At 37.6% G+C, this 57,671-nt stretch carries 47 protein-coding genes, 1 tRNA gene and 1 pseudogene (2 of these 49 cut by a window edge); 17 read left to right on the plus strand and 32 right to left on the minus strand.

What is annotated here, in order from left to right:
- From RMA95_RS01035 to glnA, 4 genes are all read right to left on the minus strand, one after another.
- Nucleotides 1-885 carry the 5' portion of a lipase family protein gene (locus RMA95_RS01035; protein WP_311069342.1) on the minus strand. The gene continues 423 nt to the left of window position 1, outside the view, so the window shows 885 of its 1,308 coding nt (coding positions 1-885); the start codon lies at nucleotides 883-885; its stop codon lies beyond the left edge, outside the window.
- A 115-nt stretch (nucleotides 886-1,000) separates the two neighbouring features.
- Nucleotides 1,001-1,879 (minus strand): 4-hydroxybenzoate octaprenyltransferase, encoded by an 879-nt coding sequence (gene ubiA / locus RMA95_RS01040; RefSeq protein WP_311069343.1) that lies wholly within the window; start codon nucleotides 1,877-1,879, stop codon nucleotides 1,001-1,003.
- Nucleotides 1,876-2,385 carry a chorismate lyase gene (locus RMA95_RS01045; protein WP_198072309.1) on the minus strand — a complete coding sequence of 170 codons (510 nt, stop codon included), beginning with the start codon at nucleotides 2,383-2,385 and terminating at the stop codon, nucleotides 1,876-1,878. Before RMA95_RS01045 ends, ubiA begins: the two co-directional genes overlap by 4 nt.
- A gap of 125 nt (nucleotides 2,386-2,510) precedes the next feature.
- A complete protein-coding gene (glnA, locus tag RMA95_RS01050; protein ID WP_171057781.1) occupies nucleotides 2,511-3,926 on the minus strand; it encodes a type I glutamate--ammonia ligase in 1,416 nt (471 codons plus the stop codon).
- 704 nt (nucleotides 3,927-4,630) lie between these two features.
- On the opposite strand from glnA, the pseudogene RMA95_RS01055 reads away from it, so the two are divergent.
- Nucleotides 4,631-6,192 (plus strand): annotated as a pseudogene (locus tag RMA95_RS01055) (peptide MFS transporter).
- Nucleotides 6,189-7,991 carry an aminopeptidase P family protein gene (locus RMA95_RS01060; protein WP_311069344.1) on the plus strand — a complete coding sequence of 601 codons (1,803 nt, stop codon included), beginning with the start codon at nucleotides 6,189-6,191 and terminating at the stop codon, nucleotides 7,989-7,991. Before RMA95_RS01055 ends, RMA95_RS01060 begins: the two are co-directional and overlap by 4 nt.
- A 127-nt stretch (nucleotides 7,992-8,118) precedes the next feature.
- Here RMA95_RS01060 and RMA95_RS01065 read toward each other — a convergent pair whose 3' ends face one another.
- From RMA95_RS01065 to RMA95_RS01075, 3 genes are read right to left on the minus strand one after another with little or no spacing between them, the layout of a single operon-like run.
- Complete coding sequence (locus RMA95_RS01065; protein ID WP_004700369.1) at nucleotides 8,119-8,598, minus strand: hypothetical protein; 480 nt, start codon at nucleotides 8,596-8,598, stop codon at nucleotides 8,119-8,121.
- Nucleotides 8,588-9,904 (minus strand): LysM peptidoglycan-binding domain-containing protein, encoded by a 1,317-nt coding sequence (locus RMA95_RS01070; protein ID WP_311069345.1) that lies wholly within the window; start codon nucleotides 9,902-9,904, stop codon nucleotides 8,588-8,590. The genes RMA95_RS01065 and RMA95_RS01070 overlap by 11 nt, the downstream gene beginning before the upstream one ends.
- A gap of 2 nt (nucleotides 9,905-9,906) precedes the next feature.
- Entirely contained in the window at nucleotides 9,907-10,347 is a 441-nt protein-coding gene (locus RMA95_RS01075) for a hypothetical protein (protein ID WP_311069346.1), read from the minus strand.
- A 113-nt stretch (nucleotides 10,348-10,460) separates the two neighbouring features.
- Between RMA95_RS01075 and RMA95_RS01080 the strand changes: the two genes are divergently transcribed.
- On the plus strand, nucleotides 10,461-11,111 hold the full coding sequence (locus tag RMA95_RS01080) for a hypothetical protein (RefSeq protein WP_311069347.1): 651 nt from the start codon (nucleotides 10,461-10,463) through the stop codon (nucleotides 11,109-11,111).
- Between the two features lie 206 nt (nucleotides 11,112-11,317).
- Entirely contained in the window at nucleotides 11,318-11,902 is a 585-nt protein-coding gene (locus tag RMA95_RS01085) for an aminodeoxychorismate/anthranilate synthase component II (protein WP_000925673.1), read from the plus strand.
- 95 nt (nucleotides 11,903-11,997) lie between these two features.
- Here the strand turns inward: RMA95_RS01085 and RMA95_RS01090 are convergent, their stop codons facing one another.
- Nucleotides 11,998-14,763 (minus strand): M1 family metallopeptidase, encoded by a 2,766-nt coding sequence (locus RMA95_RS01090; RefSeq protein ID WP_311069348.1) that lies wholly within the window; start codon nucleotides 14,761-14,763, stop codon nucleotides 11,998-12,000.
- Nucleotides 14,764-14,776: 13 nt separating this feature from the next.
- On the minus strand, nucleotides 14,777-17,509 hold the full coding sequence (locus RMA95_RS01095) for a TonB-dependent receptor (RefSeq protein ID WP_311069349.1): 2,733 nt from the start codon (nucleotides 17,507-17,509) through the stop codon (nucleotides 14,777-14,779).
- Nucleotides 17,510-17,866: 357 nt separating this feature from the next.
- Here RMA95_RS01095 and trpD point away from each other — a divergent pair, with 357 nt between their 5' ends.
- The 5 genes from trpD (at nucleotide 17,867) to blaADC (ending at nucleotide 22,379) form a co-directional block, all read left to right on the plus strand.
- Nucleotides 17,867-18,916, plus strand: a complete 1,050-nt coding sequence (trpD, locus tag RMA95_RS01100; protein WP_311069506.1) for an anthranilate phosphoribosyltransferase — start codon at nucleotides 17,867-17,869, stop codon at nucleotides 18,914-18,916.
- Nucleotides 18,917-18,925: 9 nt separating this feature from the next.
- The gene (gene trpC, locus RMA95_RS01105) at nucleotides 18,926-19,732 is read left to right on the plus strand and encodes an indole-3-glycerol phosphate synthase TrpC (protein WP_311069350.1); all 807 of its coding nucleotides are present in this window, start codon (nucleotides 18,926-18,928) and stop codon (nucleotides 19,730-19,732) included.
- 9 nt (nucleotides 19,733-19,741) lie between these two features.
- Complete coding sequence (locus tag RMA95_RS01110; RefSeq protein WP_311069351.1) at nucleotides 19,742-20,431, plus strand: Smr/MutS family protein; 690 nt, start codon at nucleotides 19,742-19,744, stop codon at nucleotides 20,429-20,431.
- Between the two features lie 89 nt (nucleotides 20,432-20,520).
- The gene (gene folE, locus RMA95_RS01115) at nucleotides 20,521-21,069 is read left to right on the plus strand and encodes a GTP cyclohydrolase I FolE (protein ID WP_002118643.1); all 549 of its coding nucleotides are present in this window, start codon (nucleotides 20,521-20,523) and stop codon (nucleotides 21,067-21,069) included.
- A gap of 158 nt (nucleotides 21,070-21,227) precedes the next feature.
- Complete coding sequence (gene blaADC, locus RMA95_RS01120; protein WP_311069352.1) at nucleotides 21,228-22,379, plus strand: ADC family extended-spectrum class C beta-lactamase; 1,152 nt, start codon at nucleotides 21,228-21,230, stop codon at nucleotides 22,377-22,379.
- A 72-nt stretch (nucleotides 22,380-22,451) separates the two neighbouring features.
- On the opposite strand, the gene RMA95_RS01125 is transcribed toward blaADC, so the two are convergent.
- The 4 genes from RMA95_RS01125 to hemE all read right to left on the minus strand — a co-directional run bounded on the left by RMA95_RS01125 (nucleotide 22,452) and on the right by hemE (nucleotide 26,894).
- Entirely contained in the window at nucleotides 22,452-24,344 is a 1,893-nt protein-coding gene (locus RMA95_RS01125) for a DUF4105 domain-containing protein (RefSeq protein WP_311069353.1), read from the minus strand.
- Nucleotides 24,345-24,405: 61 nt separating this feature from the next.
- Nucleotides 24,406-24,876 carry a DUF3015 family protein gene (locus RMA95_RS01130; RefSeq protein ID WP_000914197.1) on the minus strand — a complete coding sequence of 157 codons (471 nt, stop codon included), beginning with the start codon at nucleotides 24,874-24,876 and terminating at the stop codon, nucleotides 24,406-24,408.
- A 143-nt stretch (nucleotides 24,877-25,019) separates the two neighbouring features.
- Complete coding sequence (locus RMA95_RS01135; protein ID WP_311069354.1) at nucleotides 25,020-25,814, minus strand: DUF817 family protein; 795 nt, start codon at nucleotides 25,812-25,814, stop codon at nucleotides 25,020-25,022.
- Between the two features lie 6 nt (nucleotides 25,815-25,820).
- Nucleotides 25,821-26,894 (minus strand): uroporphyrinogen decarboxylase, encoded by a 1,074-nt coding sequence (gene hemE / locus RMA95_RS01140; protein WP_262750959.1) that lies wholly within the window; start codon nucleotides 26,892-26,894, stop codon nucleotides 25,821-25,823.
- A gap of 305 nt (nucleotides 26,895-27,199) precedes the next feature.
- On the opposite strand from hemE, the gene RMA95_RS01145 reads away from it, so the two are divergent.
- Nucleotides 27,200-28,444, plus strand: a complete 1,245-nt coding sequence (locus RMA95_RS01145) for a L,D-transpeptidase (RefSeq protein ID WP_263614277.1) — start codon at nucleotides 27,200-27,202, stop codon at nucleotides 28,442-28,444.
- Nucleotides 28,445-28,630: 186 nt separating this feature from the next.
- Nucleotides 28,631-29,317: a pirin family protein gene (locus tag RMA95_RS01150; RefSeq protein WP_263614278.1), complete on the plus strand. Its 687-nt coding sequence runs from the start codon at nucleotides 28,631-28,633 to the stop codon at nucleotides 29,315-29,317.
- Here RMA95_RS01150 and RMA95_RS01155 read toward each other — a convergent pair.
- Together RMA95_RS01155 and RMA95_RS01160 are read right to left on the minus strand one after the other, a co-directional pair.
- Nucleotides 29,314-29,478, minus strand: coding sequence for a hypothetical protein (locus tag RMA95_RS01155; RefSeq protein WP_212511073.1), 165 nt, complete (start codon nucleotides 29,476-29,478; stop codon nucleotides 29,314-29,316). The two genes, RMA95_RS01150 and RMA95_RS01155, sit on opposite strands and share 4 nt — an antisense overlap.
- A gap of 320 nt (nucleotides 29,479-29,798) precedes the next feature.
- Entirely contained in the window at nucleotides 29,799-30,434 is a 636-nt protein-coding gene (locus tag RMA95_RS01160) for a transcriptional regulator (RefSeq protein ID WP_107973347.1), read from the minus strand.
- Nucleotides 30,435-30,689: 255 nt separating this feature from the next.
- Here RMA95_RS01160 and RMA95_RS01165 point away from each other — a divergent pair, with 255 nt between their 5' ends.
- Entirely contained in the window at nucleotides 30,690-31,658 is a 969-nt protein-coding gene (locus RMA95_RS01165) for a threo-3-hydroxy-L-aspartate ammonia-lyase (RefSeq protein ID WP_311069355.1), read from the plus strand.
- 112 nt (nucleotides 31,659-31,770) lie between these two features.
- Nucleotides 31,771-32,682 (plus strand): ornithine cyclodeaminase family protein, encoded by a 912-nt coding sequence (locus tag RMA95_RS01170; RefSeq protein WP_311069356.1) that lies wholly within the window; start codon nucleotides 31,771-31,773, stop codon nucleotides 32,680-32,682.
- A 103-nt stretch (nucleotides 32,683-32,785) separates the two neighbouring features.
- Here RMA95_RS01170 and RMA95_RS01175 read toward each other — a convergent pair whose 3' ends face one another.
- From RMA95_RS01175 to RMA95_RS01190, 4 genes are all read right to left on the minus strand, one after another.
- Complete coding sequence (locus tag RMA95_RS01175; protein ID WP_311069357.1) at nucleotides 32,786-33,394, minus strand: M17 family peptidase N-terminal domain-containing protein; 609 nt, start codon at nucleotides 33,392-33,394, stop codon at nucleotides 32,786-32,788.
- An 18-nt stretch (nucleotides 33,395-33,412) separates the two neighbouring features.
- Nucleotides 33,413-34,873: an alginate export family protein gene (locus RMA95_RS01180; protein WP_311069358.1), complete on the minus strand. Its 1,461-nt coding sequence runs from the start codon at nucleotides 34,871-34,873 to the stop codon at nucleotides 33,413-33,415.
- Nucleotides 34,874-34,984: 111 nt separating this feature from the next.
- Nucleotides 34,985-35,899, minus strand: a complete 915-nt coding sequence (locus RMA95_RS01185; RefSeq protein ID WP_151792139.1) for a glyoxalase — start codon at nucleotides 35,897-35,899, stop codon at nucleotides 34,985-34,987.
- A gap of 32 nt (nucleotides 35,900-35,931) precedes the next feature.
- Nucleotides 35,932-36,363, minus strand: a complete 432-nt coding sequence (locus RMA95_RS01190; protein ID WP_191110524.1) for a DoxX family protein — start codon at nucleotides 36,361-36,363, stop codon at nucleotides 35,932-35,934.
- A gap of 319 nt (nucleotides 36,364-36,682) precedes the next feature.
- Here RMA95_RS01190 and RMA95_RS01195 point away from each other — a divergent pair, with 319 nt between their 5' ends.
- Nucleotides 36,683-37,540, plus strand: coding sequence for a LysR family transcriptional regulator (locus RMA95_RS01195; protein WP_311069359.1), 858 nt, complete (start codon nucleotides 36,683-36,685; stop codon nucleotides 37,538-37,540).
- A gap of 133 nt (nucleotides 37,541-37,673) precedes the next feature.
- On the opposite strand, the gene RMA95_RS01200 is transcribed toward RMA95_RS01195, so the two are convergent.
- The 9 genes from RMA95_RS01200 to efp all read right to left on the minus strand — a co-directional run bounded on the left by RMA95_RS01200 (nucleotide 37,674) and on the right by efp (nucleotide 50,252).
- Nucleotides 37,674-38,237: a TetR/AcrR family transcriptional regulator gene (locus RMA95_RS01200; RefSeq protein WP_311069360.1), complete on the minus strand. Its 564-nt coding sequence runs from the start codon at nucleotides 38,235-38,237 to the stop codon at nucleotides 37,674-37,676.
- 1,119 nt (nucleotides 38,238-39,356) lie between these two features.
- Complete coding sequence (locus tag RMA95_RS01205) at nucleotides 39,357-40,640, minus strand: McrC family protein (protein WP_311069361.1); 1,284 nt, start codon at nucleotides 40,638-40,640, stop codon at nucleotides 39,357-39,359.
- Between the two features lie 6 nt (nucleotides 40,641-40,646).
- Complete coding sequence (locus RMA95_RS01210) at nucleotides 40,647-43,574, minus strand: AAA family ATPase (protein ID WP_311069362.1); 2,928 nt, start codon at nucleotides 43,572-43,574, stop codon at nucleotides 40,647-40,649.
- A gap of 182 nt (nucleotides 43,575-43,756) precedes the next feature.
- A complete protein-coding gene (locus tag RMA95_RS01215) occupies nucleotides 43,757-44,110 on the minus strand; it encodes a hypothetical protein (protein ID WP_311069363.1) in 354 nt (117 codons plus the stop codon).
- Between the two features lie 592 nt (nucleotides 44,111-44,702).
- A complete protein-coding gene (locus RMA95_RS01220; RefSeq protein WP_311069364.1) occupies nucleotides 44,703-46,583 on the minus strand; it encodes a potassium transporter Kup in 1,881 nt (626 codons plus the stop codon).
- A gap of 289 nt (nucleotides 46,584-46,872) precedes the next feature.
- Nucleotides 46,873-46,949: transfer RNA gene (locus RMA95_RS01225), tRNA-Val, on the minus strand.
- Nucleotides 46,950-47,116: 167 nt separating this feature from the next.
- Complete coding sequence (locus RMA95_RS01230; protein WP_002052430.1) at nucleotides 47,117-47,419, minus strand: YbdD/YjiX family protein; 303 nt, start codon at nucleotides 47,417-47,419, stop codon at nucleotides 47,117-47,119.
- A gap of 2 nt (nucleotides 47,420-47,421) precedes the next feature.
- The gene (locus RMA95_RS01235) at nucleotides 47,422-49,518 is read right to left on the minus strand and encodes a carbon starvation CstA family protein (protein WP_311069365.1); all 2,097 of its coding nucleotides are present in this window, start codon (nucleotides 49,516-49,518) and stop codon (nucleotides 47,422-47,424) included.
- 164 nt (nucleotides 49,519-49,682) lie between these two features.
- Nucleotides 49,683-50,252: an elongation factor P gene (efp, locus tag RMA95_RS01240; RefSeq protein ID WP_263614294.1), complete on the minus strand. Its 570-nt coding sequence runs from the start codon at nucleotides 50,250-50,252 to the stop codon at nucleotides 49,683-49,685.
- 73 nt (nucleotides 50,253-50,325) lie between these two features.
- Here efp and epmB point away from each other — a divergent pair, with 73 nt between their 5' ends.
- From epmB to RMA95_RS01255, 3 genes are read left to right on the plus strand one after another with little or no spacing between them, the layout of a single operon-like run.
- Nucleotides 50,326-51,342: an EF-P beta-lysylation protein EpmB gene (gene epmB, locus RMA95_RS01245; protein ID WP_309456158.1), complete on the plus strand. Its 1,017-nt coding sequence runs from the start codon at nucleotides 50,326-50,328 to the stop codon at nucleotides 51,340-51,342.
- Between the two features lie 15 nt (nucleotides 51,343-51,357).
- Nucleotides 51,358-53,103, plus strand: a complete 1,746-nt coding sequence (locus tag RMA95_RS01250) for a GTPase (RefSeq protein WP_311069507.1) — start codon at nucleotides 51,358-51,360, stop codon at nucleotides 53,101-53,103.
- Nucleotides 53,100-55,208: an EAL domain-containing protein gene (locus RMA95_RS01255; protein WP_311069366.1), complete on the plus strand. Its 2,109-nt coding sequence runs from the start codon at nucleotides 53,100-53,102 to the stop codon at nucleotides 55,206-55,208. The genes RMA95_RS01250 and RMA95_RS01255 overlap by 4 nt, the downstream gene beginning before the upstream one ends.
- A gap of 62 nt (nucleotides 55,209-55,270) precedes the next feature.
- On the opposite strand, the gene rpmE is transcribed toward RMA95_RS01255, so the two are convergent.
- The 4 genes from rpmE to RMA95_RS01275 all read right to left on the minus strand — a co-directional run.
- Nucleotides 55,271-55,495, minus strand: coding sequence for a 50S ribosomal protein L31 (gene rpmE / locus RMA95_RS01260; protein ID WP_001200845.1), 225 nt, complete (start codon nucleotides 55,493-55,495; stop codon nucleotides 55,271-55,273).
- Between the two features lie 193 nt (nucleotides 55,496-55,688).
- On the minus strand, nucleotides 55,689-56,660 hold the full coding sequence (locus RMA95_RS01265; protein WP_006580654.1) for a bile acid:sodium symporter family protein: 972 nt from the start codon (nucleotides 56,658-56,660) through the stop codon (nucleotides 55,689-55,691).
- Nucleotides 56,661-56,793: 133 nt separating this feature from the next.
- Nucleotides 56,794-57,195: a lactoylglutathione lyase gene (gene gloA / locus RMA95_RS01270; RefSeq protein WP_002052709.1), complete on the minus strand. Its 402-nt coding sequence runs from the start codon at nucleotides 57,193-57,195 to the stop codon at nucleotides 56,794-56,796.
- Nucleotides 57,196-57,197: 2 nt separating this feature from the next.
- Nucleotides 57,198-57,671 carry the final stretch of an AmpG family muropeptide MFS transporter gene (locus RMA95_RS01275; protein WP_311069367.1) on the minus strand. Its footprint extends 1,716 nt past the window's final position, so 474 of the gene's 2,190 nt are visible here — the last part of the coding sequence; its start codon lies off the right edge, out of view; its stop codon occupies nucleotides 57,198-57,200.

The following is a 57,671-nucleotide window of genomic DNA, read 5'->3' on the forward strand; positions in this document are numbered from 1 at the left end:
ATCGGTTAAGCACATACCATTTTCGCCTGTGGTGCCCTCTGCGAACTCAGCTATACTTTGTGAACGTTGTTGGAAAATTTCACGATAATTAAATTTTGGCTCATAAGCGGTAATACCTACCGTAGTATATGCAGCATATGCAAGTAGCTCAGCATAAACTTCTACAGCCGTACCAATAGGTGCTGTACCAGCTTGCTCTTTTTTAAGAATATCTTGGATTGCTTGTGGTGCAACTGTAGAAATAATATAGCCAAGGCTAGAAGCTGGTGCCGTTGCAACTGCACCTTTATAGTTGGTGTCGTTATTTGCAAATTCCGCAGTACCTAGTGAAGCATGCCCTCCTTGAGACTGTCCAATCGACATCCATGCCCCGTTTAGCTGATTACCATAATGATCTTTTGCAGCCTTAACCGCTGCAATTGCAGATTTAGCTTCACTTCCCAAATTAAGGTATGGATGCATTCCTCGCGTACCTAAACCTTCATAGTCTGGGGCAATCACAACATAGCCAGCTGCCAAGAGAGTATCTGCTAAAATTTTAAAACGTGGATTAATTGTATTATTGCTTGGTGCACAACCATCCCCTACACCAACTGTTCCATGTTCCCATACCACGACCCGATAACCATCTTTAGGTTGAGCAATTTTAGGGAACATGACAAGTGCCGTTGCTTGAGCTGTGTTCCCTTGTACATTCTCCATGTTATAGGTCATCACTTTGATAGATGCAGCGCCACTTAAACTGTCCTGAGAATAGTTTTTTTCTGAAATATAAGTTTTATCAGGGTTTACACCAATATAGTCATCATCATTGTCATCACAGGCTGCAAGAAAAAAAGTTGAAGCTGTTAATGTTATAGCTAAAGCAATGTTTGACCGTTTCATACAATATCCTTTTTATGTTATGTGTTATTTATTCCGCATATTTCTTATGCACAAATATTAAGACATAAAAAAAGTGCTCTGCATAGAACACTTTTCAACCTCACGGTCATTTTTACTATATGAAATTTAAAAATATTCCTATAAAAATGATTAATCCAACCCAGCGATTGTGACGAAATGCCCAGAAACAAACCTGAGGGTTGCGGTCTTTGGTTTTAATTGTTTGATATATAAAATCGAATGCCACAATAATTAAAGTAATGATCGCCCATGGAAATAAGATATTTTCTAAATATAACGCCGTTCCTATCAAAACAAGACTGGTTGCTTGTAAAAGTGCAATAATTTGGATGTCATACCGACCAAAAAGAATAGCTGTAGATTTCACACCAATTTTTAAATCATATTCACGATCGGTAATTGCATATTGAGTGTCATAAGCCACTGTCCAAGCCAAATTGCCAAAATAGAGCAACCAACAAGTTAAATCTAAGGGCTTACCCATTGCTGTAAAAGACATTGGAATGCCCCAAGAAAATGCCATACCTAATACGACTTGAGGTAAATGGGTATATCTTTTCATGAAAGGATATATAAATGCTAAAACCAACCCTCCTAACGCACAATAAAATGTCGCGATAGGTAAAAAGAAAAGCGTACAAGCACTTGCAAATACTAAAGCTAAAAATACATATATAGCTTCTCTTGGGCGAATTACACCAGTTGCTAAAGGACGAGTTTTTGTACGTTCTACATGACCATCCACTTTACGATCAGCAAAGTCATTAATGGCACAGCCAGCAGCACGCATAAAAATTGTACCTAATACCATTGCTAAAAGAATATGTAGAGGCGGCATTCCCTCTGCTGCAACCCAAAGTGCCCACATGGTTGGCCAAAACACCAGCTCAGTTCCAATTGGCTTATCAAATCGGCATAGATAATAATAAGCCTCTAAACGCTGACGCCATGTTGTGCCTGTTGCAGTCGTCATAGTAATTCCTTGTCGTGCTGCTGATATAAAAAAGCTTCAAAAGCCGGTAAGAATGTTTCTTGAACAATAAATTTACATCCATGCCAAGTATAGCAACTTTGTCGCGTCCAGCCTTCTGGTAAGCGAATAACACGGCGGTCACACAGAGGTGTTGTTCTTTGAAATAAAAAACGGCCTATCGGTTTAGAACCAATATGCTGAAATATACGGGCTTTTTTTTGTAAACTTTGAATTGGAAAAATACTTTTTGCTTTTACCCATGGCTCAACTTCACAGCCATATAAATAAGTTTCCCTCACCCATGAAGTGTGGGTATGAGGCATACTCATCCATTGACTGTCTGCAAAAGTTAAACGTTGAAAGTGTTCTTTAAAAGGCTTTACGCTGAACTGTCCACCGCCAAGTTCAGTCAATTGTTGGGTCAGAGAACCAGACGCATACAACCATGTTTTCAATGCAGGATTTAAAACTTGTTCCTGTTTAAGTACTGGTTGTCGTTTACGCATAATCTGCTCACATGAAAACTCGCACCTAGTTTACCCCAATTTTTTGATAAAAAACGTAGAGAATTCAATCAACATTCCAAGCAATAAAAAAGCCTGCATAAGCAGGCTTTTTTATGAAATACGTATTACAAGCTGTAGTACATATCGAATTCAACTGGGTGAGTAGTCGTGTTAAGACGACGTACATCTTCAGTTTTAAGTTCGATGTATGCATCAAGCATTTCTTTAGTGAACACGCCACCTTTTAACAAGAATTCGTGATCTGCTTGAAGTGCTTCAAGAGCCATATCTAAGCTATGAGCAACTGTTGGGATTTTTGCTTCTTCTTCTGGAGGAAGGTCATACAAGTTCTTGTCAGCAGCTTCGCCCGGATGGATCTTGTTTTGGATACCGTCGATACCAGCCATTAACAATGCAGCGAAACCTAAGTATGGGTTCATCATTGGGTCTGGGAAACGAGCTTCGATACGCTTACCTTTAGGGCTAGAAACGTATGGAATACGGATAGACGCAGAACGGTTACGCGCTGAGTAAGCAAGCATAATTGGTGCTTCGAAGTGAGGAACCAAACGCTTGTATGAGTTTGTAGATGGGTTTGTGATTGCATTCAATGCACGAGCGTGCTTGATGATACCACCGATGAAGTACAACGCCATTTCTGAAAGGCCAGCATATTCATCACCAGCAAACAAGTTCTTGCCATCTTTAGAGATAGACATGTGAACGTGCATACCAGAACCGTTATCACCTACCATTGGTTTAGGCATAAACGTAGCTGTTTTTGCATATTGATGTGCAACGTTCCAAACAGCATATTTGAACTGTTGAACTTCGTCAGCTTTACGAACAAGAGTGTTGAAGCTCACACCAATTTCTAACTGGCAAGAAGCAACTTCGTGGTGATGTACTTCTACACGACCTGGGCCCATGATGTCTTCGATTTTTGCACACATTTCTGCACGCATATCTTGTGAAGAATCAACTGGAGGAACTGGGAAGTAACCACCTTTAACGCGTGGACGGTGACCAGAGTTACCAGACTCATAGCTGTTACCAGTAGACCAAGCAGCTTCTTCAGCGATTAATGTATGACGAGCGCCAGACATATCGATGTCCCACTTCACTTCGTCAAATACAAAAAATTCTGGTTCTGGACCGAAGAATGCAGTATCACCGATACCTGTAGATTTTAAGTATTCTTCTGCACGGCGAGCAATCGAACGTGGGTCACGCTCATAACCTTGACCAGTTGAAGGTTCAATAACGTCACAAGTCACAACTACAGTTGGTTCAGCAAAGAACGGGTCGATGAAACCAGTTTCCGCATCTGGACGTAAGATCATGTCAGATGCTTCAATACCTTTCCAACCAGCGATTGAAGAACCATCAAACATTTTACCGTCTTCAAAAGTATCTTCATCAATAGAATCAGCTGGGTAAGTTACGTGCTGTTCTTTACCCTTAGTATCAGTAAAGCGAAAATCGACCCATTTTGCGCCACTTTCTTGTATGAGTTGAAGGACCTTGTTCGCCATGCTCATTTTGCTCCAATGAAATTTTGTTGCACTTGTTAAGTGCGTGTTAGTTGCTGGTATTTATTAAGCAATTCTCATACCAACTTTATAAGACTTACCTAAAACATTGAATTACTTATAAGTATTCATGATTTAGGCCCCTTGTCTTGAACCCATTATACTGTTTGCTTGTGCAAATGCACCATATTCACACATTTTCAAATTATGGCATATTTAAACAGCTCATTATTGCCCTAATTTAGTGCAAAATTGTTGCACTGATATAATCCGCTGCATCAATTTCTAACAGTCGTTCCTGATCATAATACTTTCTTATATATAATGTTGAGATTCTTATGAGATTACACAAAAATATTTACACCTCTTAAAAAGCTACAGATTTCGCCCTTTTTTACGCTTCTTAAAAGACGCAGGTTTCTTGGCTAGCAAGTTAGAAAGTTCTTTATTGCTTATCCACAATCTACCAAATACTTTTCATTTTTATGAATTCTTATAGATCATTCCGCTTCTTAACAGTTCTTTGATTTGTCAAATGAACGCACCTTACTGTTATTTATCTAATAATAAACTCCACTATTTATGTTCTTTTTCATTCACTGTTTTTATACAAGGTAAATTTGCTTTTATTGTTAAAAATAACTAAAAAATAAAAAACATAAATTTTGGTTATAAATAAACAAACTAAAAGTTATGTTTATAAAAAACATAAAATCATTCAAGGATTTGAATAATGAAACATGAACTTGAACAATCCGATAAAGCATTTTTCGGTCATCCAAAACCACTAAAAACTTTATTTTTTACAGAACTTTGGGAAAGATTTTCTTATTATGGAATTCGGCCTTTACTCGTTCTTTATATGGTTGCTATGGTGAATGACGGTGGGCTAGCACTTGATCGACCAACTGCCGCAGCTATTGTGGGATTATTTGCAGGTTCCATGTATTTAATGACCGTCTTTGGTGGATGGATTGCAGATAACTGGTTAGGTCAGGCGCGTGCTGTCTGGTACGGTTCAATTATTATTGCTTTAGGTCACTTATCAATTGCCCTCACCACCATTTTCGATGAATTCTTTTTTTATTTCGGTCTAGTTCTAATTGTTCTTGGCTCAGGTTTATTTAAAACTTGTATTTCAGTCATTGTAGGAACTTTATACAAAGCTCAAGATAGTAGACGAGATGCTGGATTTTCCATTTTTTATATGGGAATTAATACGGGCTCGTTTATTGCCCCGCTCATTACAGGTCTATTAGCTCGCGATTATGGTTGGCACTTAGGCTTTGGTATTGGCGGCATTGGGATGCTCATTGCTTTATTAATTTTCCGCTTTTTGGCTGTCCCCCAGCTCCAAACTTTTAATGAATTGCGACAAGAAACCAATAGCTGTAGCAAACCTGTCGTAGAAAATAAAAATGCACCTAAAATTGTATTTAGCTTTTTATTCGCTGTTGCGGTGGTTATTGGATTAACTTTCTTTGGGATTATTCACATCAACCCAGTCGTTGTTGCAACCTACTTAACTGTAGGAATTAGCATTGGAATTATTGCTTATTTTGCATACTTACTACTTTTCCTGAATTTAGAGCAACATGAAAAATTTAAAATCATTATTTGCTTCGTTTTATTAGCAGCATCCGCTTTATTCTGGTCAGCTTTCGAACAAAAACCCACAACTTTTACTTTATTTGCGCAAGATTATACGGACCGTATTGTTTTCGGATTTGAGATCCCAACTGTATGGTTTGAATCAATCAATGCTCTTTTTATTATTATCTTTGCTCCAGTTGCAGCTTGGCTATGGGCTAAACTAGGTAAAGCAAATAAAGATCCAAGCTATATCAGCAAATTTATTATTGCGTTGTTATTCGCAGCAGGTGGCTTTTTGCTTATGACTTTAGCCAGTCATTTTGCTATTCATGGCGGAGTAGTTTCACCATTTTGGTTAGTCGGTACTTTATTTCTTCTTACCATAGGTGAACTTTGCTTAAGCCCGATTGGCTTATCAACCATGACCAAACTTGCACCTGATGTCATACGCAGTCAAATTATGGGTTTATGGTTCACTGGTTCAGCTTTAGGCAACCTCATGGCAGGTTTGATTGGCGGACACGTATCGGCAGATGGTATTAATCATTTACCTAGCCTATTTATGCGCTGTGTGTTGGCCTTGGTTATTGGCGCAATCGTGTTATTTTTATTAAAGAAACCAATGAATAAATTAATGAGCAAAAGCACCAACAAAGTTCAACCTGATTTGGAAACCATATGAACGACTTAACTGTTCCAGAAAAACTAGCGAAACTTCGTGAACTCATGATCAATCAACACGTTGATGCTTTGGTTGTCATGAGTGCAGATCCCCATATGTCAGAGTATTTACCTGACTACTGGAAAGCAAGGCAGTGGTTAAGCGGTTTTAGTGGCTCTGTTGGCACTCTAGTCGTGACTCAAAACTTTGCAGGGCTCTGGGCCGATGGGCGCTATTGGGTACAAGCCGAACAACAACTCGCTGGAACTGGCTTTCAATTACAAAAACTGACCAGTGATGAATCTTCAACACATCTCGCGTGGATTGAGAAAAATTTATCAACTGGTTCGGTCATTTCAGTAAATGGACAAACGCTTTCAATCCAGCAATTTAAAGCTTTGGAAAATACGGCAAAACAACGTGGCTTTAAACTTGAAACACAGCAAGATTTAATTGGTTCAATCTGGTCTAATCGTCCAGAACTTCCTTTAGAGCAGATTCATTTAATGCCTAAAGGGTTAAATGCCTTATCTCGTAAAGAGAAAATACAAGCAATTCGCGAAACATTAAAAACTAAGGCGATTGAAGGACATTTCATTTCATCTTTAGATGATATTGCCTGGGTCTTAAATGCACGTGGGCAAGATGTAGAATATAACCCTGTATTCCTTTCGCATTTATATATCAGTACTCAACAGGCTGTTTTATTTGTTGATAGCAACAAAGTTGATTCAACCATTCAACAGGCTTTCAAAGCTGATGGTATTGAGATTCGTAACTACGAAGATACAGCTAAGTTTTTATCGAATATCACTGATACCTCAGTACTTTTAGATCCAGCCAAAGTCTCGATTTTTCATGAACAAGCCATCGCAAAAGATATTCGGGTTGTATATGACATCAACCCAAGTACACTTTTTAAATCGCGTAAGCATGAAAGTGAAATAGCTCATATCCGCCATGCCATGGTGAAAGATGGTGTTGCCCTTTGTCATTTCTTCCACTGGTTAGAAAAAGCACTTCATCATCAAGAGAACATTTCAGAACTGACTATTGATGAGAAAATTACAGCTTTCCGTGCTCAACAAGAGGGTTTCATAGGCCCAAGCTTTTCAACAATTGCCGGCTTTAATGCCAATGGTGCTCTACCTCACTACCGTGCAACTGAAGAGCACTATTCATTTATCGAAGGCGATGGTTTATTGCTGATTGATTCTGGTGGACAATACGTAGACGGCACTACCGACATTACCCGTGTTGTTCCCGTAGGGACTCCAACAGAGCAACAAAAACGTGACTACACCTTGGTTTTAAAATGTCACATAGCTTTGGCAAAAACGATTTATCCAGAAGGTTTAGCTGCTCCTCTACTCGATTCAATTTGTCGCAATACTTTATGGCAACATGGTTTAGATTATCGACATGGAACAGGCCACGGCGTAGGCTTTGCGCTTAATGTTCATGAAGGACCGCAAGTGCTTTCTTATTACGCACCTATACATGCCTATAGCAAATTGCGTGAAGGAATGATTATTTCTAACGAACCGGGCTTATACCATGAGGGACAATACGGTATTCGCATTGAAAATCTGGTTGCAAACCGTCTCCACTCTGGATTTGAAAAAACTTACGGTGAATTTTTAGAGTTTGAAACGCTCACACTTTGCCCGATTCATTTAGATTGTATTGTCGTTGACAAGCTAACGAATGAAGAGAAAGGCTGGTTAAATGGTTACCACCAAACTGTTCAAGAAAGACTCGCTGAACATTTATCTGGCGATATTTTAGATTGGTTGATTTATAACACACGTAAGATTTAAATATTTAATAGCATTAAACCAAATCAAAGCCTTGAAAGAGCCAAGGCTTTGATTTAAATCCTATAAGATATGTAAAGAATCAAAAACCATACTAAATACTTATTCTAATCCGTTTATTATTTTTTATTTAGTTACAGTTTCTGTCTAATAGAATTTTAGGAACTTTTTTCTTATAGAGTTCAAATTTTTTTGTAATTTGTCTATCTTTGTTTCCAACAAATGACTTATTTGCTATTAATTCCATAGCACCTTTATTTGATTTTTTACTATCATCAGCAATAAGGTCATCTAAGTCATTATTAGCTTCTATCAAACCATTCTTATATCTATATTTTAGGTAATTTGTATTAATCAAATTATCCTTCTTAAAATTGAACTTATATTTTTCTTGTCCCGATTCTCCATAAAGACTCAATATAAGAGAACAATAATTTTTCTCTTTTTTCAATTCGATCCCGCCACCTTCAGGACTAATTCCCTGATCAGTTAAATCTAGCTCATAGATTTTCTTTGGAGACATGTTAGTTTTAGCGGATAAGTTACATCCTGTTAAGAGAAAGAAAAAACTAATAATAAGTTTTATTATCGTGCCTTGTTTATTTAACATTATATACTACCTTTAATGGATCACCGCCTGCATCTTTAGTTAGTTGTCTAAGCTGCGACATAGTTTTTCCAGTTTTTAGTTGGAAGTGAGGATTATCAACTATTGATTTCCAATCTCCACCCCACTCTAATCCAATACTTTTCCCGACAGGGGCGACTTTTCTCAGTATTTGAATATTTTTAGCATCCGACTTTGCATCCATGTGAAGTTTACCATCTTCCCATAATGGAAAAACATCAACAGCCAAAGCAAAGTTATGGTTACTTTGACCACCTCGTGCTCTTGTTACAATACTTCCAGGTGTTGTACGTCCTTTGGCGTACAAAGCATCTTGCTGTGCATAGGTACGATAATCTTGAACAATAACAAGTTGTACCTGGTGCTTTGCATACACTTCATTGATGAACTTTCTGATTAAGTCCCTTACTTGTGGATGTAATCTAGCTATAGCTCTCTCATTCTTTGCAGAAACTTTTGAAGATGCAGAGGTTGACGATGATACCTTTGCAACTGGTGTCTTTTCCTTATTTTGTGAGGCATCCTGAACAACTTTAGGTGGTGTTACAGGCCGATTCTCGTCTTTTTTCTTCTCAGTATGTGGTTTAGGCACAGTAGACTTAATTTGACGATCATAGACTTTTATCGTTTGGTTTTGTGAGATTTTACCGTCACTTAATCCATTAAGTTTCTTAATTTCGTCAATGCTATTACCAGTAAGTTTAGCAATTAAAGGCAAAGTATCGGTTCGCTGAGCTACGATAATCTTAGTTTTCTCTGCCTGATATTGCTGTGGTACAGGGGGTTTTGGCTTGTTTTCAGGCGCAGGCGAAGAAGCCTCAGTTTTATTGGTAGGTATCTTTAAGACTTGCCCAGCATGAATATCTTGGTCATTTTTTAAGTTGTTGATTCTTATTAACTCATCCGTAGTTGTATTGTTGTCTTTCGCGATTCGAGATAAATAATCTCCTTCAGCAACAATATAAGTTGATCTAACATATCCTCCCTGTGCTACTTCTTTAGTAGTTAGCTTTAAACCTTTAAGCAAGACTTTAGGGCTACGTATAGTAAAAATAGTCTTTTCGCCAATTAGTTGTATTTTAACTTTAGAGTTGTACTCTCCAGTGGCTATACTTCTAACTCGAACATCAATAACTGTTCCAACTGGACGTTTAATCCATACTGATTCGCCATTGGCAGTAGTAACAAACTCAGAAATTAATGAGGAACCAACCCAAAGTTGATGAGCTAACCCATTTATTGGTTGGCCCAGGGCATCTAAGAATTTTATATTGGCTAGACAATCCATGATTATATCTCACCCCCATATTCATGATTTTCGTGTGAACCACATTTACATTCATAATCATGTTCATCATCTTCATTGCCAGTTTCAACTGAAACAGTCCAACCCTCATCTATACCAATCAGCATATCGTAACCTTCATTAGTAGAAGTATTTATACGTTGAGTTCGACCATGTTCATCTAGCGTTCCTGAAATATAAGTATTGTTTTTATTATTAATTAATTTGTATTTCACATTTGAGAAATTAGATTCATAAAATAAATCATAAAAATCCCATTTATTTGTATAATTATTAATCTCATTAACGACAGGTAAATTAGGAAGTTCCGCTTTAACTCGCTGTCCATCATTAAAGATATGCTGACCAGCTTTAACTTCAAATTTACCCCCTGTTATCAAACTAATACCTTTATCATTAATTACAATACATGTACCACCAGCCATACTTTTTTTATTCTCTAATATTAGAATATAAAGTTATACTAGCATAATCTGATTAAATCTAAAAATTAAACCCAATGACCATGATTGTTTCTGCTCACTTAGGTGATGTTATTATGATTGCAGCAGATAAGAGGGCAATGAATTATAATGTTGAGACTAATGAATTAAGCGTATCACATAATAATGAAAATAAAATACAGTTATGGTGCAGAGGTGCAATTGCGGGAACAGGTGATGTTGTATTTATAAACAGAATAATGAAGCGATTCGCTGATATTTCTATTGAAGAACAAAAGATTAAACAAATAGATATAATTGCTGAGGAAATAAATAGAAGATTATATGAAGGATTACCTATAGATTTTATTAATAATAATACAATTGTATTTTCTATTTTTAATGGTGTGAATTCCTTATTATATTCAATACCGATTAGCGCATTTCTTGAAAAACAACTGTCTAATACTTACCTTAATAAAGTTGAACCAGGAACAGTTGAAGTGTGCTGTCTACATACTCCTCCAGATTTATCGTATCTAAAAAACTTTCAAAGTAATTTACGGAGTCTTAATAGTTTCGATAGCATTGTTCAATTCCTTATGTGTTATGTTGAACAACTAAAACAAATCTTTGCGATGCAAGCTTCAATTGATCCCAGTGTTACTTCTGCATTTGATTTATATTTACAGTCTTGCCAGACAGGTCAAAGGCTTGCTTTACATATTGAAAATCCGCTTTTAATTTCATCTATTATATTTAAATGACTAAACATCTAATTTAGAAGTACTTATTTTGGTATGCTTCTATGTAAAAGATAAAGTCGAAGAATATAAAAATTCTGATATAGTAGCCATCTATTGATGGTGGCTTTATTTTATACATGAGTACTTTAGCAATCTTGGGTACTAAATTGAGTATAAAAACCACATCAAAATAGAATCCCCTTATTTATTAGCGAGTTGAATCTAAAATGCTTCTAATGATCGACAATTACGACTCTTTTACCTACAACATCGTCCAGTATTTTGGCGAGTTGAATCAGGAAGTAAAAGTAGTTCGCAATGATCAAGTCACATTAGAGGATATTGAACGATGGCAACCAAAATATCTTGTGATTGGTCCTGGCCCTTGCTCTCCAAGTGAAGCAGGTATTTCAATTCCTGCAATTAATCACTTTGCCGGAAAAATTCCTTTGCTTGGCGTGTGTTTAGGGCATCAAAGTATTGGGCAAGCTTTTGGCGGAAAAATTGTAAGAGCCAAAACGGTGATGCACGGACGTTTATCTGACATGTACCACAGCAATAAAGGTATTTTCAGTAATCTTCCTAGCCCATTCTCGGCAACTCGTTATCACTCATTGGTGATTGATCAAGAAACACTACCTGACTGCCTTGAAGTAACATGCTGGACCAATGAAGCAGATGGCTCAATGGAAGAAATTATGGGCGTTAAACATAAGACACTTCCTGTTGAAGGCGTACAATTCCATCCTGAATCCATTTTGAGTCAACATGGCCATCAAATCTTTAAAAACTTTTTAGACATCTACGCATAAGGCAGCCGTAAATAGATTATTTTAAAAGTAATTTGATAAGAACCTGAATAAAAAAGCCAACTATGATCAGTTGGCTTTTTTTATCGCTGAATCAATTACAACTTTAACTGCTGCACAATTGATCCATCTTGTTTTGCCACTAAAGATCCGCAGAGTTGAATACGTTCTTTAGTCTGTTTCAATCCTCTTTCCACCCCAACCAACTCCTTAATTCGTGGCGCAAAAAAGTCATTTAACTGGACTGCTTGTTGTTGGGTACATGCTGCCCCACTAAACATTGCAGGGAAACGCCCAGCCGAAGATTTACCTAAACGGTCAAACACGGCGTCATGATTTACTTTAAACCAAGACCATAAGCCACCTTGCTCATCTCCATAATTATTGATTGAGTTGACCACGGTACGAACTTCACCGACTTTAACACGTGGGTTTAAAATCAACTGACGGGCTTGTTGGCGCGTTGCTTCTTGATTTGCTGAACCCAAAGCTGTAAGAATTGCAAGACGTTGTGTCGGTTGAGTCACGCGTTGTAACTCTCCAGACAATCGGTCAAAAGCTGGTTGACCTTTTTCTTGTACACGTACAGCTAAAATGGTTGGCAATAATTCAGGTGTTACTTGCGCAAAATTAAGCTGCTTTTGAGCAAATAGAGTATCTGACTGTTTTAACAGTTGGGTACGAACTTCTGGAACTTGAATATCTAAAGCAAGAAATCTAACCAACTCACTACGCCATAAACTGTCTTCAGGTGATTCACCTGTTTTGCTGACATAACCCAACTGATTTAATTTAGGTAAATATAAATTAGCTAAGACTTTTCTAAAATGTTCACGTTCAGCTTCTGTTTTCAATACATGACGATGAATGGTACTTAATTGGGAAAACAGCGCTGTACTAATTTGTCGGCTATTTGAATTGGCAAATTTCTTCGCAGCATCTACGACAGCCAACAAATTAATATCACCGTGGTTAAATGCCGCTGAAATCGCGTAGGCGTAGGCCAACTGTTCAGTATTAGAAAGCTTTTCTGTAGCAGCAGTCAGATGAGTAAACTCTTTTTGAGGCAAACTAAATTGGTAATATCCTGCCGCATCTGCATTTGGAATATACCAACTGCCAAGGCTGGCACCTTTGAGTTCAATCTTTGCTTCTGCTTGGTCTACCAGCTCACACTGGACCTTACTGGCTGCATTTGGAACTTCATAACGTACGCATAATGGTACACCCCACAGACTTCTTGCATCACCTTTTGAGCCCACAGGTAAATAACGGCTTTGCTTCACATTTAAAAAGACTTTATTGCCTTCTTGCTGTAGTGAAGTATTGATTAAAGGTACACCTGGTTGATCAAGGAAACTTTTCATCGCTCTGGCAAAACGCTCACCTTGTCCAGACTGCTCCGCTAAAGCGCTAATTAAATCATTGGCTGTCGCATTACCATATTGGTGCTTATTAATATAATTGCGCACACCTTGTTTGAATTTTTCTTCACCTAAATAGCTTTCAAACATATTTAAAACAGCAGCACCTTTTTGGTAAGTAATACCATCAAAAGCAGTTTGAATATCGGCATTGCTTAAAATAGGCTGGCGAATACGGCGTACACTCACCAAACTATCACTTTTCATCGCATCGGCAGTATCTGCAATACGTTCTAGGTCAGCATTAAATTCGGGATGTAATTTTTGAGTGATTTTACTTTGCATCCATGTCGCAAAAGATTCATTTAGCCATAAATCATCCCACCACGGCATCGTGACGACATCACCAAACCATTGATGCGCCAGCTCATGTGCATTGACATTAAATGAATTCTGTACAAAAGAGACTGGCGAGTCCTTATCTAGCAACATCAAGTAATCTCTAAAAGTAATTAGCCCTGGGTTTTCCATTGCACCAGCGGCAAAGTCTGGTGCTGCCAGTAAATCTAGCTTGTCAAATGGATAACCAAAGGCAAAATAATCTTCTAAAGTTTTTAAAATGGCTGGCGTTTCAGATAAGGCATGCTGCATTTTTTCAGCTTTAGCATCAGGCGCAATACCACGTAACTGAATCGGCTGCTTACGCCATGAAGTTGCACCAATATCAGGCCCTTTTTGTAATTGCCAAGGTCCGACAGCCAACGCAAGTAAATAAGTGGGTAGTGGTTTAGTTTGTGCAAAACTGAGTGTTTTCCAACCTGACTTATCTGCTTGCTCAGATGTTTGTTGGGTATTGGCAAAACCTGAATATTTGCTTGGAATCGTCAAACGAATATTAAACGGCGTTTTAAAACGTGGCTCATCAAATGACGGAAATGACTGGCGTGCACTAATTGCTTCCATTTGAGTCATCACATAAGGTTTACCCTCAAACTCAATTTTATAAATACCGTCAAGTTGCTGGTCATACGCTGCATTAAAATCTAGAACGAGTTGATACTGTCCTGCGGGCAAGGTTTTGGCAAATTTAATTTTACTCACCCCATCTACCTCGGAGGCTTGCTCATATTTTGCTTTGGTTTTGACGCCCTCTGCCGATGTGATATTCACATCTTTCACCGTCAAAGATTTACCATGAATCCAGATGTGATCTGTAGCTTGAGCCAGCTTTAAATGAATAGTGGTTTTACCGGTATAGCCTTTTTGTGCGGGATCAATCTTGAAATCTAAATCATAAGATTCGGGTATAACCCACTCGGGTAATTTACCAATCGGGATTTGTTCACTGTTATTGGATGCAAAAATTTGAGTTGCCGATAAAGATAATAATGTTGTAAGTAGCAATCTTTTTTTAAATGAAGGCTTGACCAGCATAAGGGGTTTTATCCTCTGTAGTTTTAAATAAAAAGATGCAGCAAATGCTGTACCACTTCGCTGCATCCATACATCATTCTTAAAATTTATAGTTAAACTCCAACCAACCTTGACGGCCGAATGGCGAATATGATCCTACCGGATAATACGGCCAACCGCCTGTGTCATCTCGTTTCACTTTGTCAAACAAGTTATTAATAATGATTGAAGCAGAAGCTTTTGGAGAGATTTGATAAGTACCACTCCAGTTCACTAAATACGTTGGGCTTAAGTAAACAGTTTGGTCGCCGTTTGGAATTTTGCCATAACGATTAACTAATACTGTTGATGCCCAATCTCCAAAGCTCCAGCTGAGACTGGTATTAAAACGGTCACGCCAATCCGGAATAGTTAAATCTTTTAAATAGTCATCTTTCTCGCCATCTTTTGATTGTTGATATTCATGTTCTAGTACACGGCTATAATTGATCGTCCAGAGAAAGTTACCAAAACTGTCTGTTTTCCAGCGCCATCTACTAGTGAAATCAATCCCGCGGGTATGGTCTGATGCTGCATTAATCGGAACGATATTAATATTCTTAATGACATTTGGATCGACAACTGCATTTGCAGGGTTACGCTCTACACGTGCTAAAGCATCAATACAGGCCACAGAGTTAATATCTTGGTTGCCTAAACGACAATCTGCTTCCAAACGTAGAATTTTGTCCGCACTTAAATTGGTCACAAGATTATCAATTTTGATATCCCAGTAATCGACGCTAATATCAAATTTATTGGTTGGTGACCATACAAAGCCTGCACCATAAGATTTACCTTCTTCAGGTTTCAGCTCTTTGTTTCCGGTTAAAGTGTAGTTCGCCCCAGGCGAGTAATCTTTAAAGGTACATTTATCTAAAGGTTGTCCCGTTTGGCTACAACGTAAATAATCTGTTGTACTTGGAAAATAACCTTTTTGTTTATTTAAAAACAGATAGTTCATATCTGGTGCACGAAAGCTGGTCGCGTAGTTACCACGTACCAATAAAGTCGGATGTGGTCTAAACTCGAGACCCGAACCGAAAGTTAGCTTATCAATGCTGTTATCTGACAAAGCATAACGGTCATAACGTCCAGACAGGGTTAAATTTAACGGTTTTGCTAAAGGTAAGAATAATTCTGCGCCAAGTGCTTGGCGGGTACGTGTACCGCCATATTCGCCACTAGAGCTTAAATTATAATATTCACCATTTTCGATCGCCTCATCTGGCTTAATCGAAAAACCTTGACGCCCAATTTCGGCCACAGTCGCAAGTTTGGCCGTTCCTGCAGGTAACTTAAATACGTCACCATTCGCGCTTAAGGTCAAACTTTGTGCCCACGACTTATCTTTTTCTTTTGTGGTGCCCGAAATACTTTCAAATTCACTTGCTGTGAGTGGTCGACTTAAACGATCTAAGCGAGGCGAATAAATAGGAATACCATCTGCATCTGTACCAAGTTGCTGACCTAAGAAATATTCATCAACATTCGAGCGTAATAAGCCTTGGCGGCGTAGCTGACTGGTGTAGATGGAACCATTATAGGCTGCTTCATAACTCCAGCTCGTCTCTCCAATATCGCCTCGAATTCCAAAATTTAAGTTAGAAGAAAGTTCTTTCCACTTTTTATTTACGCGTTCTACCCCGCCTAATTCTTCAGGCGCAAAACGGCGATTCCAAATTTCATAATTTCCCGAATCTTGATTTAGGAAATAACCACTTGATGCAGCTAAAGAAGTCCATGTCGGCCCACGGGTATTATTTTCAATTTGGTTGGCGCCAATTAAAAAATCGGCAAATAATTGGGTTTTATCATTTAACTCATAATCTAAACCGAGATAACCATTTTGGCTGCGGTTTTGGGTCTGAACCGTCCAATAAGTCGGTCGTGCTAAACCACTCGCACAATTGTCTGAACCTGCTTGTCCAATATTATTGACTGATCCGTTAAATAAACCATTAAAGGCCTGACACCCACCAATTGAAAGATATTTACCAGTATCAGCATTTTTACGACCCACAATAGTGTCCGGTTTTTCTCCTAAACGCGTTCGGCTCGACATAAAATCTCGATCGGCTGCCCATATCGGTTCACGGCCGCTGAGTTCAACCCCATAAACGAGACTAAGCTTGTCTAAAGTTTTACTACCACTTAGTTGTAAACGTAAATTTTCACCGCCTTCTTTGGTTCCGCCTGCCTTGATATTAAATTGTGTGCCGTCTGTTTTCTTTTTCAGAATAATATTCACCACGCCTGCAATTGCATCTGAACCATAAATTGCAGAGGCACCACCATTTAATATTTCAATACGGTCAATAATGGCAGTGGGAATATTGGCTAAATTCACGAAATTGACAGACCCATCGTACGGTACAGGATAGTCTGCAACCCGATGTCCATTAATCAAAGTTAAAGTATGATTCGGTCCCAAGCCCCGTAAACTAATAGCATTAGCCGCAGGTGTAAAAGTATTTCCATAATCGGCGCCTTGTACAAAACCCGTGTTCTGCGTCAGGTTATTGAGTGCATCAAATGCATTACTAAAACCTTGTTTTTCAATATCAGCAGCGGTTATCACTGTCACACTGGTCGGGCCATCTTTTTGTGCTTTTGAAATCCGAGATCCTGTCACAGCAACACGAACTACTTTATCTGGTTTAGCTTGGTTTTGTGGTTGCTCTACAGCTTCTTGCGCATAACTTTCTAATGGATGAAACAGTGCAACAAATACAAAAATAAATGAGCGCTTATTTTTTAACGTCCCTAGATATTTCAAGTTATTTAAATACATATTTATTAGTAGACAAAATAAAGATCGCCCTACTATATCCACTTTTATTTGGTTGATTTATACACATTTTTTCTAGATATATTTATGTTTAATATATACCAAATGGTTAATTATTTATCATAAAAACTCACAACAAACTAAAACCTTTTTCCATAAATAAATTTTGTTTATGAATAGACTCAAAATCTTCACTGAGCAAAATTTCTAATTCTCTTATCGAACAGCAAAAATCTTTGGTTATTTTCTGCTAACATAGCTCCCCGTAGCTAGTGAAACATGGAACGCAATAGGCCGAACCTCCTACTCTTGATCAACTTCACCTAAAAATTTTAATCATTAATGCTGTAAATCATGACTATGAATATCCAACAGGCGCTCAACCACATTACCAAGAACATTCATTTGACTCAGCCTCAAATGGAAGAAATTATGCGCAGCATCATGCAAGGTGAGGCAACCGAAGCACAAATTGGTGCTTTAATGATGGGCCTACGCATGAAAGGTGAAAGCATTGACGAAATGACGGCAGCCGCACGTGTCATGCGTGAATTTGCGATTAAAATTGATGTGAGTGATATCAAACATTTAGTTGATATTGTGGGAACTGGCGGTGATGGACAAAATTTATTTAATGTGTCTACAGCGTCTAGCTTTGTGATTGCAACAGCAGGTGCGACCATTGCAAAACATGGCAACCGCGGCGTTTCAAGTAAATCGGGTTCATCAGACCTACTTGAGCAAGCGGGTATTCACCTTGATTTAGATATGCAACAAACCGAACGCTGCATCCGTGAAATGGGTGTGGGTTTCTTGTTTGCACCAAACCACCACAAAGCCATGAAATACGCTGCTGGCCCACGTCGTGAACTTGGTATTCGTAGTATTTTTAATTTACTCGGCCCACTAACCAACCCAGCTGGGGTAAAACGCTTTGTCATTGGTGTGTTTTCAGATGAACTATGTCGCCCAATTGCAGAGGTAATGAAACAACTTGGTGCCGAACATGTCATGGTTGTTCATTCAAGAGATGGTCTTGATGAAATTAGCCTTGCAGCGCCTACCACTGTTGCCGAACTCAAAGATGGCGAAGTTACTGAGTGGACACTTAATCCTGAAGATGTCGGAATTGAGTCACAAACTTTAAATGGTTTAGTGGTTACCGATGCATCAGCAAGTCTAAAGCTCATTAAAGATGCTTTAAGCAAAAATAAATCAGATATTGGTGAAAAAGCTGCAAACATGATTGCGCTTAATGCAGGCGCAGGTATTTATGTAGCAGGCATTACCAAGACTTATGCTCAGGCTGTTACATTCGCGCAAGATATTATTTACGGCGGGCAAGCATTAGAAAAAATGAGTGTTTTGGCTGAATTTACCAAAACATTAAAACAATCTCAGGCAGATTAAGGACTTCTCATGATTAATATTCAAAATACCATTTTAGGTAAAATTGTTGACCGTAAACATGAGGAACTTGCTGCACGTTTAAAACAACGTAATTTGCAAGACGTTGAAGAATTAGCAAAAGCTGCGACTCCAGTGCGTGGCTTTGCAAATGCTTTAAAACATAAACGTCCAGGTGTGATTGCTGAAATTAAAAAAGCATCTCCATCAAAAGGAGTTATTCGCGCAGACTTTAATCCTGCCGAAATTGCCCAGCAATATGAACAAGCTGGAGCAGCATGTTTATCGGTATTGACCGATGTTGATTTCTTTCAGGGTGCAGATGAAAATATTGCGATTGCTCGCAATCATTGTGCCCTACCTGCTTTACGTAAAGACTTTCTGATCGATCCATATAATGTAGTTGAAGCCCGTGCTTTGCATGCGGACTGCATTTTATTAATTGTTGCTTGTTTGTCTGACCAACAACTCGAAGAAATGTCAAAAACTGCGTTTGAACATCAACTTGATGTATTGGTTGAAGTTCACGACGAAGAAGAAATGGAACGTGCATTAAAGCTTTCTGAACAATGTTTATTAGGTGTGAATAACCGTAATTTAAAAACGTTTGATGTAGATTTAAATACATCTATCCGATTGAAAAAGTTACTTCCGGCCTCACGTTTATTAATTACTGAAAGCGGTATTGCGACACCAGATGATGTGCATATGATGCAAGAACATGATATTCACAGCTTCTTGGTTGGCGAGAGTTTTATGAAACAACCACGTCCAGATCAAGCTTTTACTGCTCTTTTTGGACAACCTCAAACGGTTTAATGAAGATATATGAGTAATAAAGATTCATCGCTTTCTAAAGAGCAACAAAAGTTATTGAAGCAATTTAAAAAGCAAATCTCCAATCCTCATTCAAGCAAAATCGCAAATCAGCCTGAGACTAAAAAATCCCAGGTTGAGACTGAAGAATTGGAAGATACACACCTGTTTCAACAGGCTGTTGCAGGTGTTAAACGCATCAACAATAGTAATGTGGCTGATGTAAAACCACCTCGTGCTAAAAAAGTCGATGCACAAACACTAGCAAAACGCGCAGCCGCTGAAGGCGGACGTGATACTGAACATGCCGAGTTATCAGATACTCAAGCAGCATTAAATCCAGTTGCAAGCCAAGCAGCTTTAAGTTATCGCATAGCCACTCTTCAGCATAAAGTTTTTGAAGACTTAAAAGCTGGTAAAATGCGCTGGTTTGAAGCAGTGGATTTACACGGCTGTACCATTGAACAAGCACGTGAAGCAGTTTTACAAATCATCCAGATGGCAAAAGATGAAAATCAAAATGTCATTAAAATTGTGCATGGTAAAGGCCCTGAAGCTGTTTTAAAAACCTATGTAAACGGATGGCTACGCCAACATCGCGATGTTTTGGCATTTGTAAGTGCACCTGAAAATCAAGGTGGCACCGGCGCTGTTCTCGTTCTGCTTAAACGAGCAGAAAAAAATCCCAAGTACAAACAATAATCGGCTTTTTCTACAGAATTCAGTCTTTTGATAGTTTTCTGGTAGAATGCCGTTTTGTTCAACCAGTGTAAGTGAACATTCTTATGTCTATGCAGCAATCGTACGCAAATATTCTGACTGCCGTCGGTGAAGATCTTGATCGTCCCGGCCTTAAAGATACGCCTGTGCGTGCGGCTAAAGCTTTTTCATATTTAACTTCTGGCTATAGTAAAACTTTAGAAGAAGTCACCAATAATGCTGTTTTCCCATCAGATAACCATGAAATGGTATTGGTGAAGAATATTGAATTTTATTCGCTCTGCGAACACCATCTTCTCCCATTCTATGGCCGTGTTCATGTTGCCTATTTACCAGAAGGCAAAGTTCTTGGCTTATCTAAATTTGCACGTATTACCGAGATGTTTGCTCGCCGTTTGCAAATTCAGGAAAACTTAACTCAGCAAATCGCTGAAGCTGTTGCTGAAGTGACTGGCGCTCGTGGCGTTGCTGTAGTCATCGATTCAGCACATATGTGTATGATGATGCGTGGTGTAGGTAAACAGGAATCTACCACCCGTACAGTTTCATTTGTCGGAGATTTTAAAACCGATAAAGAAGCACGCCGTGAATTCTTAAGTGCTGTACCAGAAAGCTACTAATCTGGTTGTTAATGCACAAAAAAGCCCAACCATGTTGGGCTTTTTTTATAGGCTAGCTTTATAAAGTTCAACCCAACTCTATAAAACATAACAATTAAATTAGGTGATTTTTGTTATAAAAGTACGCATCTTTATTTTAAATAATTTATGAGTTAATCATGCGATTTAAAAAAATTTCTTGCTTACTTTTACCCTCTCTTTTTGTTTTTAATACCTCAATTTATGCAGGTAACACCTCTAAAGATCAAGAAATTAAACAACTGGTAGATCAAAACTTTAAACCCTTATTAGAAAAATATAATGTGCCGGGTATGGCGGTAGGTGTTATTCAAAATAATAAAAAATATGAAATGTATTATGGTTTGCAGTCCATTCAAGATAAAAAAGCCGTAAACAGCAATACTATTTTTGAGCTAGGTTCTGTCAGTAAATTATTTACTGCAACCGCAGGTGCCTATGCCAAAAATAAAGGAAAAATCTCTTTTGAAGACACACCAAGTAAATACTGGAAAGAACTCAAAAATACGCCAATTGACCAAGTTAACCTACTTCAACTTGCCACTTATACCAGTGGTAACCTTGCGCTACAGTTTCCAGATGAAGTACAAACAGCTCAACAAGTTTTAACTTTTTTCAAAGATTGGAAACCTAAAAATCCAATTGGTGAATATAGACAATATTCAAATCCAAGTATTGGCCTATTTGGAAAAATTGTAGGCCTTTCGATGAATCAGCCTTTTAGTCAGTTCTTAGAAAAGACAATTTTTCCAGACCTTGGCTTAAAACATAGCTATGTCAATGTGCCTAAAACCCAAATACAAAACTATGCATTTGGCTACAACCCAGAAAATCAGCCGATTCGCGTTAACCCCGGTCCACTCGATGCTCCAGCATATGGGGTTAAATCGACGCTACCAGATATGCTAAGTTTTATTCATGCCAACCTGAACCCACAGAAATATCCAGCAGATATTCAAAGCGCAATTAATGAAACTCACAAAGGTTTCTATCAAGTCGGCACCATGTATCAAGCATTAGGTTGGGAAGAATTTTCTTATCCAGCGCCTTTACAAACTTTATTAGACAGTAATTCAGAACAAATTGTGATGAAGCCTAATAAAGTGACTGCTATTTCAAAAGAACCTTCAGTTAAGATGTTCCACAAAACTGGCTCAACCAATGGTTTCGGAACATATGTCGTGTTCATTCCTAAAGAAAATATTGGCTTAGTCATGTTAACCAATAAACGTATTCCAAATGAAGAACGTATTAAGGCGGCTTATGCTGTGTTGAATGCGATAAAGAAATAATTGTCTTTTCTTAAAACAAAAAAAGAGAGAAATAGACTTCATCTACTTCTCTCTTTTTTATGAACATACTATTTAAAAGAACAAGACATATCCTAAGCTTGATTTCATCCAGTCCAGATGATTTTGTTTTTCATAATCCCAATTAAGACGAATAGCATTGTTGCTATTAATGGCATATTGCCACTGTGTATTTAAGCGTAAGTTCCATTGGTTTTGGTCTTCCCAATATGGCAGCTCAACTTGTACCACTGAGTTAAACTTTTCAAACCATTGGTTCATACAGCCTAAAGTTGGGCCCATTCCCACACGCCAGCCTTTATCTAAATTTGAACCCGCTTGAACATAAGCTTGAACTTGACCATAGCACACATGTTTACGCTCATAGTCTGCAACACTGTAGCCGACTTGGGTATTAAAACTTGCTACACCGTGCTGTTTTTCATCACTATAAACGCCGTCATGGACTGCTTCTTGACGCCAACCTAAGTTAAATCCCCAAGTGAGAGGTGTTTTAAAGGGTTGAAACGGGTTATAAGAGTTCACTTCTAGCAGATCAAGATGCTCTAGCTTTAAGTGATCGTTACGCCACTGCGCACTACCATTTAAAAAGAGCAATTGGGTACCAGCTCGATACCCCCCTTGAGGATCAATCAAGTCATGGTAAGCCTGTCTATGTCCAATTTCGATAAACTGCTCACCCTGCACTTCGCCCAGTTTTAGCGAAACATTACGTGCATTATGGCCTTGTGTTGGCTCAGTCGATGGTCGTTTCGGTTCTTGACGCTGTTTATCTAAATCAATCTGACTTCTTAAAGCCAAAAGCTGCCGTAACTGTGGTTGAGCAACGCTTTCTTCAACTTTTCGACTAATGAATTGCAAATATAAATCATCGTAAGCCATCTCAAGAATTTTGGCCTGATCTGGCTGACTATATGACTTAAGTATTTCAGAAGACTGCTTGGTTGGCATCATTGCTACTTTATGAGCAACTTTTGCTAAAGACGCACCATGCTGATGAGCTTGGGCCAATAATTGAGTTTCTAAAGCGGGTCGATACACAGGTGCTTTGGTTAGCCCTTGTTGATGCATCGCTTTAATGGTTTCCATTGGAATAGAAGCGTAATTAAACTTTTCTTGTAAGTTAGACTTAGGTTTAACTAAATCAACTAAACCTAATAACCGATAAGCACAGTTGTCACTCACAAAGTAATAAGGGAAGCTTACATGTTGCATTTCCCAAATATGACTCACTAAAAAGCGTGTTTCTTCAGGGGATAGTTTTAACTCATATTCCCATAAATCACGGCTCTCGAAATCACCATATTCTTTTACCTTACGATAATAAGGCATAAGTGAATATTCACCCGGATACTGCCCTGTTAAACCTTTCCATGCATATGACCAGTTGTCGTTACCTGCTACAGTTGCTGCGTAGTTTACGGCGTAAGAAACAAGGTTTAACTGCTGTTGATCTTTAGGGTCTAGGCGCAATAAGGTATGCCCGAACATGGAGCTCGGATTGCCCATAAAATCTGTCGCGTAAATTAAGGTCGCTTTATAAGGCTTAATTTGGCCAATCCAGTTTTCAAACTCTGGGCATTTTACTTGCGGCAATTCATTTTCTTGAATGCCTAATTGCTTTATAAGCCACTGACTACGAGCTGGAAATTTACAACGAATTGACTGGTTATCTGGTGCAGGTGTAAACAATGCCGCGATATCGGCTTTTAACTCTTCTTTTAAATGATTTTTTCCATTTTCTGCAATAAAATAACCAGAATAACTCACTTCACTGTTATGGTTTTTATTGGCATACATGAGCCTTTGCCATGTAATGTCTTGGTCTAATTTTTTTTGTTCTGCAACTGACCAATAGTTTTGAATAGATGGATTTATTTCTGCTGAATACGCAATATTAACTGCCAATGAGGCAAAAATTAAAACAACTGATTTCATTAAGCTCATCAATTTTTATCATTAAATATAAGAAAAACCCTGCCAAAAGACAGGGTTTTCAATTTTAAACTTATACGTAAGCTTTTAAAACTTCATCTTTAGCCATTACGTTTTGTAATGATGCCAATACTTGAAGTGTGTTTTGGTTGTTTGTTGAATAGATTTCACCAAAGTTTGCTTTTGAAACTTTGAAGAAACGGTCTTTGTCTTGTGGTTTGATTTGCATTAACTCAGCAAGAACGTTCAGGCTTTCACCTTGGCCTACAGCCATATCACGTGCTAAAGCTTCTGCATTTTCATTTGTGAATGTAACAACTTGAGCTGTTACTGTTCCGCCTTGACGGCAACCTAAAGTACCGAAAGTAATACCTAATAATTGGTTAGTAAAAATACCGTTTGTTGTTGCAGCAAGAATTTTAGGCGCTACTCCTTTTTTGCCTGCCCATACTTGCGTACCCACACCACAACCTACATCATTATCAGCCATAGCAACACTTGAACCAGCTGCTAACAAAGCAGCTAAAGCTAATTTTTTTAACATGATGAATATCTCCAAAAATCATTATTGATTGTTTCTTATGTATTGTTATGTGTAATTATTATTACACCCTTCAAAGATAACGATAAGCTTGTCTTTTAGCAATTAAAAATTAAACAATATGATAAAAAGAGAAAAGGAAATTTTTATCTTAAATTCCAATTACCTTGATTATCTCGATGACCTAAAATTTTAAGAACTAATACTAAACTTAGTAGTAATAATAAATACCATGAACCGAGTTTACCCCACCCGACCATATGCCAAGCATTAATCTGACTTGGATAAACCCAAATTTTATAAAAGGTACTAATATTTTCAGCGACCCAAATAACAAAAGCGAGTGTCAACAACACTGGGAGCATCGGGGTTTTAAATTTACGTTCATTTATTTGAAAATAAAGTGTAGTTTTCCAGAAAATATAAACACTAAAAGCAAATAAAATATAGCGAATATCAGGAATAAAAAATTTACTCATGAAATTAATATATGAGAAAAATGCGAGAAAAAGCATGCTTCCAAAACTTGGAAGTTTCTCAAAAGAAACCTGAAATAAACGGATTGAGCGAGCAAAGAAACTGCCTACAGCCGAGTACATAAAGCCTGCAAATAAAGGCACAGTAATAATTTTAAACACAGCCGGCTGCGGATATTGCCATGAAGCAATGCCAGGATGTGTCAAAAAGATTTCCATGACCATTGCCATGATATGAAATAAAGCAATCACCTTGGCTTCTTGCCATGACTCAAGCTTTAAATACAACAAGCAAATTTGAATAATGAGCGCATAGATGAGTAAATAATCATAACGATAAAAACCCATATATTCATGGCTTCCCATCGGAGCTGTCAGAGCAAAAGCAATTAATAGCAAAATACCAAACAAGGCTGCCGAAACAGCCTTGCCAATAAATTGAAGGGGTAAAAACAGATATTGCACAAAAAACTATCCTAGATATTTAGCACTATACTCATGTACTGTATCTACAAAGATTTTTGGCTGCGCTGGATCTACCCATTGGGTAATACCATGCCCCAAGTTTGCAACATAGCCAGTTTTTTCACCATTTGCGTAAGCATCATCCAGCATTGCTTTCACTGATTTTTCAATCGTAGCTGCTGAACCATATAAAACCGCCGGATCAAGGTTCCCTTGTAGGGCAACACGGCCTGCTACAGTTGTACGCGCTGTATTTAATGGTGTCGTCCAGTCTAAACCTAATGCATCTGCACCTGTTGTGATCATTGGCTCTAGCCACTGACCACCACCTTTAGTGAATACAATCACTGGAATACGGCGTCCATCTTTTTCACGTTGCAAGCCCGCGATAATTTTTTTCATATAGTTCAGTGAGAACTCTACATATTCACGGTGTGCTAAAGCTCCACCCCAACTATCAAAAATCTGAATAGCTTGAGCGCCTGCATCAATTTGAGCATTTAGATAGTCAATGACTGAATCTGCTAAATGGTCGAGCAACGCATGCAAAACTTCCGGCTGCGCATACATCATTTGCTTGGTAAAACGGAACTCTTTGCTTGAACCGCCTTCAACCATATAAGTCGCCAGCGTCCAAGGGCTACCCGAAAAACCAATCAGTGGAACCTGACCACCTAAAGCAGAGCGAATTGTGCTTACTGCATTCATGACATAATCAAGATCAGATTTAGCATTTAACTTCGGTAAATTTGCTACGTCTTGTTCAGTACGAACCGTTTTATGAAACTTAGGGCCTTCGCCTGTTTCAAAATAAAGACCTAGTCCTAAAGCGTCAGGAATCGTTAAAATATCTGAAAATAAAATTGCTGCATCTAAATCGTAACGACGCAAAGGTTGTAAAGTTACTTCACAAGCAAATTCTGTATTTTTGCATAAAGATAGAAAATCACCTGCTTTTGAGCGTGTTTCCCGATATTCAGGCAAATAACGTCCTGCTTGGCGCATCATCCATATTGGAGTGGTATCTACAGGCTCACGTAATAAAGCACGTAAGAAACGATCATTTTTAAGTGTCGTCATTGCCGATCTCTATCTTTTTCATGTGGCAGCATCATATCAAAAAGGTGAATGTTTTTATAATTTCAATTTCATACAAAAAACTTGTCAATCTACTAAAAAATGCATATTTACACAAAAGTCTACTGCAAGTAGCTCGGTTTTCTGCAATACTTGCAACATGTTACATCGGGTTTATTGATATTCCTTTAATGCTTAAATTCACCAATACTTAAATACGCACACATTGCGTTTTTGGTGATTTTATAAACATTAGGATCAGTCTTCTTACCCTATTGCTTATATGAAAATTCTTAAGGTTGAATTACATGTTTGTTCGCTCATTACTCGCTATGAGTTTAAGTTGTATTATTGCTAATGTTGCTTTGGCTGCGTCAACAACTGAGCAACCAGTCACTCCTAAAAAAGTATCTGCTCCTGTAGAAGATCCGATTGATCCGCTTGCTGTAGATGCTGCTTCAACTGTTAAAGCTCAAGCCCAGACACAGATTACTGCTCAAGAACAAAATGACTTAAATCGAGCGTCTACAACATTACAAAATTTGCAAAAAGCTGAAGACCCAAATGCTGACTCAGGCATTGCTGCTTCAGAACCAACAGCACCAGCTAAAACAACAACAGCATCTAAGTCTACTACTTCTGCTCCAGCTGTTTCATGGACATTAGATGGCTTAAATAATGCTGAGTGGTATGAAAATATTGGTAAAGGTCAATTACCAGTTTATGCACGTGCCCACGTCATGCTCAATAACGCGCATGCTTCACCGGGTGCGATTGATGGCATGAGCGGTAAAAACACCCTAAAAGCAATTGCATCTTTCCAGCAAATGAATGGTTTATCTCCTACTGGCGAGTTAACTAAAGAAACTTGGGATGCGCTTGTTGCAAAACAAACAAAACCAGCATTTATTGAATACACGATTACTGATGCAGACCTAAAAGGTCCATATGCCGAGTCAATTCCTTCTGACTACGCATTACAAGCCAAAATGAAAGGTTTGTACTACACGCGTGTGACTGAAATGTTGGGCGAAAAGTTCCATATTGATGAAGGTTTCTTAAAGAAATTAAACCCGAAAGCAACCTTCAAAAAAGTTGGTGAGAAAGTTATCGTTCCAAACGTACGCAATGACTTACCAGAAGACATTCATTTAATTATTGCGCATAAAGGTGCTAAACAGTTGTATCTGTTTAATAGCCGCAATCAAATGATTGCCTCATTTCCTGCAACAATTGGCAGTACTGATACGCCATCTCCGACCGGTACTTATAAGGTAGTTGGTGTTGCGCGTAACCCTTGGTATAGCTACTCACCTTCGAACTTCGTACAAGGTAAAAACTTAAAACCACTTTCTTTACCACCAGGTCCTAACGCTCCTGTAGGTAATATCTGGATTGGTTTAAGTAAAAAATCATTCGGTATTCACGGTACGCCAAACCCGTCTTTAATTTCTAAAACTGCATCACACGGTTGTATCCGTTTAACCAACTGGGATGCTAACGATTTAGGTAATAAAGTACGTTCTGGTGTTACTGTTAAATTCTTAGAATAATCTTTAAAAAAAGAAAGCCTGCTTTATGCAGGCTTTTTTTATACTTAAAATTTAAAACGAATATTTATTGATATATCGATCATATTAAAAACGCAACAATATGTTGCATCTACTCTATTTTTAGCTTCATTCTACAGGTTTAACATAGTCCTCAAGAGATCAATAATAATTTGAGGAGATCGAGTCATGAATGCTTTTTTGCATCGTAGTGAAGATCGTGGTCATGTTAAAGCGGGTTGGTTAGAGTCTTATCATAGCTTTTCATTTGGTAACTGGTATAACCCGAAATATATGGGTGTAAGTGCATTACGCGTGATTAATGACGACAGAATTGATGCCCATAATGGTTTCGGCACACACTCTCATGACAACATGGAAATTTTAACCTGTGTGCTTGATGGTGCAATTTCACACCGTGATACGATGGGAAATGAAGGCCAAATTAAGGCTGGTGAATGGCAACTCATGAGTGCTGGTACAGGCGTGGCGCACAGTGAAATCAATAACACTGATACACCTGTCCATCTATTACAAATCTGGATTATTCCAGACGTAAAAGAAGCTGAGCCAAACTACCAACAAATTAATTTGGACCCACGTAAAGATCCAAATAAATGGCATTTAATTGCAGGCCCAGAAGCAAATGCACCTATGCACATTCGCCAAAACGCAGAAGTAAAATCTGCAGTATTGGAAAAAGGAAATGAACTTCCTGTTGAAACATCAAAACGGGTAAATTACGTTCATGTGATTTCAGGTGTAATTCGTATTGGTGATCAAGAAGTTAAAGCTGGTGATGCTTTAGTGTTTGAAGATAACGCCGTGATTCATGCACTTGAAGACAGTCAATTTATTTGGTTTGATTTACCTTAAATAGCTAAAAGCCCTTTTATATAAAAGGGCTTTTTAGTCACTACTACCGCCACTATCGCAGCTGCCTGAGTCCGAAGATGACGAACAATCATTTGAATAGCTTGAGCTATGATGATGGCTATTGTCATGAACATGATGGTTTGCTGACGATGAATAATCATGCTCACCCGATGATGAATAATTCTTTCGATAGCGAAGAGCTGCAATTAACAGAAACAGTCCGATGCTGGAAAAAATAGTAATAAATACAATAAAAAACACCTTCAAATAACAACCTCCTAAATAAATCTATGTAGATGATTACTGTATCACCTACTTCTTTATTTAAATGAGGTATGTTGATTAAACAAGTTATTTTTTGATAAATACCACAAAACTTTCAATGTAAAAACTGGATGAGTAACCTTTCAAAATAACTCAAAAGTTACACACTACCACTCTCAACATAGCTTAAATAAAACCACCCTCATTTTATAAATGATTAAAAATCGTTTTGAGTTTCCTTCACATATAAATAGGCACTTGCTCTAGATATACCTAAATGCTGAGCAACCGTTTCCACGGCCTTTTTAATGTCTAATAAGCCATTACTCTTGAGTTCATGTATTAACTGTTTTCGCTCATTGAGTTTTAACATACGCGGTGTCGTAGCATGTTTTGAGGCAAATTGATCGATATATCTTCGAATTGCTTCTGTACCATTCGGCTCAAGATTTTCAATAATGTTGTCAGTTTCAATTTTAGTGAACTGATCTAGAGCACTTTGCATTCCCCTAAATAGGGTTAAATCTATATTCATACATAAAGCGGCCACATATTGCCCTTCTTCATCTTTAATTCCAATAGATGTACTTTTGGCGGGCCGACCATCTGCAAATTGGTTTGCGTAGTTTGAAATGAGGTTTGGAAACTCTGGAGACATGATTCTAGCCAGCCCTAACTCGGTTGCTGGATCTCCAATTTTTCGACCAGATAAATTGTTATGTATAGAGAGTATGGCATGCTCAGGATTTGTTAAGTCATGGACAACAACTTCGCAAAAAGGAAATAGCGTTTCACTTAGCCCCTTCGCGATAGTATCTAGTTGAGTGAGTAAATGTTTATCACGATTGCCCAATGTATTTCCTCCTAATGACTTAGTTACTATTTCAAACCCTAACGTAAAGCATGCAATAGTAATTTAGACTTTTTATCTAATTTTAAACTTAATGTAAATCAAAATCTTATATCTCATTGTTATCACATTAGAAAATAAAATTAGACATTTTATCTAAATATATATATTTTATCTAAACAAGGTCAGTATATTGTGCGTTGCTTGAGCAATAGTAAATCTTGCATCCGAAAACATTGAATAGCATTAGGTTTAATTATGAAAAATTTAACCCTTCCCACTTATGAAGATGTCGCAGCCGCTGCTGAACGTATAAAAGGTTTTGCAAATAAAACTCCTGTTTTAACTTCACGTACTGTGAACAATAAATTTGAAGCAGAAGTATTTTTTAAATGTGAGAATTTTCAGCGTGTTGGCGCTTTCAAATTTCGTGGTGCAATGAATGCGCTTTTGCAATTCAATGATGCTCAAAAAAAAGCGGGCGTGGTTGCTTTCTCTTCGGGAAACCATGCACAAGCGATTGCACTGTCAGCAAAAACTCTTGGTATTCCAGCCATAATCGTTATGCCGCAAGATGCACCTGCCGCAAAAATGGCAGCAACGCGAGAATACGGCGCCGATATTGTTGAATTTGATCGCTATACAGAAGATCGGGAAAAAATTGGAAAAGAAATAGCTGAAAAAAATGGCCTGACACTCATTCCATCTTATGACCATCCTCATGTAATTGCTGGACAAGGAACGGCTGCAAAAGAGTTATTTGAAGAAGTGGGTGACTTAGATTATCTGTTTGTATGTTTAGGTGGTGGTGGTTTATTGGCAGGTTCTGCCCTGTCTGCTCGCCAGCTCTCGCCTAACTGTAAAATATATGGTGTTGAACCTGCTCTAGGAAATGATGGACAAATGTCTTTTAGAAAAGGAGAAATTGTTCATATTGATACGCCGCAAACCATTGCCGATGGTGCTCAAACTCAATATCTAGGCAAACTAACATTCCCTATTATTCAAAAGAATGTAGATGACATTTTGACAGTAGAAGATGAAGACCTCATTAGCTGTATGAAGTTCTTTGCTGAAAGAATGAAAATGGTCGTTGAACCGACAGGCTGTCTCGGATTTGCTGCTGCGCGTAATTTAAAGCATGAGTTAAAAGGCAAACGTATAGGCATCATTATTAGTGGCGGGAATGTCGATATTTCTAAATATGTAGATTTTTTATCCGCTTAATAAAAGCCAATGTCTATCTAGGATGTCAGTTAATGCGTCATAGATAGGCATTACATGCTACTCGTCTCTCGGCTTGCTCATGTCTTAATTTAAATAAACTTTTGGAGATATGATGAGATTTATTTCTGAGTCTGAATCTGCTGCTCTCATCAATCATGAACTGGCTTATGACGCCATTTACCAAGCTTTAATTGCTGCAATTCAACCTGACACTAAAAGTTTTGCTGTGGTTCACGGTCAAGGTTCCGATAGTAAAAATACATTTAGTATTAAGTCATCGGCGACCCAGCACTTGGCTGGCCTTAAAGTTGGTTCTTTTTGGGAAGATAACCCTAAACATGGTTTACCTCGCCATAACGCACTCATTTTATTATTTAATCAATCCAATGGAAAAATGGCAGCTGCCATCGAAGCAGGCAAAGTCAATGCGTTTCGGACAGCAGCGTCTAATGCTGTTGCGACCCACGTACTTGCAAGAAAAGATTCAAAAGTATTAGCTATATTTGGTACAGGAAATCAGGCCAAATATGAGTGTGAGGCTTTAGCGAGAATTAGAAATTTTGAACAGATTTTGATAGTTGGACGCGACTCAAGTAAAGCTGAAAAAATGGCAGATGCCCTCAAACACTTAGGCGTTAAGCTTCAAATTACGAGTGCAAAAGAAGCCTGTGAACAGGCTGATGTTATTGTGACTGCAACCTCTTCGCACACTCCTCTTTTTAAAGCTGAATGGGTTAAAGCTGGTACTCATATTTCATCGATGGGTTCTGATAAACATGGCAAACAAGAGCTTCCACCAGAGCTATTTTCACATAGTGGTTTATTTTGCGACCTTAATGTCCAGTCTAAACTCATTGGTGAATTTCAACACACGCCTGAGTCTGCAACCTTAATCAATATAGGTGATGTGCTTTTAGCAAATGCCCAAGGCAGAAAGTCTCAGGAACAAATCACAATTTATGACAGTTCAGGTTTATCGATCCAAGACTTATATATCGCTCAGAAAATTTTAGAAATTTCTTAATCTTTACATTTAACTGCATCGCTCAGGCTGATGCAGTTAAATTAAAATCATGTTCCTTTTCATAATGCTTTACTGAATTTTGTTTTTAAAATCAGAATGAATCTTAAATAAAAACTTTGGCAAAAGACGCGATATATTGCTCAGCCTTCGTCTCATAATTTTGAAAACCGGCATCAAATACCCATTTTTCAATTTCAGATTTTTTGACTAATTTTTGCAGATAAAGCTCATGATGGCGGTCTAATTCTTCTTTTAAACTTCTTAGCATAAGTTCATTTAAACCTGCGGGAGGATTCAGACCTGTATCTAAAAGACTCGGCGCAAATGCCACACTTTTGAGTTCCAGTTGATGTGCTGTCTTTACAACAGTTTTTATCGCTGTCTCGATTCGCTCTATCGTGAAATCTTCTGGTGCCCCCATGCCTATAAGCAAAACTTTAGGTGCCTGTATGGTTGAAGGCGTTTGATTTATTAAAAGAACATCATTCAGTTTTGCACTAAACCAGTTATTTTTCCGTATTTCATATAGTCTGCCGTTTAGAGCTTCATCTAAATGCGCCAAACCACCAGAAAAAGAACGGTTATCCATTTCATGTTCAAAAATACAAGCACAGGAAAGCTCAACCTCGGCCGTGGTACAGTCCCAAGTCACGAGTTCAATATTTAAATTTTGGTAACACCCAATTTTAGTTTGCTTTAATTCTGTGCTCATATTTTTACTCTTCTCGTTTTACCAACCATATTTAAGCTCAAGACCTAAATAGTTTGCGTCTTTACCACCCGCTTTCTTAATGGTATCACCAACCTCAAAGTGAACGCCTTCGGCAGCCACAGACAGATTGGAATTAATTTTTCGATCTGCTCTGAGTTGAATATATGCCCCAGTCCAGCTCGAACCTTGTCCCGCGGTATTTGCCATGCTGTTATTGCCTTGGAAATAAATCGCATCTTTGGTGGTTTCACGCCACTGAAAACCTAAGGCACTTAACAGAGTAAGTTTTTCGGAAGGCTTGAGCGTCAGAGACGGTTTTAGGTGAATAATATTGCTATAACCACTATAACCCGCCAAAGTAAAATATGAGCCATTTGCAAAAAGCTGGTTAAAGGTATTAAGTTGATTATCGTTGGTACTTTTGTCGCCTGTGGCAATATCAAACTGAAGCCCTAAACGCGGTGACCACGCTTGGTCAGCAAAAGTGTATCCCGTAATACTACTCAGCGCCCAAGCTTGAATTGTTTGCCCACCGATTTTTCCATGCTGAAGCATGCCTTCAACATCCCAATCGACATTATTCTTTTTACCCATATGACGAAGATCATATAAATCTCGAACCTCATTGCCCTTAATACTTGGAAAGGCTGCATTATCTCGTTCATAACGCGAGTAATAGCCCGACAACTCGCCATCCCATACCTTTTGTTTATCTAGGCGAAAGCCGCTAAAACTTAAATTGCTTTTTGAGTGGTCATTAAAGGTGGAATCTTTTTCTATCTGAACAGGTCTGGTGAGATAACCTAAAATTCTCCAGTCACCATATTCATAACCTGACCATACGCCATCAAAGGCTTGCCGAACGTTTGGGCCTTCTCTATTTGAAATAAAGCGCTGTAAGTCAAAAGCCATTTCTTGACGGCCGACTCTAAATTTAAAAGTTCCATTATTTAAAGGACTCACCCACGCAATAAAGGCTTGTTCTATATCGAGTCTATTTTGATCGGTACTGGTAATATTCTTTTTATCAAACGCACGGGCATCACTTAGCTGGGTAAATAATTGTAAATGATCACCTATTCTTACATCTGCATGCGCTTGTAATCTTTGAATTAAATAACTATCAGCCTGATTATTTCCAGTACCAAACTTGGCATTATTATTGACTTCAAAACGTTCACGAATATTTGCCCCGAGTGATAAATAATTATGATCACCAAAAGGTATATATTTGAAGTCGTCTCCTATTTTCTTTGGCACACACGGATTTTTTAAAACATCCCAATTTTCTTGCCAACGATTCGTTGAGATTTTTGGACGAGTTGGACATGCATTTGTGTTTGAAACTTCATTTTCTGCATAAGCAGATTCGTAGAAAAATAAACTGCTGGTTAATAACAGACTCATTTTTATTATTTTAAGGTAAGTCTCTGAGTGCTTAGTTCGATATGTTCTATCTTTAAAAACATGCGAGGCCATCAAGTGTTATCCATAGTAATAAATAGGTCGTTGCAGAGACTTGGTGTTTTGCACTCATACTGCTCTTAGGCAACATGAGTGCAAATTTCAATCGATCATTTAGGCTATAAATTATTTGATAGACGCATGAATTTCAGCGATATAACCGCCCGGGAACTGCACCATTGCTGACTCACGACCATCCGACTTATAAGCATTAACCAAAACAGATGCACCTGCTTTTGTGGCTTTATCTAAAGTTTCAGATAAGTTTTTAACTTCATAACCCGTCATATCACGCCCATACGGATAAGGAAGATGACCATTGGTCACGAACACTGTCATTTTGCCAAAGTCAGACTCAACGCGAATACGTCTATACGTTTCATTTGGGCGACCAATTTCTATACCTGCAGCTTTAGAATTATCGGAAACGACTTTACCGTGCGAGAAACTCACGAACTTCTTAACAAACGAGTCGGCACTTTGTTTTGAAACATAAATACGATTTTCTGGAACAGTCTCTAACTGGTTATAGTTAGGCTTAGTCGTGTGCCAATAGAGCTGCATATTTACGCCACCCGGCCATTGGACAATCGCATCACGCCCAATTGGGTCTGGGAAAGCGTCTACAATGACATCTGCCCCATTTGCCTTGGCAGCCTGTACTGCCGCATCCATATCTTTGACTAAATAGCCTGTTCTTTCCAAACCAAACGGATATGGAATTGGGGTTTTAAAACCAAATACAGACAATGTACCTACTGGGGTCAATACAAGCTGAGACATCGTCTGGCTCGGTGTTGGTGTGACTTGGAAAACACCTTGTTTCGACTTGGTGCCACCGAATGTTGCGACCAAACTATCGGTAAATTTGTCAAAGTCTTCAGGGTTTACATAAACATGCGTTGTATCGTATTGGGGGGCTACACCGGGCGCCTCACTTTTTATACTTGTTGTTGTTTTGGCAAAAACTTGAGGAACTAGGGCAACATTTGTGCCCACTAGCATGGTGCTTAAAAGCAATGCTGATAATGATTTACGCATAAAATGCTCCTGTTTAAATGAGATGCTTAAACTTATTGTGATTTTGGAGATTGATTAGAAAGAATGGTGACCATCACCAACGCAGCGATGAGCCCAAGATGTTCGAAGAAACTATTAAACGTACTAAAAAATGCTGAGCCTGTATGATTCCAAAAGTCGTTTGCAACGAGCATTGCTATGGCAGTTAGACAGCCTAAAGCCCCTGCTCCTAACCAGACAAAACGATTAAAAATAACTAAGAGCGAACCAACAATTTCAATAAAAATAGCGGTAGCTGCCCAAAGCCAAGCAGGCTGTAAACCAAAACTCGCCTGCTCTTCAATAGCCGCATGAAATCCGATGAATTTATTAATTCCCCCCACTAAATACGCTGAAACGAGTGCAAGTCGAAGTAGCGGAAGCAATCCATGAATTGATAAGATCTTTTTTACCCATACTGGGTTATTATTAATCAAGTCACTCATCTATTTACCTTTTTGAAATCTCATAGTTTTAATATTTAAAAAATATAAGTTTCATGCATTAATAAAAGTTCATAAAATATGCAATATTCATGATCTAATTTATAAAATTATCTTTATAAAAATAAGATAATTTAAATAGTTTTAAATATTTTATTAACCTTTAAAAAACCAAATAACTCACGGTATATAAAATCAAAAATCCGTGTAAACTACTAGATATTTATTTAAATACAAACTGTATTCTAAAAAGATACAATGATTGATATACAGATATTCCTCATATAATTTAGCGGCAAGATCATTTAGCCTTTAAAATTTGATGGATAAAATAGACTGTATTAATACTTTTATAAGTGTGGTAGAGAATGGAAATTTTAGTCATGCTTCTAGAAATTTAGGCATTACGAGAGATCAAGTTTCAAAAAGAATTTTTTATTTAGAAAGTCTATTTAATACATCATTATTTATACGCAACACCCGAAAGGTGGACCTGACTCGCTCTGGAGAAAAGTTCTATAAGCGATGCAAAGTGATTGTGAAAGAGTTAGATTTAGCAGCCCATGACTTTGTATACGACCAGAAGTACCCAGAAGGCTTACTCAAAATTAGTGCTCCACATGCCTTTATCCAAACGCGCTTTTCAGATGTCATTTCTAATTTTCTAATCAAATATCCCCATATTGAAATTGATCTTATGTTTTCAGACCACTCCACTCATATCAATCCTCATAAATTTGATGTGATTTTAAAAGTTGAAGAAAATATTGAAGAGCAAAATACTTTTATTTTAAACACGTATAAAAGAAGCTTTTATGCAACAGACGCATATTTAAATAAATATGGAAAACCGAAAAATATAGAAGAGCTTAGAGAGCATAGCATTTTACTATATTCTAAAGATGATTTAAAAAATAATATTATTAACTCAATACCCAAATTGACATGTAATAATATAGAAATTCTTCTAGAACTTTGTAAGAGAAATCAGGGTATTTTATTTGCACCTGACTTTCTAGCAAAAAAATATGAAGATGAGGGAATTATTATTAATTATTCAAAAACCCTTTTAAACTCTGATCTTTATTTTTATGCAACCACACCTTATGGATCGAGAGTTCCAAAGAAGGTTGAACTTTTTTTAAATTCTTTAAAGCAGCATTTTTCAAATTATCATTAAGTTAATAAAACTTTAGCCGCTAAATTACTCTTTTTCTTTATCTACATTTACCAAGTACTCTATTTATCGCTGCACTAAAAAGCCTTAAATTACTTTAATTTAGGGCTTTTTCAGTCATACAAAGCTATCAAGTTTATTTGTTATAAGTTAGAGCCCGCAGAAAATATTCAAGCATCTGCTCTTTGTCGTCTGCTCCATCCGAACCTAAAAGTTGAATAATTCCGCCTTCAATCATATATAAAAAGAGTTTGGCATCGGTAAATGAAACATCAGTTTTAACTAATCTAAGCTGGCTATAAATTTCATTGGTGAGCCATGTTCTGTACCTCACGGCGGTTGTGTACGCGTTTGGGTAGCTATTTTTAGTTTCAAAAATGGCTTTAAATAATAGGTAATATGGCCCGTCTATATCACTATGTAGATAATATAGTTTCTTAAGTTTATCTAACGCACTTGTGGAATGGTCATATTCGACCATTTCAATGACTTGGTCTTGGAGACGTTCTTTTTGTACAACTAAACAAATGTCAATAAACCGCTCTTTAGAGTGAAAGTAGTTATAAAACGTCATTCTCGTTATTTCAGTTTCTCTCACGATTTTGTCGACACCGACTGTGTGAAACCCACCGTGATGAAATACCTGAATCCCGTTATTTACAACTTTTACAGCACGTGCTGGGAGAGTTAAATTTGGCATAGTTTTACCGTTATAAATTAAATTTTTGTTGTATATAAATGAGATATAAAAGCCTTTCACTTTTTTAAAGCTGAAAAAAAGGCATAGCAAAGCCATAAAGACTGTGCTTGACACATCTCAAGTTTTATTGTTGATGCAAGTTTTTTGAGCCGTAATGACTGAAAGCCTGAAAACCCTAAAGGTGATCAAGCTGCTTTAAATTTTTAAGTGGTGTCGTTATAGCTTTTGGCAAAGGTTGCCAAGAAATAATGGATGTGCAAAGCCAACTCCTTTTTATTGGGAGTTCTGCCAGACATTTATAGAATTATGGTGGCAGAACGGAAGAAGGTTGACAGACTAGTATTATCTCAAACTAGCACACCCGAAGGTGTCCCTCTCCCGTCCTACCGCTACGGGAAAGAGACGAGTGGCACACCACACACAAAACTATTCCTCAGAAGGAAAAGCTCTGATGCGGGAGATAATATTCAGCCTGTCAAAGCCGGCTGGCAATGTGGCCAGCAGGCAAAGAATAGTGCCCAACCCTGTTGCAGTCAAGCACACAAAATGACATTTGTTTTAAATTAGATCATTAAAAAGTAAGAATAAATAATGAATAAGTGATTGTTTAAGTGGGGTTTATAAAAATTAAAGAATCTAAAATTCAAAATTGATGTTTTAAACTGAAAAATCAGTCGAATATTTTAATAAAATACTATAAAAATATGAAATAAGGTATTTATTATCTCCTTTAACTTAATTTTATTTTTTGCCCATATAAAATGTTTTTTGAATACAATTTAAGATATTTTGAAAAATCCATTTTAATATTTTCGAGTTTTAAAGCTAATACAGAATACACCTTTCTTAATTTTTAGAAATTGATCAACTACAATTTTTCTTTAGTACATACAACTTTATTCATTTAAATAAAAGTTATTAAATTTAATGCACTTATGTAATTTTCTTATAAAACTAAAATATCATCGATTGCATTCATATTATTGTTACCCAAATATGCGTCGTTGTTTTATTAATACAAATTCCGTATGATGTATGATTAAGCACATAAATTCGCACCTAATCATTAAACACCTGATTTTAAATACAAAATATTGTAGTAAACACACAACCTTCACCTTAAATAATTTTGAAATTTTGTGGTTCATCTAAGTTAAATGGTACCACTCGAAGTTTTGCACCTTCTGTATGCCTAAAGTCAAAATCATCCAAAGGTCGTGTGAACTTTTCTGCTCGGTATGGATAAACCAATATCACTTCACTTTCATGTTTCAAATAATAGTGGCTATACGCAAACATCTGTTGAATATCGCTATCTTTTAAACCATACCGTCCACTACGATCATTTTGATCTATCAGCTTCCACTTGGTATCCATAACAATGCTTTTCGCATTGGCTTGAGAGCGATCAATAAAAATATCAGGCTTTAACTTAAATATCTTACTGGTTTCATGCTCACAAATATGTTCCGTCGCATGCTGTGTTTTGATCTGATATTCAGGCAATCCGAGGCGCAAATGATAAGCCACAAAATGCTCAAACAGCTTTTCCATAGGAAATAACAAACTCATACCCCGCCATTCACCTTGTGTAGATACAGGCATGTATTCACCTAAAATCAGCTCCGTCCAAGGTTTGATCTCAGCGTATAGTGCTAGCAACCGCCCGGTTTGCCATTGTCTCAAATCCTGCTGAATCTTTTGGCTTCGTGGTATTTCACTCGTCATCAAGCGCAATTCTTGAGCTAATTTCCAGTTACTTGCATCTTTAGTCTTTTTACAGATGATCTCCAAGGCTGTACGAATCAACCTATTCTCAGGTCGATTGACTTCATATACATCATGTTCAATTGGGAAGATATGCTTCTTTGCAGGCGACTGACGCATGTATTTCATATACTGCAATTGCCCACGTAAAAACTTTTGTTCCTCTTGGACACGGTTATAGTCAAAACGTAGACCACGTTGAACCAAACGCTCGAATGCAGCGAGGAACTGGGTAATAATCCATTCATGTAAAGGCTGTTTAAAACGATTTAAATTAGCACTCCCTGCTTCTCTATAAGGTAAATGCAAAGATACACTCAGCATTTTTTGCAAGAGTTTGCGTTCTTCTAAAATAATCTCTTGATCACTTGTCCCATTGAGCTCTACATGCTTCGGTAATATTTCTATACGTGTACCACACGGCGTTTCAATCACACCGACATATTGATCTAGCTTCAGCTTTCTTCGCCCTGCAAGTTCAAATACTTTCGCGCCGTGCTTAGAAAAGGATGACGAAAGCTCGCATAGATGCTCAAACACTTTTTCAGGAATATAAGCATGTGCCAAGCTAGACTTTGGACAACCTTCGTAAGCAACGCTTAGGAAGGCATATTCTCGGACAGTAAAATCAGGCATAAGGATTTATACCTTTGAACCGAGTATAGAAATAAATGCATCTATAGATTTAAATGCTTCATCATTGATTTTCCAAATTTTCTTTTGTTCAGAATAATGCATATCCTGTTCTGTATTCGGTGGAAATAATCCTGCCGTATTGATGTTTTTATCCTCAACAACCATACCATTATTGAAGAATACTAAATTAATCTTTGCCCAGTCATCGAAGAAGTATTCTTGTAATTGAGGAATAATTTTCTGTTTAAATATCGCGACTAAATGCTCTCGAGTTTGTTGTTTCTTCAAACTCATAAAGTTGGCATGACCAATACAATGATCTCGGTCTAATAACACTTCTATACGTTGGTTTATTACCTTTAATAGTTCACCAATGTTTAGACCCTCTACTTCTAAATCATTTAATAGCTCTGGCTTCGGTGGCATTTCAATGAAGGTAAAACGGCGGCGTAAAGCAATATCTAAACCTGTTAAAGATCTATCTGATGAGTTCATTGTGCCGATGATGTAGACATTACTTGGTACAGAAAACTCTTCTTTTGAGTATGGCAATGTTACTGATAATTCTTCCTCAGCACCTTGACGTTTAGAGTCTTCAATTAAAGTAATGAGCTCACCAAAGATACGTGAAATATTGCCTCGGTTGATTTCATCGATGATGAGAACATAAGGTTTTACTTTTTCATTAGTATCTGAATATTGAACTTCTGAACGTAGAGACTTTGCAATTGCCCATTCATAGCTCTTTTGATCCACAATCATTTCATTTTGTGTTTTCAAGTAATTACGAATATGCCTAAAAGATAATGGAATATTACTACCCGAAGATGTAAGAGCAAATAACGTCCCTGCTGAATTACTTGATACTTTAATTTCTGCACCACGTTTAGTATAAAACTTCTTTTCCTCAGTTTTAGCCTGAGTAATGAGCTTATCAATCGTACTATTTATACTCGCCTCAATCGGTACTAGTGCATTGTTTTGCTTTGCGTCTATTTCTATTTTAGCATCTTCACAAATTTCCTTAAACACACCTGATTTAACATCATAGCTTAACTGTCCAATGTCATTAGTTTCTGCCCGTATCCCCTCAACAAAGTCTTCATAACTAAAGCTTTGGTGGAAGGTGACAAATTTAATGCGCCCTTCATTTTTATATTTATCAAACAAGTCTTTTAGGCTTGTTCTACCACCTAGTTGCTTTTCTAGTTTTTCAATTTCTGTTAAATCTTTGTCTTCTAAAATTGCTAAAGCATGGTTAATAGTATTGTATGTTTTACCCGTACCTGCAGCACCAAATAAAATACGGTTTAAAGGTTGTTGAGCCATGACTTCTTCCATTAATTCTTCAATTTGCTGTTTATTTTGTTTGTTATCCAAATAGGCTTTTCTGACCATCGCAAAAAGTTTTTCCACATATGGGAAAAATGCTTTTTCGCCCCGATCTTCCAATAAAATTGGTAAAAACTCTGGTAGTGGTAATTTTGGATATAAGTGGTCATAACCAATACGTTTAGAATTGACCTTACTTACAATCGGGATAATGCAAGGATCATTAAAATCTTGATATAAGAATGCAATCATCCATTTGAGACCTTTAGGAAACTGAATTTGATCAATTGCGTTTAAGTCACGGCGCTGAACAGCATCTACAATATCAAGTATTTCCTGTTTGAGGGTTTCAAATGCTAACCCTGCATCATTCCCTAGTCGTTTATGCCATGAATACGGCTTCTCATTATGATATTTATCATCCTTTCCTAAGCTGATTGGCTCCCAGATATCAAAATAGTTGGCAAAGGTAGGATTACCTTGTGTTGGATCAAAACTGTCAATCTGAGCAATGAAACAGTCTTTATTTTGGGCTTGATGATAATCTTGTATAGATAAACTCTTTAAACCTTCAATTGGCCAAAGCGTTAAAAATTGCTGTACCTTTTTCTCAAGCGCTGTGGTCTGATCATCACTTTGTTCATACCAATCACAAAGCTTTTCTAAATCATCAAGTGTACCCACAATAATAGAATACGTTTTATTACCCAGCATCAATGATTTGGCATGTGTGGACAAATGATGATTTCGAGTATCGGCTTCTAAATAGGCTTTTTTAATTGGTAATTTAAGTTCTATCGGTGGTTCTGCATCACAGAAAATTACAGGCGTTTTTGCTTTAGGATCTAATGCTAACTCTCGGCCTTGAGATGTTTTAAACGATGCTATATGTTTCGTGCTTGTATATGTATTTGGATATCTCTCATTCAGATAATCGACTGCATTTTTTGAATTAAAATTTGTCGCCACTTTCTCAGCATACATTTCCCACAAGAACATATTTAACCAAAATATATCTGTTTGACCTGATTCAAGTTCTACCTTTAATATCTCTCTAATTTTCTGAACTAAATATACATTCTTTACATACCAATTTTTCTCTCTGATTTCTTGAGGAAAATCTATGATTTGTTGAGTTGTTACATACTCAACGAATTGATGAAATTTATTCCGATCAACAATTGTTGAAACATCTAAAGTACATGAAGCACATGCTCGATTGAACAATAAAGGTCGCTGAGTACTACCCAACTGAGTGAGTAATTGACCACCATAACTATTCAACGCTTTATATGTCTCTTCGTTAGGTTGTTGAATAAGTTTTTCTACAACATTAAGAAATTCCACATCCTGAATGATCTTATCAAATACTTCGTTTGCGAGATTTGATTGTCCTTTAGATGCAACCCCATTTGCATCATTTTTCAAAAGTTCACTTAAAAAATCAAAATCATTTTGGGCACTTAACTTATAACCATTATTCAGCTTTTGTTTTATTTCCTGTACCTTATTGAAGGTATTTTCATAATCTTTACGCCACCCCTTTCCATCACCAAATTCAATATAGTCATTAAACCATTGTTTAATTATTGCTGTGTTCACTTAAGCCTCTATATGTATTTCTATTTCGTATGTATGACAAAAATGGGAAGCTGAGTATCGGCTTGCCAATCTGCGTGTACCAGTTGTAAATCAATTAATTCACGTGTTTCAGCTTCGGATAATTCAAATGAAGTATTGGCAATACTTAATTGCTCATCCTCAATAGGTGTCGCTAAAGTTAATTACGGTGCTTGCTGTTCTAGCTCTCTCACTTTTGCGTCATAGGTAGTGAGTTGAGCCTGCAGTGTTTTTACTTCTACTTGCTGCTGCTTCAATTGTAAGTTTTCAGCTCCAAGTACTGCTAACATTTGTTGAATCTCTATATTAATCGCTTTCTTATCTTTTGCTATACGTAATTGCTGGTGTAATTCCATCAACTCAAAGCGCATGTGCCTTGCTTCAAGTGTAAGATCGACAGGTGCTTGAAACTCAGGGAACAATTTGGTTTTCTGGATAGTCAGGATATCACCATTACCCATTTCTATATGATAGCCTGAATAATGCCAAAGCATCACTATGATATGTTTCAGCAACATGTGCACTCTTGTGTTCATTGATGCGTAAAGTATGTAACACAGAAATAAAATCACTTTTGAGCTGAAGTTTGTTTTCTATTAGATGTATATTTGAGAGAAAATTGACTTGTTCAGGTATTTTAACTTTATTGGCTTTTAGAACTTTATTCACTAATGCCTTAGCAAATTTCTTTAATTGAAGACATGTTATCAAAGAATAATTATGTTTTCTTAATTATATCAAAAAATTATATTTACTGATAAAAAATCTTACTTTAGATTTTAATTTTTCTTATTCTAGCTGTCCCTCCCCCCTTGAGCGGGTTTATTTTTAGGCCACCTGATTATTTGTTAATTAATTTTAATCTCTCCCTGCGCAAAGACAATATATTATAGAAACCGAAATTAAACTATAAAACCAACCTAATTCATTATAATTTATGAATTTTTAAGTCATATAAAACTATTCGTGTTTTCATAAAAATAGATAGATCTGTATATTTTTATTAGTTATCATTCGCCCAATTCATAAAAATAAAAGGCTTAAATCTTCTAAATTTAAGCCTTTAAAAAAGTCTTTTATTTTCGGATATATACAATCAATCAAGGTACCCTAAATCTCTACTTGGCTTCCCATTTCCACCACTCGGTTAGCTGGTATCTGGAAGAAATCACTAGCAGGACTCGTATTAAGTTGCATAGAAATGAACAGTTTTTCACGCCATGAAACAATACCATCACCTACGTTATGAATTACACGTTCACGTGATACAAAAAAGCTTGTGTCCATAATGTTATATGGTTGATTTAACTTAGTTAAAGCTTGTTCTAATGCTTGAGGTACATTTGGCTGCTGTTTAAATCCATAATAAGCAGTGACACGTAAAAAATGCTTATCTAATACTTCGACATCAATGCGTTCTGATTCATCTACATAAGGAATGTCACGAGTATTTATAGTGATCAAAATATTACGTTCATGAAGTATTTTGTTATGTTTTAAATTATGTAATAAAGCATGAGGAACAACTTTTGGACTACTTGTCATAAATACAGCCGTTCCACTCACCATATAAGCACTAGACTCTAAGCTCTTAATAAATAAATCTAATGGCATAGTGTCATTTTGCAACTTGTTCAGTAGTAATTCACGTCCACGGCGCCATGTTGTCATAATTATAAAAGTGATTGCCCCCATCATTAATGGGAACCAGCCACCATCTACAATTTTTAGTGAAGTTGAAGCAATAAAGAGGAGATCTGGAATTAGCAAAGGTATCGCAATTAACAACATAACCCACGAAGGCCATTTCCATAAGTGATACATGATGAAAGCAACTAGAATAGTGTCACAGAACATAGTCAAAGTTACTGCAATACCATAAGCCGAGCCTAGACTAGCGCTAGATTGAAACATAAGTACTAAACTAATAATCATACCAAGCAACATCCAGTTCAATGCTGGTATATAAATCTGACCAATTTCAGATTCAGAGGTATGGTCAATCGCAAAACGTGGTAAATAACCTAATTGGATAGCTTGACGTGCCATAGAAAACACACCTGAAATAACTGCCTGAGAGGCAATTACTGTCGCAGCAGTTGCTAAAGCAATCATAGGATATAAGGCTATTTTGGGTACCATCATGAAAAAAGTATTCTCAATGGCCTGTGGGTTTTGCAGAATCAATGCACCTTGTCCTGCATAGTTTAATACCAAGCATGGTAGCGCAACCAAAAACCAAGCCAATTGAATTGGCTTACGACCAAAATGGCCCATATCCGCATATAGCGCCTCTCCACCTGTAATCGTCAATACAACTGCTCCCATAACTACAAATGCAGTCACGGGGTTGTTTTCAATGAAAGGAAGAGCCCAATACGGATTAAGCATATTCAAGATATAAGGGTTCTTGATAATGTGAGATAGGCCAATAAAACCTATTGAGAAAAACCAGAGTAGCATGATAGGTCCAAAAAAACGGCCTACGGATCCAGTTCCCTTTTTCTGGATCATAAATAATCCAATTAGAATCACAATCGTAATTGGTATCACATACGGTGTAAAAATAGGGGTTGCTACCGACAATCCCTCTACTGCTGACAATACTGAAATAGCGGGGGTAATAATGCCATCACCAAAAAATAATGAAGCACCAAATAAACCAATTGTAATTAACCCAAAGCGCACTTTAGGCCCAATTTGCTTATTGTGCATGTTAAGAGCTAATAAAGCTAAAATACCGCCCTCACCATGATTGTCAGCACGCATAATTAACATACTAAATTTCAAAGACACCACGATCATCAGTGCCCAAAAAATCAATGATAAAATGCCTAGAACATTTGCTTCATTTATAGGAACATTATGTGATGTATGAAAACATTGGGTAAAAGCGTAAAGTGGGCTAGTACCGATATCACCAAAAACTACCCCTAAAGCACCCAATGTCATTGCTGACATTTTTTGACGTCCAATCTCATGTGAACTCATCCATATCTCCTTGATATGAAATTATTATTCTTATTTAAAAAGCACTAACACCTATAGCCCACTATCATTGATCAAAATATAAAAATCAAGAGCATTAATAATCAATAAGATATTACTTCCTATAATAAGGAGGACTATAAACACAAAAATTAGTCTACTCTCATAGTATTTGAATTCTGAACTTGACTAATTTTCGTACTTATTCACATTAAGGCGTGAATTAATACTCCGAAAAGAAAAAACCGCCATTTAAGGCGGTTTTTTAAATTGCTGATTTAACAGCGAATCTTGGTAGGTATATCCAGACTCGAACTGGAGACCTCTACGATGTCAACGTAGCGCTCTAACCAACTGAGCTATACACCTAGAATGGAAAGCATAATATTCATTTTTCAAAAGCAAAACAAGAGATTTGCCATTGAAAAAAATACAAATGAGCAGACTTTAAGCAAACTTTTTTCATTTTCCAAAAAAGTAAAACGGCACATGGTTCAACCACATACCGTTTTGTTTAGCTGAATTTAACTCTCAATTTAACAAGGACATTTCTTTAAAGTACCACCTGCCGATGGATAACGCACATCAACACAATGACGGTAGAAAGTCTTCGCATCCATAGGTGTTAAATCAGGATGATGAGCTTTCATGTGCTCCAAATACGTTTGATAATCCGGCACGCCTACCATAAGTCGGAAGCTTTGCTGCAAACGCTGCCACAAGGTTGCTATACGCGACCAGTTCTTTGGAGAAAGTAATAGCTCTTTTTGCGAAAGCACTGTCATTTTGATGATTTTCGCAATAATGACAGTTCCATTTTTTGCAAATTTAAAATTCATCTTTATTCTCCTCGAGTGGTAACCACTTCAGGATCGGCATATACCGCAGGTGCTTCATTTACAGTCGGAGTACGACTCGCTAAAGCACGGCGAACAATACCAATTGAGGCAATAATCATGACAATCGAAACAATCATAAAGAAGCCACAAAGCGCAGCATTAATCTGATTCGACATCACAATGTTTTGCATCTCAGCAATAGTTTTGGCTGGTTTAATAATTTCACCGCGAGCAATCGCATCAGAGAACTTATGCGCTTGCGCCAAGAAACCAATTTTTGGGTTTTCGTGGAAAATCTTTTGCCAACCAGCAGTCATACAGGTCACGAACAAGAAAATAGTTGGGATAATCGTTACCCATACATATTTTTCTTTTTTCATTTTAAACAGAATGACTGTACCTAAAATGAGTGCCATAGAAGCCAGCATTTGGTTACCAACACCAAATAAAGGCCATAATGAGTTAACGCCACCTAATGGGTCAATCACACCTTGATAGACGAAGAAGCCCCATCCACCAACTGCAACGGCTGTACCAACCAAATTACCAAAGAAAGAACCTGATGCTTTAACCGCAGGAATGACAATACCTACCGTGTCTTGCACCATAAAACGACAAGCACGAGTACCCGCATCTACAGCAGTTAAAATGAATAACGCTTCAAATAAAATCGCAAAGTGATACCAGAACGCCATCATTGAACGGCTATTGAAAATTTCAGAAATGATATGAGCCATACCAATAGCAAAGGTAGGTGCACCACCCGTACGTGAAAGAATCGAGCTTTCACCTACTTCTTGAGCCAACACAGTCAACATTTCTGGAGTAACCACGAAACCTAAGTTGCGTACAGCTTCTGCCGCAGACTCTACAGTTGTGCCAAGTACTGCCGCTGGCGCATTAATCGCAAAATACACCCCTGGGTCTAAAACAGTCGCACAGATCATTGCCATGATCCCGACAAAAGACTCCATAAGCATACCGCCGTAGCCAATCACACGAATATCTGCTTCGTTATCAATGAGTTTTGGCGTAGTACCACTTGATACAAGCGCATGGAAACCAGAAATGGCACCACAAGCAATAGTAATAAATAGGAATGGGAATAAACTACCTGAGAAAACTGGACCTGTACCATCAATAAAATGGGTTACAGCAGGCATTTTCAATTCAGGTAATGCAATGATAATACCCACCGCCAAACCAAGAATCACCCCGATTTTAAGGAAAGTAGATAAATAATCACGTGGTGCTAATAGCAGCCACACTGGCAATACCGATGCGATAAAACCATAAATGATGAGACACCATGTGAGTTGTGTACCAGTTAAAGTGAAAAACTCACCCCAGTACGGGTCTGCTGCAACATGTCCACCATAGACAATTGCCAGCATCATTAAAACAAAACCAATAATCGAAACTTCTGCAATACGTCCTGGGCGAATAAATCGCATGTAAACGCCCATGAACAATGCAATTGGAATAGTTGCTGCAATCGTAAAAACACCCCATGGACTATGGGCAAGTGCTTTAACCACAACCAAAGCTAATACCGCAAGGATAATAATCATTACTCCAAGCGCACCAAGCATTACAACGATACCAGCAAAAGAGCCAAGCTCCTGCTTTGCCATTTCACCAAGTGAACGACCATCACGGCGTGTCGAGATAAATAAAACTAAAAAGTCTTGTACCGCACCTGCCAGAACCACACCAACCAGTAGCCAAATGGTTCCCGGTAAAAAGCCCATTTGTGCTGCCAAAATTGGTCCGACTAGCGGCCCTGCTCCAGCAATTGCAGCAAAGTGGTGACCAAAAAGCACATATTTATTGGTAGGAACATAATCCAGACCATCAGCTAAACGATGTGCTGGGGTTAAACGTCTTGGGTTTAATTCAAATACTTTAGTTGCAATAAATAGACTATAAAATCGGTATGCGATGCTATATACACATGCTGCAGCTAGTACAAGCCAAACCGCGTTAACATGTTCACCACGACTGAGTGCCAGCATCCCAAAAGAAATTGCACCTATAATTGCCACTAGGCTCCAGACCAGCTTGGAGGGAAGCGTAGATTTCGCTTGCATTGTGTCCATTCTTAACCTCTCAATAAATAACTACAGCATTTTTATATTGTTATGTACTGTTTCTCTTAATCCCTGTGACTCTACTCCTCCTTTTTCTTTTTTCCTCTTATACTTTCGCATAAAAAAAGGGATGATTTACATCATCCCTTCGATAATAGTGTATTTTTTAACTATTATGCACGCTCTAAATAATCGCCAGTACGAGTATCTACACGAACGCTTTCTTCTTGCTGAACAAATAACGGAACACGAACAACCGCACCTGTTTCAAGCTTAGCTGGTTTACCGCCACCGCCAGATGTATCACCACGTACGCCCGGATCAGTTTCAACAATTTTTAATACAACGAAGTTCGGTGGGCTTACTGTTAAAGGTACGCCGTTGAACAACATAATTGTACATTTTTCATTTGAATCGTCTTTTAACCATTTAGCAGCATCGCCCATTGCAATTTTGTCTGCAGCGATTTGCTCAAAAGTTACAGGATCCATGAAGTTCCACATTTCACCGTCGTTGTATAGGTATTCCATTTCAACTTCAACGATGTCAGCCGCTTCTAAAGAGTCACCTGATTTGAAAGTTTTTTCTAATACTTTGCCAGTTTTAAGGTTACGTAATTTTACACGGTTGAACGCTTGACCTTTACCTGGTTTTACATATTCGTTTTCCATGATAGAACATGGGTTACCATCAAGCATAACCTTAAGGCCAGCTTTGAAATCATTTGTAGAATAATAGGCCATGAAAGGCACACTCCAAACTTAACAAGTCAACTATGCGATATAATGCGTTGTTGCATTATCTTAATCGTGTCAAATGATAAACTATTTATACCAAGAGCAAAACTGGCAATCACAACTCAGTGACCTTATTACTGATCCTTCTGAATTGCTAAGCCTACTCGAGTTATCCTCAGATCAGCTATTATCAGGTGCGATTCTGGCTTCTGAAAAGTTTAAATTGCGTGTTCCTCGTGCGTTCGTCGGAAAAATGAACGCTAAAAACCCGCTTGACCCGCTTTTACTACAAGTATTACCTCATCATTTAGAACTTGAAGAACATCCTGAGTTTGTTACAGACCCTTTAGGTGAAGAAGCAGCCAACCAGTTACCGGGTGTTTTACATAAATATAAATCGCGCTTTTTGCTGACTTTGACGGGTGCATGTGCTGTGCATTGTCGCTATTGTTTCCGCCGTCACTTCCCTTATCAGGAAAATCTGCCAAAAAATGATGATTGGCTCAATATTAAAAATTATATCGAAGCTAATCCCGATATTAATGAAGTGATTTTAAGTGGAGGTGACCCACTTACACTTTCTAACCGTAAGCTTGCACTTTGGCTAGAACGTTTATCATCTCTCAAACAAGTTAAGATTTTGCGAATTCATTCACGAGTTCCAATTGTCATTCCAAATCGAATCGACGAAGAGCTTATTTCTTTATTAAAAAACAGTAGGCTGCGTATTATTCTGGTGGTACACTCGAACCATGCTTCTGAGCTCGATGACTTTACTTGTTCAAAGTTGATGGAGTTATCTTCACACCACATTACTGTACTAAATCAGGCGGTATTGCTAAAAGGTGTCAATGATTCTGCTCAAACTTTAACTGACTTAAGTTATCGTCTATTTGAAGCTCGCGTTATGCCATATTACTTACACGTATTAGATAAAGTAAAAGGTGCACAACATTTTGATTTAATACCATCTGAAATAGATGCGATATATCAAGACGTGTTAGCGAGCCTACCTGGATATCTGGTTCCTAAACTCGTCAGGGAAATTGCGGGCGAAAAGAATAAAACACCGCTTTTTGGGGCTACAACTTTTTGAGTTATATAATAAGTGATGATGAATAATGCACTTTCGGACATTTTTCACAATCAAACCGCACGTACTCGTGAACGGTTAAGCTTTTGTGAAGCCAACATTAAAGACCTTAATGAATGGGTTACTACCCTTTCTATTATGCAATTGGGTGATACCTCAAAGGCGTTATTTACAGCACTTTTGGAATTGAATGAATTAAATTGCAGTGAAACGCTTCGCTTCGATTTAATTCAAACACTTCACCCAACCATTAATAATGTTTTGGCGAGTCTAGAAAAAAACTTTTTTAACCAAGGTGTGATTAGTACAGACCGTAACGAGCACATTATTGAACTGGCAATGCTTCTACGTTGTTATTTTGCGAGTATTTATTTAAATATCGCAAGGACAAGCCACGAACAGCTACAAAGACAAAAGTTTTCTCTATTTTCATTTAAACAAAAGAAAAATTTACAAACTGCGCGTATTTTGGCGACTTTCCATGCATTGCAGCAACTCACCAACCTTTTATATCAGCAGCACATGCTCTATAGCGAACCTGTCAAAGGCCAATGGTTAATTGCTCATGAACTTTATGAAACCGCAGTCCAATATAAATATCATTTAACCAATATTAATCATATTCAAGGCGTACAGCATCCTTTAGCCAATATTACACAGGCATACGCTCAGCTTATTTTATTAGATATTTTTAATACCAATCAGATTCGTCAATCGGAAATTCAAGCGCTATTCCAGTGTAGTTTTGACTGGGCACGTATGATTCAGATTTTACCTAAAGATAGTGCTTTAACTAAGTATGTGGTCGACCCGACTAAAGACCATCCACCGGTATATAACAAAAAACAAAGCTCAAATTTCAATCCAAGCATTTTTATTAGCACTCAAGCGTTGCTTGAGCATGTCACTGCCACCATGCATAAAAATGCTCAGTACATGTCTAAAAATGAAAAGATTTATTTAAGCCCTGCTTTAAAGTTTCACGTTCAAACTATTTTAGGTACGACCGCACAGCGCCGCCATGAACGTTATGAATATAATGCCGCTCTCCAAATTTGCTTCGGATTAACTACCGCACATTTTTATCTATCTAAAGCAAAGAACTTTGAAGAAACACTACAACTCAACAATAACTATAATTTACAAAGTGAGTCGAAAGTTTTATCAAACCTCGAGAAAAAAGAGCAACAAACTTCGTCTTACCAACGCTTAAGTCGTGAGAGTAAAACCATTTATCAAACCACAGTGCTTGATATCAGTGTTAATGGCTACCGCATTAAATGGTCTGGTGAAGCGCCTAAAAACTTACGAACTGGCGAATATATTTTAGTTAAAGAAACATTACATGGTCAGTGGCGTGGCGGTGTGATTCGCTGGATTAAACAATCAACAGAAAAAAGTTTGGAACTGGGCTTAGAAATTCTTTCACAAGCCATGTTCCCTTGTGCTGTACATATTCAGGCTGAGCGTCATACTCGTAATTATCACCCTGCACTATTACTACAAACTCAAAACTTAGAAGAAATACAAAACACGCTTATTTTACCGGGGTCTCAAATTTTTAGAGAGCAACAAACAATTCATTTACGATTGGGGACAGAAGAAATCAAAGTGTATCTACTCAAAGCACAACTCATTACTCAAAGTTTTATTCAATTTCAATTTGAACTTTTGAATGAGCAGCAGCAACACCTGCTTGATCAGTTCATGCTGAAAAAGAATAGTAACGCGAATAGTCAAGATTTATGGGAAGCATTAAAGTGAGAAACTCTTTACTATCTAAAAGGTTAAAACGTACTGAAATACGTTTACTCATTATTGATGATAACCAGTTACGTTATAACCAAATTTTAAATTTATTATCGGGGAATGATTATCAAGTTAATGCCTTATTACTTGATGATTTAAAAAGTTTTGAAAAGCAGCTCAATACATCATGGGATGTCATTATTTTTGGTCGCGCATATGATTTGAAAATTGAACAAACTCTCTCCCTTGTTCAAGCCTCAGAACAGCCACAGCTACCAATTTTACTTTTACAACCAGATGATTACCAAGCGCAGCAATATCAAAGCTATATTCAAAAAGGTATTTACGATGTAGTCCCGCTAGAACCTCTGGACTATTTCTATATTACGCTTGTTCGAGCACTGTCATACAGCCGCCTTTTACAAAAGGAACAACGTCTTTTGGCGGAGCTTGATACCATTCATACGCATACGCAAACATTGGTCGATAACAGCCATAAAGCGGTCGCTATTTTTCAAGAAGGCATTCACATTAAGGCAAATACCGAATATTTGAATCTATTTGGCTTTCAGCAAGAAGAAGATATTATTGGTTTGCCGATTTTAGATGTCTTACAACCCAACGATTTAAATATTTTTAAACAGCGTTTTAAGAAAATTTCTTTAGGGCAGTTTGATCAAGCACGCTTCGAAATCCAAAGTCAGCATCAAGCCATTTCGGGTAATAATGCTTTAAAACTGGAATTTATTCCAAGCCAAGAAGAAGATGCTGTACAGCTGACCATCGACTATCAAGTTGATTTAAAAACACCAGCAAATACGGTACCGTCCGAGAAGATGACTGGGTTAAGCACAGCTTGGCCGCAGATTAACCGACATTTATCGACCCACCCTGCGCAAGCAAATGCCATAGTTCTATTTAGACTTTCGCAGTGCCCAGAACGCCTCTTTCAACAAGGTTGGCAGACCTTAGGTCAGTATTTCAATCAGCTGCATGGTTTTTTAAAAGACCATGCACAAATGCCGATTTACCAAGTCGATTTGGGTACGTATGTCGGCATCTTACAAGCTGAAAATAGTACAGTTTTAAACTCTCAGTTGACGAGTTTACAAACTTTGCAAAAAGAGCACTTGTTAAAAGTGAGTGAGCAAAACTTTTCGGTACAGTTAAAGCTTGGCTATGCTCCGCTTAATCAACCACTCACTGAGGTTTCATTTAGCTCATTACTTAATGAAGCTGAAAAGCAGAATCTACCTCAAGTTACCCCTCAGCTTGAAATAACGCCTATCGTAGAAAAAACAGTTTCGCCGAGCATTGAAGCTGTTCCTCTTGATTTAACGATTGAACATTTTGAGGTGACTTCGCATTCTTCTTTGTTACAGCAGTTAAGACAAAAATTAGCTCAGGGACAAATACACCTGAAGTATCAACAAGTTTATGACAAACATGATGAAGAAACTCATAACTATGAAGTGACGAGTGGCTTTATTGCTGATGAACAATGGCATAATTTAAATGACTTAGCTGACTTAAAAGAAGATGCTGAACTATCAATTCAACTAGACCGCTGGATATTGGTAGAAGCATGTAAACAGCTTCATAACTTCATTGCTCAGTATCCTAAAGCAAGACTCATTATTAATCTGAATATTGATATTTTGCTGAAAGATAAGTCGTTCCCTGAACTGATTTCAAAACTGCTTACCATCATTGGTAGCAAGCTTGAAAGTCCGCTAATTTTGCAATTTTCGGAACAGGCACTTCAGCACTACCTTCCAACAGCTCAGCCGCTGATTGGTCGTTTACGTCAACATGGTGCGGAAGTTTCAATTCGAGACTTTGCTTCTTCTATATATAGCGATTCAATTTTGCAGCAGCTTGATATTCAGCTTGTAAAATTACAGTCCAGCAAAACTGACCTATTAAGCTCAGACCAAGGGCTTAGTAGCTTGCAAGAAAAAGTATTGAACTATTTGACTGTAAAACCGATTGGAATTTTATTGGCTAACTTAAATGATATGAACCTGTTTGCTAATGCATGGAATGTGGAAGCACGTTTCTTACAAGGTGATTATTTTCAGAAAAAGCTTGATCGCTTAACAGATGTGCAAGACCAATAATGGTCTTGTACGCTAAAAACAAAAAACGGGCATAAGCCCGTTTTTTGTTTCGTTTTGAAGTATTAACGCTTGATAGAGCGAGACATACCAGCAAAACGTTGTTTGAATTTGTCGATACGACCACCAGTGTCTACATTCTTTTGTTTACCAGTGTAGAAAGGGTGGCAAGCTGAACATACGTCAAGGTAAATAGTTTCTTTACCTAAAGCAGAACGAGTTTCGATTACGTTACCGCATGAGCAAGTTGCAACTAATTTTTCATATTTTGGGTGAATATCGGCGCGCATCGTCGATTACTCCTAATTGAAGAAAGGCTTAAGCTGTCATCGCAATTGATCACTCTCAATTAAATTGAGGCAGGCTTTTTCAAGCAGATCAACACCACAACAGACCATTCTTTTGGCCCACCGAAACCTCTAGGGTTAGAGCTAAGCACAACAAGTGGACAGTATTATACGCCATATAATTTTTTTTTGCGACCTAATCTTGGGATTTAGCCCAGTAATTTGCGATTACTCCACACACCATTAACTGTATTTGGTGAAATATCATAATTGGCAATACAATCATTCCTAAAGGCTGACCAATAAATAAGATTTGTGCCATTGGGACCCCGCTCGCCAAGGTCTTTTTTGAGCCACAAAAGAACACGGTAATCTGATCGGCACGGCTAAAACCAAAAGCACGCGGCAAATACAGTGCAAGCAACATAATAATGGTGAGTAATACAGAGCAAGCGAGTGCCAAAAGAAGTAAGGTTTTCCAGTTCACTTGATGCCAAAGTCCAGCAACTACTGCCCCACTAAATGCACCATAGACCACCATCAAAATTGAGCCTTGATCGAATGCCTTTACAATGCTTGGTACTTTTGCCATATATGGAAAAACATAAGGACGAAGCAATTGCCCTAAAACAAACGGCACTAATAGCAACAGCGTAATTTCTATAATGGACGATGTAGGATCAAACCCGTGCTGACTTTGCCCTAAAATAAAGAAGCTCACTAAAACTGGCGTAATGAACATACCCACCAAGTTTGAGAAAGATGCACTACATACCGCCCCTGCCACATTCCCTTTTGCCACTGAAGTAAAAGCAATAGAAGACTGAACCGTAGAAGGTAAGAAACACATAAACAGAAAGCCCCAATAGAGCTGCTGTCCCAATAAAGGTAAAAGAATAGGTTTAGCCAATAAACCAAGAGCAGGAAAAATAAAGAACGTAATTGCAAATACCAGTAAATGCATTTTCCAATGCAAAATACCTTCAATTACAGCTTCACGAGACAACTTAGCCCCATGTAGGAAGAATAAAATTGCAATCGCGACTGTAGTTAATGTATTGAAATACTGCGCAGCTTGACCACTGACTGGAAAAAATGTTGCTAGTAGCACCATACCAACCAACAAAATTGTAAATCGATCAAGTGCCAAGAACTTCAGCATGTTCACATCCTATGATTATTTTAGACAAATAAAAACCCAGTTGATAAATTGACCATTTGGTCAAGCCTTCATCATACTGGGCTATAAAAATAAAGCTAGGCTTTTAAGACCTAAATCTTAAAGCACCTAAGTCAATTATTTAATTATTTCTAGCATTTGCATCTTGCTGAATGAGCTCGATTTTGTAGCCATCTGGATCTTCAACAAAGGCAATAACCGTAACGCCACCCTTCATTGGGCCAGCTTCACGCACAACTTTACCGCCACGTGCTTTAATTTCTTCACATGCTTTGTAAGCGTCTTCGACACCAATTGCGATGTGACCATAAGCATTACCTAAATCATAACTTGATGTATCCCAGTTATGAGTAAGTTCAAGCACGGTATTATTTTCTTCATCGCCATAACCAACAAATGCCAGTGTAAAACGACCTTCTTCATAATCACGCTTACGAAGTAACTTCATCCCTAATACTTCGGTATAGAACTTTAAAGATTGTTCTAAATTGCCTACTCGCAACATTGTATGAAGCATTCGCATGTTTATTCACCTGCCTTTTCTGTTTCATGTGTTTGATGATCTTTGAGTAGTTTTCCAACCCAAACCACTAAAATTAAGATTGGAATCCCGATCAGTGTGGTCATCAAAAAGAAGTTTGGGTACCCAATATTACTCACTATGGTACCTGAATATCCACCTAAAAGTTTTGGTGTAAGGGTCATCAGTGAACTAAAGATCGCATATTGAACAGCAGTAAATGACACACTGGTTAGACTCGAAAGGAATGCAATAAATGCTGCACCAGCAAGACCCGAAGCCATATTATCTACAACAATTGCGAAGTAGAGCCACAGTGAACTATAAGGCTTGATGACTTTACCGCTAATCTCAACTTCTTGACCTGACTTGGTGTCAATGTATGGTAGAGGTTCGATGTTCACATCTAATTCAGCTTTTGGTGCAGAGTTTGAGGCGACTTCATATTGATGTGAAACTGATAATACTTTTTGGTTTCC

Origin of the sequence: Acinetobacter sp. V110_1 (assembly GCF_031798975.1) — a bacterium.
GTDB classification, from domain to species: Bacteria; Pseudomonadota; Gammaproteobacteria; order Pseudomonadales; family Moraxellaceae; genus Acinetobacter; species Acinetobacter nosocomialis_A.

Bases quoted from the DNA above. Each gene is read 5' to 3' on its own strand.
- ubiA (WP_311069343.1), bottom strand. From the start codon at position 1,879: ATGACGACTGCAACAGGCACAACATGGCGTCAGCGTTTAGAGGCTTAT.
- RMA95_RS01045 (WP_198072309.1), bottom strand. From the start codon at position 2,385: ATGCGTAAACGACAACCAGTACTTAAACAGGAACAAGTTTTAAATCCT.
- glnA (WP_171057781.1), bottom strand. From the start codon at position 3,926: ATGAGCATGGCGAACAAGGTCCTTCAACTCATACAAGAAAGTGGCGCA.
- RMA95_RS01060 (WP_311069344.1), top strand. From the start codon at position 6,189: ATGAACGACTTAACTGTTCCAGAAAAACTAGCGAAACTTCGTGAACTC.
- RMA95_RS01065 (WP_004700369.1), bottom strand. From the start codon at position 8,598: ATGTTAAATAAACAAGGCACGATAATAAAACTTATTATTAGTTTTTTC.
- RMA95_RS01070 (WP_311069345.1), bottom strand. From the start codon at position 9,904: ATGGATTGTCTAGCCAATATAAAATTCTTAGATGCCCTGGGCCAACCA.
- RMA95_RS01075 (WP_311069346.1), bottom strand. From the start codon at position 10,347: ATGGCTGGTGGTACATGTATTGTAATTAATGATAAAGGTATTAGTTTG.
- RMA95_RS01080 (WP_311069347.1), top strand. From the start codon at position 10,461: ATGATTGCAGCAGATAAGAGGGCAATGAATTATAATGTTGAGACTAAT.
- RMA95_RS01085 (WP_000925673.1), top strand. From the start codon at position 11,318: ATGCTTCTAATGATCGACAATTACGACTCTTTTACCTACAACATCGTC.
- RMA95_RS01090 (WP_311069348.1), bottom strand. From the start codon at position 14,763: ATGCAGCGAAGTGGTACAGCATTTGCTGCATCTTTTTATTTAAAACTA.
- RMA95_RS01095 (WP_311069349.1), bottom strand. From the start codon at position 17,509: ATGTATTTAAATAACTTGAAATATCTAGGGACGTTAAAAAATAAGCGC.
- trpD (WP_311069506.1), top strand. From the start codon at position 17,867: ATGAATATCCAACAGGCGCTCAACCACATTACCAAGAACATTCATTTG.
- trpC (WP_311069350.1), top strand. From the start codon at position 18,926: ATGATTAATATTCAAAATACCATTTTAGGTAAAATTGTTGACCGTAAA.
- RMA95_RS01110 (WP_311069351.1), top strand. From the start codon at position 19,742: ATGAGTAATAAAGATTCATCGCTTTCTAAAGAGCAACAAAAGTTATTG.
- folE (WP_002118643.1), top strand. From the start codon at position 20,521: ATGCAGCAATCGTACGCAAATATTCTGACTGCCGTCGGTGAAGATCTT.
- blaADC (WP_311069352.1), top strand. From the start codon at position 21,228: ATGCGATTTAAAAAAATTTCTTGCTTACTTTTACCCTCTCTTTTTGTT.
- RMA95_RS01125 (WP_311069353.1), bottom strand. From the start codon at position 24,344: ATGAGCTTAATGAAATCAGTTGTTTTAATTTTTGCCTCATTGGCAGTT.
- RMA95_RS01130 (WP_000914197.1), bottom strand. From the start codon at position 24,876: ATGTTAAAAAAATTAGCTTTAGCTGCTTTGTTAGCAGCTGGTTCAAGT.
- hemE (WP_262750959.1), bottom strand. From the start codon at position 26,894: ATGACGACACTTAAAAATGATCGTTTCTTACGTGCTTTATTACGTGAG.
- RMA95_RS01145 (WP_263614277.1), top strand. From the start codon at position 27,200: ATGTTTGTTCGCTCATTACTCGCTATGAGTTTAAGTTGTATTATTGCT.
- RMA95_RS01150 (WP_263614278.1), top strand. From the start codon at position 28,631: ATGAATGCTTTTTTGCATCGTAGTGAAGATCGTGGTCATGTTAAAGCG.
- RMA95_RS01155 (WP_212511073.1), bottom strand. From the start codon at position 29,478: ATGATTATTCATCGTCAGCAAACCATCATGTTCATGACAATAGCCATC.
- RMA95_RS01165 (WP_311069355.1), top strand. From the start codon at position 30,690: ATGAAAAATTTAACCCTTCCCACTTATGAAGATGTCGCAGCCGCTGCT.
- RMA95_RS01170 (WP_311069356.1), top strand. From the start codon at position 31,771: ATGAGATTTATTTCTGAGTCTGAATCTGCTGCTCTCATCAATCATGAA.
- RMA95_RS01175 (WP_311069357.1), bottom strand. From the start codon at position 33,394: ATGAGCACAGAATTAAAGCAAACTAAAATTGGGTGTTACCAAAATTTA.
- RMA95_RS01180 (WP_311069358.1), bottom strand. From the start codon at position 34,873: ATGGCCTCGCATGTTTTTAAAGATAGAACATATCGAACTAAGCACTCA.
- RMA95_RS01185 (WP_151792139.1), bottom strand. From the start codon at position 35,899: ATGCGTAAATCATTATCAGCATTGCTTTTAAGCACCATGCTAGTGGGC.
- RMA95_RS01190 (WP_191110524.1), bottom strand. From the start codon at position 36,363: ATGAGTGACTTGATTAATAATAACCCAGTATGGGTAAAAAAGATCTTA.
- RMA95_RS01195 (WP_311069359.1), top strand. From the start codon at position 36,683: ATGGATAAAATAGACTGTATTAATACTTTTATAAGTGTGGTAGAGAAT.
- RMA95_RS01200 (WP_311069360.1), bottom strand. From the start codon at position 38,237: ATGCCAAATTTAACTCTCCCAGCACGTGCTGTAAAAGTTGTAAATAAC.
- RMA95_RS01205 (WP_311069361.1), bottom strand. From the start codon at position 40,640: ATGCCTGATTTTACTGTCCGAGAATATGCCTTCCTAAGCGTTGCTTAC.
- RMA95_RS01215 (WP_311069363.1), bottom strand. From the start codon at position 44,110: ATGTTGCTGAAACATATCATAGTGATGCTTTGGCATTATTCAGGCTAT.
- RMA95_RS01220 (WP_311069364.1), bottom strand. From the start codon at position 46,583: ATGAGTTCACATGAGATTGGACGTCAAAAAATGTCAGCAATGACATTG.
- RMA95_RS01230 (WP_002052430.1), bottom strand. From the start codon at position 47,419: ATGAATTTTAAATTTGCAAAAAATGGAACTGTCATTATTGCGAAAATC.
- RMA95_RS01235 (WP_311069365.1), bottom strand. From the start codon at position 49,518: ATGGACACAATGCAAGCGAAATCTACGCTTCCCTCCAAGCTGGTCTGG.
- efp (WP_263614294.1), bottom strand. From the start codon at position 50,252: ATGGCCTATTATTCTACAAATGATTTCAAAGCTGGCCTTAAGGTTATG.
- epmB (WP_309456158.1), top strand. From the start codon at position 50,326: ATGATAAACTATTTATACCAAGAGCAAAACTGGCAATCACAACTCAGT.
- RMA95_RS01250 (WP_311069507.1), top strand. From the start codon at position 51,358: ATGATGAATAATGCACTTTCGGACATTTTTCACAATCAAACCGCACGT.
- rpmE (WP_001200845.1), bottom strand. From the start codon at position 55,495: ATGCGCGCCGATATTCACCCAAAATATGAAAAATTAGTTGCAACTTGC.
- gloA (WP_002052709.1), bottom strand. From the start codon at position 57,195: ATGCGAATGCTTCATACAATGTTGCGAGTAGGCAATTTAGAACAATCT.